Consider the following 53,667-nt stretch of genomic DNA (forward strand, 5'->3'; position numbering starts at 1 on the left):
GGCTTACTGCCCCAGCCGTTCGAGCAGCACCGGCACGTGCACCTGATCGGATTTGTAATTGCCGGTCAGCATGTACATCATGATGTTGACGCCGGCGCGCAGCGCATAAATGCGCTGCATCGGGTCCGACGGCACGGTCGGCAAAAGCGGGTCGCCATTCTCGTCGACCGCCCAGGCGCCGGCGAAATCATTGGCGGTGATCATGATCGGCGAGACGCCGTCGCCGGTGCGCACCGGGCGGTTCTCGACGTTGCTGGCTTCGAGCGAAGCCGCGACCCAGAGCGGGCCGCCGGCGAAGCGTCCGGGAAACTCAGGCAGGATGTAGAAGGACTTGGTCAGCACGTGGTCCGATGGCACCGGTTCCAGCGGCGGCACGTTGAGATTGCCGAGGATGTCGCGCAGCCGCTCCGTCGCCGGGCTGGCCGAATCCGCGCCGATGCCGGTGGCGAACTGGTCGCGCGTGTCGAACAGCACCGTGCCGCCCTGCTGCATATAGGCATCGACGCGGGCGATCGCAGCCTGGCTCGGCATCGGCGCGGCAGGGTCGATCGGCCAGTAGATCAGGGGATAGAAGGACAGTTGGTCCTTCGAGATATCGACGCTGGCGGGCGCTCCCGGCTCGAGCGCGGTCTTCTCGATCAGGAAGCGGGTCAGGCCCTCCAGCCCGGCCTGGCTGATCGAATCGACGCTCCGTTCGCCGGTCTGCACATAGGCGATCCGGGTCTTCGAAATGTCCTCGATCGCCCGCTCGTCGCCCGGTTTGGCATCGTCGGCGCGGGCGATGTCGGTTTGGCCGACCGGGGCGCCGAGCGCAATCAGCAGGGCGGCGGTGGTTGCGGCAGCGCGGGCGCGGCGGGGCCGGCGCGAGAACAGTCCGCCCATCCAGAACACGGCCAGCGTATCGAGCACCATCAGCACAAGGGCTGCCGCCACCAGCGGACCCTTCAAATTGTGCGATTCATCGAAAGCGTACTGGACGGTGGTGACCGGCACGGTGATATGAGGACGGACCAGCGGTGCGAAGCTGCTTTCGGCATCAAGCAGATTGTGGGCAAAGACGCCGGTCTCGGATCCGTACAGGCCGGGCGGGTTCTCGAACGTCACCGGCAGCGGGCCGGCACCCGGCACCAGCGGCCGCGCATCCGGCGTCGGCGGCACCAGCGTGCCGTCGGCTGATATCATGCGGTAGGGCGCCAGCGAAGTGGCGGCGGCTTCGGCGTTGGCGACCGCGGCACCCTGATTGCGCGACAGTTGCACGATGCGCCGCAGCATCTCGACGAAGCTGCCGGAGATCGGCAGGTTCGACCATGTCGCCTCCGGCGTGACATGGAACAGGACGAGCGTGCCCTTGCCCTTCTTCATCCCGGTCACCAGCGGCGTGCCGTCGGCAAGCGTGGCCCAGGTGCGTTCGACGATGTCAGGCGTCGGCTCGGCCAGCACCTGCCTGGTGACGGTGACCTCGGCGGGCGGAGCGAGGTCGGCGAAGGGGCCGGTCTTCGGAAAGTCGGTGACTGGCTGCGGCGTCGTCCACGACAGCGCGCCGCCGAGCGAGCGCTCGCCGGTGCGCAGCCTGACCGGCAGCAGGTCGTCGTCATTGCCGGCGGCGACCAGCCGCGAGCCGGCGAACCGCACCAGCGTGCCACCATTGTCGACCCAGTCGACTAGCCTTTGCCGCACCTGCTCCGGAATGGTGCCAATATCGGCCATCACGATCATCGCCGGATTCTGGTCGAGGAGCTGCGGGATGGCGTCGGCAAGGTCGGCGCTAGACGGTTCGGCCAGATCGGCAAAGGGCTGCAGCGCCCGGCGGATATAGTACAGCGGCGACAGAAGCGGCTGCGCCTGGTCGGCCTCGGCCTGCGACAGCAGCCCGACGCGGCGGCGCTTGGAACTCTCGTCAAGCACGCGGACCGCGCCGGCCTGCCGCTCGTGGTCGAGCGCGATCGAGGCGAAGTCGTTGCGCAATTCGAACGGCACCGCCATCGTGCCGGTGGCGGTGGATTCGCCGGGTGAGAAGGTCAGCGTGGCGTCGGCGATGCGGCGGCCCTTGTCGTCGAAGGCGCCGGCGGTCACCTGAGCCGGCGCCGGATCGCCCGGCGCGCGGATGGCGGTCAGCTCGAAACCGTCCACCTGATTGTCGGCGCCGGTCAGGCCGATCAGGGCAGGCCGGTCGGAAACGGCCCAGACGACGCGCGCGGCGTTCTTCGACAAAAGCGTGTTGAAGGCGGCCTCGTCGCCTTCCGCCGCCAGACCGTCGGCGAGCACAGCGACGCTGGCGCCCGGCAAGGTCTCCAGGGTTGCCGCGACGCGGGCGTAGACGGCAGGTCGGTCGGTCGGGATCGGCCGCGGCTTTGCCGCGCGCAGCCGGTCGAGCGCGGCGGCGGCGTCGAAGGGGCCGATCTCGGCGTTCGGCTTTTCGGCGGTGAAGGCGATGATTACGGGCACGTCGTTGGAGCTGGCGTCGGCGATCAGCCGTTCGGCGGTGGCGACGCGCTGGCCCCAGTCGGCGGCACTTGCCCAGTCATTGTCGATGACCAGCGCAAGGGCGGCGCCTTCGGCCGGCAGTTTTTCACGCGGGTTGAAGACAGGTTCGGCCAGCGCCGCAACGATAAGGGCCGCCATCACCAGCCTGAGCAGCGTCAGCCACCACGGGCTCTGCTGCGGCGTCTCCTCGCGCTTCAGCACGCGGGCCAGGATCTTCAGCGGCGGGAAGATCTCGGTCTGCGGCTTAGGCGGGGTGAACCGCAAAAGCCACCAGATCACCGGCAGGGCCAGAAGGCCCCACAGCACCATCGGCGCCCCGAAGGAGAGCGGCAGCCAGCTCATGCGCGGATCCTCCCGGCTGAGCTGCCATCGACGGTCATCGCCATGTGGACACGCACCAGCGCTTCGGAGGCGAGGCGGTCGGTGTGGTTGACGGTGAAGCTCCAGCCGAGCCGCTTGCACCAGGCGGCCAGTTCCTGGCGGCGGGCGGTGTAAAGCAGGCGGTATTCATCGCCCAGCGTTTCGGCGCGGCCGGCGGTCAGCTTGTCGCCGGTCTCGGGATCGGTGAATTCGGTGCGGCCGGCATAGGGAAATCTCTCCTCGGCCGGGTCGGCGACCTCGATCAGATGGGCATGCACGCCGTGGCGGGCGAGCACGTCGAGCCAGGCGATGGTGTCCTCGACGGGATCGAGGAAATCGCTGACGATGACGATGTCGCAGAAGCGGCGGATGCCGGACAGATCGGGCTTTGCCGGCAGCTCGCCGGCATGGGCGAGCTGCGCCGCGATGCGCTCGGCGCCGTTTCGGGCGGTGAACGGATCGGTCAGGCCGGGCCAGGCGATACGCTCGCCGCTGCGCGACAGAAGCTCGGCCATGGCCAGCGTCAGCACCAGCGCGCGGGATTCCTTCGAGACGGTGGCCCCGGTCGATTTGTAGAGCATGGAAGGCGAGGGGTCGGCCCACAGCCACACCGTATGGGCGGCCTCCCATTCGCGGTCGCGCACATAGGTGTGGTCGTCACGGGCCGAGCGGCGCCAGTCGATGCGCGAGGAATCGCCTTCGACATAGGGCCGGAACTGCCAGAAATTCTCGCCGATGCCGCGCTTGCGGCGGCCGTGCCAGCCGGCGATCACCGTGTTGACTATGCGGCGCGCCTCGACCAGCAGGTCCGGAACCAGCGAAGCGCGCAACCGGCCGCGGGCGAGCGCGTCACGCGTCGCTGCCGGTGCCTGTGCCTCGCCTATGCGCGCCATCAGATCCCTTTTGCCAGTTTCGCCACCACGTCGCGCACGGTCGTGCCCTCGGCGCGGGCGGCGAAGGTCAGCGCCATGCGGTGCTGCAGCACCGGCTCGGCCAGCGCTCTGATGTCGTCGACCGACGGCGCCAGCCGTCCATCATAGAGCGCGCGGGCGCGTGCGCATAGCGTCAGCGCCTGGCTGGCGCGCGGGCCCGGGCCCCAGGCGACGTGCTTGTCGGTCTCGGCATTGCCCTGGCCGGGGCGCGCCGAGCGCACCAGATGGAGGATCGCGTCGACGACGCTTTCCGGCACCGGCATGCGGCGGATGAGGGTCTGGATCTCCTTCAGCCGCGCCGGCTGCAGCACGTTCTGCGCCTTGGCGTCCTCGATGCCGGTGGTTTCCAGAAGGATGCGGCGCTCCGCCTCGATTTCCGGATAGAGGATGTCGACCTGCATCAGGAAGCGGTCGAGCTGCGCTTCAGGCAGCGGATAGGTGCCTTCCTGCTCCAGCGGGTTCTGCGTCGCCAGCACGTGGAAGGGCGCCGGCAGGTCGTGACGGACGCCGGCAATGGTGACGTGGTATTCCTGCATCGACTGCAGCAGCGCCGACTGGGTGCGCGGCGAGGCGCGGTTGATCTCGTCGGCCATCAGCAGCTGCGCGAAGATCGGCCCGGAGATGAAGCGGAACGAACGCTTGCCGAACTCGTCCTGCTCCATCACCTCGGAGCCGAGAATGTCGGACGGCATCAGGTCGGGCGTGAACTGGATGCGGCGGGAATCGAGGCCGAGCACGATGCCCAGCGTCTCGACCAGCTTGGTCTTGGCGAGGCCGGGCACGCCGACCAGCAGCGCATGGCCGCCGGCCAGCAGCGCCACCAGCGTGCGTTCGACGACGCTTTCCTGGCCAAAGATGACGCGGCCGACACCATCGCGAACCCTGGAAATGTCGGCCAGCGCCGTCTCGGCCTGGCCGATCATGTCCTTTTCGCTGATCGGGCTTTCCTTGATCATCACGCTCATGCAGCATCGATCCTTCTCGTTGGAAATACCAGCTTGCACCTTCGACGCCGCAGGATGCCGCGATTCGGTCTGGCATGGCGCCTGTCTTTGAACTTAAATCACAGACTTAGGCTGACAAGCGGAACAACAGTGACTATTTCGTGACCATGACAGAACGCGCCGACGATCCTGAAGCGAGTCTGACGGCCGCCACCGAGGCGTACGGGCTCGAAGCGCTGATCTCGCGTGCCGCCCGCGCGGGCAAGGGGCCGGCGCCGGTGGAGCGCTGGAATCCGGCCTTTTGCGGCGATCTCGACATGGAGATCAGACAGGATGGCAGCTGGTTCTACCAGGGCACGCCGATCGGCCGCATGCCGCTGGTGCAGCTTTTTTCCTCCGTGCTGCGCAAGGACGAAGACGGCAGGACCTATCTGGTGACGCCGGTGGAAAGGGTCGGCATCCGCGTCGTCGACGCGCCCTTCATCGCCGTCGAGATGGACGTTTCCGGCACCGGCGATGGCCAGGCCATCACCTTCCGCACCAATGTCGGCGACGTGGTTGAGGCCGGGCCGGAGCATCCGCTGCGCTTCGTCGACGAGGATGCGACCGGTGGCCTGAAACCCTATGTGCTGGTGCGCGGGCGGCTGGAAGCGCTGGTGGCGCGGCCGGTCATGTACGAACTGGTCGAGTATGGCGAGGAGATCGAGGTCGGCGGCAGAAGGATGTTCGCCGTCCGCTCGAATGGCGCGGTCTATCCGATCATGCCGGCGGAAAAACTGCAGCGGCTGAGCGCGTGATGGATCAGATGTCGCCGACACCGTTTTCCGCCGAGGATTTTCGCGCACGTGTCGCGGCACAGCCGCTGGCGCATGCCGCCGATGATTATGGCGACCATCGCTTCAATCCTGGCCATCCGCGTTTGAAGCTCGCGAAGGCATTGCGCGATGCCGCCGTGCTGATCCCGGTGGTCGATCACGGACGCGACGCCACGGTTCTGCTGACCAAGCGGGCGGAAAAGCTGCGCAACCATTCGGGGCAGGTGGCCTTTCCCGGCGGCACGATCGATCCAACCGACCCGACACCGGAGGCGGCGGCATTGCGCGAGACATTCGAGGAGATTGGGCTCGGCCAGGACCGGATCGAGATCATCGGCCGTATGCCCGACTATGTCGCCGGCAGCGGCTATCGCATTGCCCCGGTGCTGGCAATGGTGCGGCCGGGTTTTTCACTGGCGCTGAATTCCGATGAGGTCGACGACGCCTTCGAAGTGCCGCTGCGCTTCCTGATGGACCCGGCTAACCACGGCCGCGAGAGCCGCATGTGGGACGACCTGGAATGGTTCTTCTACGAGATGCCCTATGGCGGCCAGCGCATCTGGGGCGTCACCGCCGGCATCATCCGCACGCTCTATGAAAGGCTCTATACGTGAGCGGCCGGGTGTCGCTCGCTGGCAGGGCCGAGTGGCTCGGCGACAAGCACCTGCAGCGCCTGCTGGCGGCGCTGGCGGACGGCGGCGAGGAGGCGCGCGTCGCCGGCGGCGCGGTGCGCAACGCGCTCATCGGCCAGCAGGTCGCCGACGTCGACATCGCCACCACTTGCCTGCCCGATGAAACCATCCGCCGCGCCGAGGCGGCGGGCTTCAAGGCCGTGCCGACCGGCATCGAGCACGGCACCATCACGATTGTCGCCGGCGGGAGGCCGTTCGAGGTGACCACGTTGCGCGCCGACGTCGAGACCGACGGGCGGCGGGCCAAGGTCTCGTTCGGGCGCGACTGGAAGGCCGACGCGGAACGGCGCGATTTCACCATCAACGCACTCTATGCCGAGGCCGACGGCACGATCGTCGACCTGGTTGGCGGCATCGCCGACATAGAGGCGCGCCGGCTGCGCTTTATCGGCGATCCGAAAGCGCGCATCCGCGAGGATTATCTGCGCATCCTGCGCTTTTTTCGTTTCTTCGCTTGGTATGGCGACGGCCGGCCGGATGCCGAAGGGCTGAAGGCTTGCGCCCGGCTCAAGGGTGGGCTCAGCCAACTCTCGGCCGAACGCGTCTGGTCCGAACTGAAGAAGCTGCTGTCGGCCCCCGACCCGTCGCGCGCCTTGCTGTGGATGCGCCAGGCCGGCGTGCTCACCAGCGTTCTGCCGGAGAGCGAGAAATGGGGCATCGATTCGATCCATGCGCTGACCAGGGCCGAGAAGGATCTGGGCTGGACGCCGGAGCCGCTGCTCAGGCTGGAAGCAATCGTGCCGCCGGACGCCCCGCGGATGAAGACGCTCACTGAGCGGCTGAAATTTTCCGTCAGCGAAGCCGGCCGTCTCAGGCAGTGGGCGCTGACAGCGCCCGTCGAGCCGAAGACGACCGAAGCGGAATTCGCAAAACGGCTCTATCGTGGCGATTACCAGGGCCTTGTCGATCGCTTGCGGCTGTCGCTCGCTTCCGCCCGAGCCCGCGCGGTCCAAGACAATGACGCGCTGCTCGAAGCCGGCGGCCTCTCGCGCCTGCTGGCCTTCGCCGGAAGATGGAAAAAGCCTGGCTTTCCGCTCAAGGGTGCGGATCTGACGACGCTTGGCGCGTCGCCCGGGCCGAAACTCGGCGCAATCCTAAAAAACCTTGAAAACGAGTGGGTCGAATCCGGCTTTGCGCTCGCTCGCGGCGCGCTCCTCAAGCGCGCCGCGGAGGCACTCGAAAGCTAGGCAAAGTCAGGCGGCGTCGCGAGCCTTTTCGATGCGCGAACGGATGGCTTCGATCATCGTCTCGCGGATGATCGTCTCGCCATGCGTCTCGCGCATATGTTCGACCGCACGACGCATGACTTCGGCTTCCTCATCGGCGCGCGTATGCCAGTCGCAACCCGGAACGAGCGAGCCGCAGTGGAATTCCTTCATCGGATTTCTCCCTTTTTCCTCCTTGGAGCGCCGCGCGCTTGCTTGAACGCGGAGCTTCAGCACCTCTGATCGACGCATGATCCTGTCGGAAACCGGTTCGGTTTTCGGGTCACGCACGAGGGGAGCAAGCATAACACGATTGAATGGGCTTTGGTTGCGGCAAAGACCGAAAAAGGCGGAGCATCGCTGCTCCGCCTTTTTTACGCTACCCCTGAGCAAGACCAGACATAGCCTCGTCTTGCTCCTGCGGGCAGGCCGTCACTTCACGATTCTGACTGCCTCGGCAATTTTGTGCTTGCCGCTCATGTCCCACGAAACGCGGACCTTTTCGCCGGCCTTCAGGCCAGGATTCTTGAAGGCCTTGGGCAGCGTAAAGGTCGATCCGTCGTCCAGAACAAGGCTCATGGCCGTTCCATCATAGGTCTTGACCGTGCCCGTGGTGTGCTTGACCGCTGCGAAGGCAGCGCCACCAGAGGCAAGAACGGCAGCAGCCGCAACCGACATAACAAGCTTGCGCATGGCATGCTCTCCTGGAAAATGAGGGCACCTGATTGGAAAGGGTGCCCCACTCAATCTTGGGCCGTCCGGTCGCGTCGGGTCACGGTTCCAGAGGAGGCGAGAACCGCCGGCGTTTCCCGGCCCGGAACGGAGAATTAGTCCTGTTTTTTCAAATGGATATTAGACGAAAAAGAAATTCCGTGCGCCCATTCACCGCCAAGATCCAGCGATTTGGACCTGATTGCGGCTCACGCCCGGCTCACCGAGATTTTACGGCCATTTCACCTCTGGCGGCAGGCTGGACAGGATCGAGGCGACGTTGCCGCCGGTCTTCAGTCCGAAGATGGTGCCGCGATCGTGAAGCAAGTTGAATTCGACGTAGCGGCCACGGCGAATGAGCTGCTCCTCGCGATCGCCATCGGTCCAGTTATCGTTGAAATTGGCCCGCACGAGATGCCCATAGACGACGAGAAAAGCGCGCCCGACATCCTGGACGAAGTTGAAATCGGCGTTCCAGCCGCCTCTGTCCTCGTCCGAATGCAGCCAGTCGAAGAAGATGCCGCCGGTGCCGCGCGGCTCGTTGCGGTGCGGCAGGTAGAAATACTCGTCGCACCAGGCCTTGAATTTCACGTGGTCGGCGACGCCAGCGTGCTTCTCACAGGCGAATTGCATGGCCCGGTGGAAGGCAACCGTGTCCGGGTCGTCCTGGGTGCGGCGACGGTCGAGCACCGGCGTCAGGTCGGCGCCGCCGCCGAACCACTGGCGCGAGGTGACGACCATGCGCGTGTTCATGTGCACGGCCGGCACGTTGGGGTTCCACGGATGGGCGATCAGCGAAATGCCGCTCGCCCAGAAGCGCGGGTCTTCCTCGGCGCCGGGCATCTGGTTCCTGAACTCCGGCGAGAACTCGCCATAGACAGTGGAGGTGTGGACGCCGACTTTCTCGAAGACGCGGCCACGCATCATCGACATGGTGCCGCCGCCGCCGCGGCCTTCGTCGCGCTCCCACGGCGTCTTTTCGAAGCGGCCCGGCGACCATGACGCCTGCGGCCCCTGCAGCTCCTGCTCGATCTGCTCGAAGGCGGCGCAGATGCGCTCGCGCAACGTCTCGAACCACAGCCGCGCCTTCATCTTCTTCTGTTCGATGTCGGCCGGCAGCCCCGCCGCTATTTCGGGTCGTTGCAAATGCTGCCTCCGGTTGTGGGGCGCGCACCCCGACAAATGACTCGTCTTTTCCGGCCGCGATCCCTAATCTCTTGGGTGTAAGGGTCAAGTGTGAATGGAGTTCTTTCGTGCGCACTCCGGCAAGACCGCCGCTGGATGGCCTGAAGAAGAGGCTCGACCGTTCGCGCGCCGAGCGCGAGCGCATGCCGCGCGACGGGTTCCTGCGTGAGACCTTCGTCCTGCCGCGTTCCGATGCGCGGCTCAAGGCGCAGGAATGGTTCGAGCGTTTCCCCAAGCAGGCCTACTGGACTGAGATCGAAAGCTGGTTCGAGCGACCGGGCGACGTTATCGAATTCACCATCAGGCGGCTGCCGGCTGCGGATTAACGAGCTACCAACAACCGCCTTGCTCCCGGGCCTTGGGCGCCCAATCGGTCTTCCTTGTTCCGCAGCGGGCACTTGTCGATCGACATGCAGCCGCAGCCGATGCAGTCGGTCAGCCCGTCGCGCAGCTTCTTCAGCTGGGCAATCTTCTGATCGAGCTGGTCGCGCCAGGCCGTTGAAAGCAGATTCCAATCCTCGCGCGTCGGCGTGCGGCCTTCAGGCAGCGATTCAAGCGCGGCACCGATCTCGGCCAGCGAGATGCCGACCTCCTGCGCGATCCTGATGATCGCCACACGCCTCAGCACGTCGCGGCCGTAGCGCCGCTGGTTGCCCGATGTGCGGTGGCTGCGGATCAGTCCGCGCGCCTCGTAGAAATGCAGCGCCGATACCGCCACCCCGCTGCGCATGGCGACCTGGCCGACCGTCAATTCCGTCACCCCAGCCATTCGAATTTTCCGCTTGACCTCAAGTTAAGTTGAGCTTGTAACGAAGAAACCCAGGACATGCAAACCGCAGGAGAAGGCAATGTGCGCCTGGGTGAGAATGACAAGAGAGGGCGCGGTCGTCAGCCGGGAAGCGGCCGTGATGGCTGCGCCCGCCGACGGTCTGCAAATCCTATCCGAGCTGCCGGATGGCCTCGCCGGCCACCATGGCGACGGAAAGCGCGACGTTGATGCTGCGCGCGCCGGGCTGCATCGGAATGATCAATCGCGCATCCGCCGCCTCGTGGACAGGATCCGGCACGCCTGCGGATTCGCGGCCGAACAGAAGAACGTCGTCGGTGGCGAAGGCGAAATCCGTGTAGGCGGTGGCGGCTCTGGTCGACAGCAGCACCAGCCGCCGCGTTTCGCTTCTGCGCCAGTTCTCGAAGGCATGCCAGTCGACATGCCGGGAAAGCCGCGCCATTTCGAGATAATCCATGCCGGCCCGTTTCAGCGCCCGGTCGGCAAGCGGGAAGCCGGCCGGTTCGATGATGTCGACCCCCAGGCCGAGGCAAGCGGCGAAGCGCAGGATTGTCCCGGTGTTGCCGGCAATATCCGGCTGGTAGAGCGCGATGCGGAGACGGTCGTTCATTTCCGCGCGTTTTTGATCCGTGGCAGATCGGCCACAGGGGTCTCGCGGTTTTGGAAATTGCTGGACTGGCGGGTGGTCATTTTCTGCGAAGTCGGTTATATGGCGGGCATTGTCAACCCGAACCGATGGAGGGGTAATTCATGATGATCATGTACATCCAGCGCCCCTCTTGTGGGCTTACCAGCCTGCCGGCGGTTTCGGTACGACGATTCTCCTGACCTTTTAGACTTCGATCGCACCGATTCTTAGCCGAAACCTTTTTCGGCCTTCGAAGGAATCCTGCGATGTTTTTCAAGTTGTCGAAGGGGCTGAACGCCCCACCTGAACACGCCTCTGTTCAATCCTTGCCGTTCGCTGGCCATTCGCCCGCGACCAGGCCGGACTCACACTTTTATCTGTATTTTCACATGGAGGACGGACCGATGTTCGATCCCTGCAAAATTCCCGGCTCAAGAAACCTGCACGAGCGCAGGATGGCGACATGGGCGCTTTTGATCGGCGAAACCTATTCGTCGGCGGTTCACGCCGAGACCCGCCGGCGCCCGCATCGCGGCATGCTGCCGGACGTCGATTTCTCGCGCGCGGTTCCCGACCGTAGCCGGCCGTCGCTGGTGCGCCGGCTCATCAGGCTGATCCGCCCTGGCGCAAAAGCCGGCGCGAAACTCCGGGTTGTCGACACAGCGCCGTCAGGATCGTTCAACGAGCCTGTCGGCGAAAATCCCGCGACGTCCTATATGGCGCGAAGCAGGATCGGCGGCCCGGATGATTCCGGGACGCCGATCCAGGACGCTACCCGCTCCCAAGACGCTGTGCGCCCCCGCGCCGCGTGAGCGAAAACAAGCATGTGAGTGCCAAGACAATGTTCCGCTGGTTTGAAAAAAAGCTCGATCCGTTCCCCGCCGAGGAGCCGGTCGAGCCGCCGAGGACGCTGATCGCCTTCTGCGTGCACTATACGCGCGGCGCCTGGCCCTACATCATTTTCGATGCGGTGCTGGTCTCGGCTATCGCTCTTGCCGAAGTGTGGATGTTCGGCTTCCTTGGCCGGATCGTCGACTGGCTGTCGGCGCAGAATCGCGAGACATTCCTTGAGACCGAGGGCTGGAAGCTCGCCGGCATGGCCTTCGTCGTGGTGTTCGCGCTGCCGGCGACGGTCTGGTTCCATTCGCTCATCAGCCAGCAGACGCTGATGGGCAATTATCCGATGCGTATCCGCTGGCAGGTGCATCGCTACCTGCTCAAGCAGTCGATGACCTTCTATCAGGACGAGTTCGCCGGGCGCATCGCGACCAAGCTGATGCAGACCGCGCTCGCCGTGCGCGAATGCGTCATCAAGCTCATCGACGTGCTCAACTATGTCGTCGTCTATTTCCTCGGCATGCTGGTCATCGTCGGCTCGGCCGACTGGCGGCTGGCGGCACCGCTTGCCGGCTGGCTCGCCGGCTATATCTTGTTGTTGCGCTACTTCATCCCGCGGCTGGGCAAGGTCGGCGAGGAGCAGGCCAACGCGCGCTCGACCATGACCGGCCGCGTCGTCGACAGCTACTCCAACATCCAGACGGTCAAGCTGTTCTCGCATGCGCGCCGCGAGGCGTCCTTCGCCAGGGAAGGCATGGCCGGCTTTCTCGAGACGGTCTACCGGTCGATGCGGCTGGTGACGCAGCTCTACGGCCTGCTCTACATCCTGAACTCGCTGCTGTTGTTTTCGGTGACCGCGATCTCGCTGTGGCTGTGGCTCGGGCAGGCGGTGACGATCGGCGCCGTCGCCGTGGTCATCGGCCTCGTGCTGCGGCTGTGGGGCATGTCGCAATGGATCATGTGGGAAATGTCGGGCCTGTTCGAGAACATCGGCACGGTGCAGGACGGCATCGGCTCGATCTCGCTGCCGCGCCTGGTCGAAGACAGGCCCGGGGCCAAGGACATTGCCGTGACCAAGGGCGAAATCCGCTTCGAGGATATCCGCTTCCACTACGGCAAAAAGAAGGGCGTGATCGAGAGCCTGTCGCTGACGGTGAAGCCGGGCGAGAAGGTCGGCATCGTTGGCCGGTCTGGCGCCGGCAAGTCGACGCTGGTCAACCTTCTGTTGCGCTTCTACGACCTTGAAGCTGGCCGGATCCTGATCGACGGCCAGGAAATCGCCTCGGTGACGCAGGATTCGCTGCGTGCCCAGATCGCCATGGTCACTCAGGACACCTCGCTGCTGCACCGTTCGGTGCGCGAGAACATCCTCTATGGCCGGCCGGACGCCAGCAACGAGATGCTGGTCGAGGCAGCACGCCGTGCCGAGGCGCTCGATTTCATATCAGGGCTTTCGGACGCCAGTGGCCGTAAGGGTTTCGATGCGCATGTCGGCGATCGCGGCATCAAATTGTCCGGCGGCCAGCGGCAACGCATCGCCATTGCCCGCGTTATGCTGAAGGACGCGCCGATCCTCATTCTCGACGAGGCGACGTCCGCGCTCGATTCCGAGGCCGAGGCGGCCATCCAGGAGAACCTCTACAAGCTCATGCAAGGCAAGACCGTCATCGCCATCGCGCACCGGCTCTCGACCATCGCGGCGATGGACAGGCTCGTCGTCATGGACAAGGGCCGCGTCATCGAGGAAGGTTCACATGAGGAACTCGTCGCCAGCGGCGGGCTCTATGCGCAGCTTTGGCAGCGCCAGTCGGGCGGCTTCCTGCTCGACGGAGGTGCGACCGCCGACGATGCCATCGTCAAGGGTCAAGCAGCGGAATGATGGCAGCAGAGTGATGGCTACCAAATGATGATTGCCGTCTATCGCTGGTTCGAGAACTGGGTCTATCCGTTCAGGGAGCCCGTGAGCCTTCGGCCACCGATCAGCGTCAGGGGGTTCCTCTGGCACTATGTCGGCCAGGCGAAGGTCGCCTTCTTTGCCATGCTGGTAATCGGCGGCATCGCGCCGCTGGTCGAGGCCGGACTCTTCTACTTCGTCGGCAGGCTGGTCGATATTCTCGACCAGCTCCCCGGCGAGCGCAACTGGGACGCGCTGTGGACTGCCGCCGGCCCCGAACTTGTCTTCATGGCCGCCGTGGTGCTGGTCATCCGCACCATCGTCGTCGGCCTGGCGGCGCTGGTCGACGAGCAGACGATCACGCCCGGCTTCTACAATCTGGTGCGCTGGCAGGCGCACCGCCATGTCTCGCGCCAGTCCTACGCCTTTTTCCAGAACGATTTCGCCGGCCGCATCGCGACCAAGGTCTGGCAGGCGGGGCAGGCGACTGGCGATTTGATGGAGAGCTTCATCGAGGTCGTCTGGTTCATGGTCGTCTATACGGTGACGACTCTGGTGCTGGTCGCCGGCCTCGACTTGCGGCTGGCGGTGCTGGTGGTGATCTGGCTCACCGCCTTCGGCTGGCTGGCAAAACGCTATCTGCCGGCCATCCGCGAGCATGCCGAGGAAACCGCTGAGGCCGGTTCGATGATCACCGGCCGCATCGTCGATTCCTATTCGAACGTGCAGACGCTGAAACTGTTCTCCGCCGACGGCGACGACCGCTATATCAGGAGTGGTTTCGATATCTATCTCGACGCGCTGCGCCCGTTCACCCGCAGGCTGACCGGCCTACGCATGGCGCTGACGATGCTGTCGGGGATCATGATCACGGCGATCGCCGGTTTTGCCGTCTATCTCTGGGTCGAAGGCTCGATCACCGTCGGCGCGGTCGCCTTCACGCTGTCCCTGGTGCTGCGGCTCAATATGCTGCTCGGCCGGCTGATGATGCAGCTCAACGGCATCCTGCGCAATCTCGGCGTGCTGGAAAACTCCAAGGCGCTGATCTCGCAACCGCTCGGCCTGACCGATGCGCCTGACGCCAGGGAGCTTGTCGTGACCGGCGGCCGGATCGACGTGAAGAAGGTCGAGTTCCACTACGGCAAGGGGTTCGGCGTGCTCAACGGCATCGATCTCGTCGTGCGGCCGGGCGAGAAGGTCGGGCTGGTCGGGCCGTCCGGCGCCGGCAAGACGACGCTGGCCAATCTGATCCTGCGCCTCTACGACCTCGAGGCCGGCAAGATCACCATCGACGGTCAGGATGTCTCCGAGGTGACGCAGAATTCGCTGCGCGCCAATATCGGCGTCGTCAGCCAGGATACCGCACTTTTCCACCGTTCCCTGCGCGACAACATCAAGCTCGGCATGCCCGACGCAACCGACGCCGAGGTGATCGCGGCGGCGAAAAAGGCCGAGGCGCATGACTTCATCCTCGGCCTGCGCGACAATCGTGGTCGCCAGGGCTACGAGGCCTTTGTCGGCGAGCGCGGCGTGAAATTGTCGGGCGGCCAGCGCCAGCGCGTGGCGATCGCCCGCGTCTTCCTCAAGGACGCGCCGATCCTGATACTCGACGAGGCGACGTCGGCGCTCGATTCCGACATCGAGGCGGCCATCCAGGAGAATCTGACGAGGCTGATGGAGAACAAGACGGTCATCGCCATCGCGCACCGACTGTCGACCATCGCGGCACTCGATCGCCTGGTGGTGCTCGACGGCGGCCGCATCGTCGAACAAGGCACGCATGACGAACTGGTCGCGCTCGACGGGCTCTACGCGCGGCTGTGGAAACGGCAGTCCGGCGGGTTTCTGTTCCACGAGGAAAGCGTGCTGGAAGAGACGCGGCCGGCGGAGTAGGGCCGGTATTTTCCGCGAAAAAACCGGAGTGGATCATGTCGGTGCGAATGCCATCGAATTTCGGACGGTCCGGCGCGCAGGAGTCGGCGCTCGACCTGCTCGGCCATGAAATCCTCGGCGAAAAGGCGGCGGCGCTCGGCCGCGCCGGCCGGCGCGTGGAAGAGACGTTGACGAGGTTGCGTGAACAAGGCGACGATGGCGAACAACGTGCCCGGCTGCTCAAGGACGCGGCGGAGGCGGTCCACGGCTATTTCATCCAGCGCGAATTGTGCGGCTTGCGCAAGCACGAGGCGGTGATCCGAGAATACAAGATCCCCAGGGTCGTGCTGGCCAGGCTCGGCGCGAAATAGATACCAGTTTGACCATGATCTCCAGCGAAAACCGGTTTCCACTTTTCGGGATCATGGTCTATTCCAGCCATTCGGTGATGAAGCTGCCGTTTTCGTGGATGTCTGTGGTCTCCAGCGGGCCTGGGCCGAGATTGGTGAATTTGTGCGGCGTGTTCGGCGGCACGATCAGGATCTGGCCGGCCGACGCCTCGATTTGCCGGTCACCGACGGTGAACAGCCCGTTGCCGGCGCGAATGATGAATATCTCGCTATAGGGATGCATGTGCAGGCGTGGGCCGCCGCCGATCTCCGGCAGATAGTTGAAGATCAGGCAGCTTTTGGAGCCGTAGGCGCCGCATTGCAGTTCGCCCTGCCAGGGCTGGGGCCAGCGGTCGGGCGCCCGGGCCCATTTGTCTCTGTCGATGACATGCGCCATGAGCCGAGGATAGACCGAGGCCGGGTCTCCTGTCGAGGCAAACGCGGGCGCCGCTTTGCGGTTGATTTCCGGTCGTTTTCGCCACGCGGCCGGGCGCTGGATTGTGTCCCCGCGACAATCTGCCCTTGTGCCTTCACCCGTCTGGACAAAAACAGGCTTCACGCATAAACCGAAGTCCAAATGCCGGAGGAATTCGCTAGCCTGTTCGCCATGCGCTGTCGGGTTGGCGTGAATGAGCGGGGAACAAGGCTCGGCCACCGGCACGGAAGAGGCGAAAGGATCAGGCACCCGTGAGCGCAACCGACATCCAGGATCCCAACCGTCGTGATTTTCTCTACGTCGCCACCGGCATGGCCGCGGTGGTCGGCGCGGGTGCCGTCGCCTGGCCCTTCATCGACCAGATGCGCCCGGACGCCTCGACGCTGGCCCTGGCCTCGATCGAGGTCGACGTCTCCTCGTTGGAGCCGGGAATGTCGCTCGTCGTGAAATGGCGCGGCAAGCCGGTCGTCGTGCGCAACCGCACCGAAAAAGAGATGAAGGACGGTGAGGCGGTCAATCTGGCCCAGCTCAAGGATCCGCTCGCCCGCAACGCCAATCTGCCGGCCGACGCGCCGGCGACGGATGCCAACCGCACCATGCCGGGCAAGGAGGCCTGGATGGTGATGGTTCAGGTCTGCACCCATCTCGGCTGCATTCCGCTCGGCCAGGAAGGCGAGTTCGGTGGCTGGTTCTGCCCGTGCCACGGTTCGGTTTATGACACCGCCGGCCGCGTCCGCGGGGGCCCGGCGCCGGAGAACATGTCGGTGCCGGTGTTCCAGTTCATTTCCGACACCAAGATCCGTATCGGCTGAGGCTAGGGGACATTTCGATGAGCGAGGGACACTCGACCTATACGCCCAAGACCGGTCTCGGACGCTGGTTCGACGCCCGCATGCCGCTGCCGCGGCTGGTCTATGACAGCTTCGTCGCCTATCCGGTGCCGCGCAACCTCAACTATGCGTGGACTTTCGGCGGCATCCTGTCGATCATGCTGGCGGCGCAGATCCTGACCGGCATCGTGCTGGCCATGCACTACGCGGCGGACAGCACTCTCGCCTTCGATTCGGTCGAGAAGATCATGCGCGACGTCAATTCGGGCTGGCTGCTGCGCTACCTCCATTCGAACGGCGCATCGTTCTTCTTCGTCGCCGTCTACATCCACATCTTCCGCGGCCTCTACTACGGCTCCTACAAGGCGCCGCGCGAGCTTCTGTGGATACTCGGCTGCATCATCTACCTCTTGATGATGGCGACAGGCTTCATGGGCTATGTGCTGCCCTGGGGGCAGATGAGCTTCTGGGGCGCGACCGTCATCACCGGCTTCTTCAGCGCCATCCCGCTGGTCGGCGACTGGATCCAGCAGCTTTTGCTCGGCGGTTTCGCTGTCGACAACCCAACGCTTAACCGCTTCTTTTCACTGCACTATCTTCTGCCGTTCATGATCGCCGGCGTCGTCGTGCTGCACGTCTGGGCGCTGCATGTGGTCGGGCAGTCGAACCCGACCGGCATCGAAGTCAAGTCGAAGACCGACACCGTCGCCTTCACCCCTTACGCGACCATCAAGGACGCGTTCGGCATGATCGTGTTCCTGTTCGTCTTCGCCTATTTCGTCTTCTACCTGCCGAACTTCCTCGGCCACCCGGACAACTACATAGTCGCCGACCCGCTGAAGACCCCTGCCCATATCGTGCCGGAATGGTACTTCCTGCCGTTCTATGCGATCCTGCGCGCCATCACCTTCAATATCGGACCGATCAACTCCAAGCTCGGTGGCGTGCTCGCCATGTTCGGCTCCATCGCCATGCTGTTCCTGGTGCCGTGGCTCGACACCTCGAAGGTGCGCTCGGCGGTCTACCGGCCTTGGTACAAGCTGGTCTTCTGGCTGTTCGTGGCCGATGCCGTCCTGCTTGGCTGGCTGGGTTCGCAGCCGGCCGAAGGCAGCTATGTCTTCATGGCGCAGATGGCGACATTGGTCTACTTCGCCTTCTTCCTGGTCGCGCTTCCTGTTCTCGGCCTGATAGAGACCCCGCGGCGGTTGCCGAATTCGATCACCGAGGCGGTACTCGAGAAGAACAAAGGTGGCGGTGGCGGACATCCGGCCGGCGCGACAGCCGCACCGGAAACCAAGGGCTGAGCATGACCCCGAAAAGTGGAGACCGGTTTTCGGACGAGATCATGCTCGAGACGACGACAGCGCGGCAGAGAATCTCAAGGGGATTTGGCATGAAGAAGATTCTCACCTCACTGGCGCTGCTCGGCCTTGTGTTGACAGGCACTGGGGCCGCGACCACCGGGGCCATCGCCCAGGAGGAGGCGCACAACGAAGCCGCGCCGACGCACTTCCCGATACACGAGCCGAAGGAGATGGACTGGAGCTTCGCCGGGCCGTTCGGGACCTACGACAAGGCGCAGTTGCAGCGCGGGCTGAAGGTCTACAAGGAAGTCTGCGCGGCCTGCCATTCGATGAAATTGGTGGCGTTCCGCACATTGGAAGATCTTGGCTATTCGGAAGCGCAGGTCAAGGCGCTGGCGGCCGAGTACACGATCAATGACGGCCCCAACGATGCCGGCGACATGTTCGATCGTCCCGGCATACCGTCCGACCATTTCCCGGCGCCGTTCCCCAACGAGCAGGCGGCAGCGGCCGCCAATGGCGGGGCTGCCCCGCCCGACATGTCGCTGCTGGCCAAGGCGCGCGGCGTCGAGCGCGGTTTTCCGCGTTTCGTCTTCGACATCTTCACGCAATACGCCCAGGGCGGTCCCGATTATATCCACTCGCTGCTGACCGGCTATGACGAGGAGCCGCCGGCGGGCATGGAGATACCGGAAGGCACATCCTACAATCCGTATTTCATAGCCGGCGTGTCGCTGAAGATGCCGAACCCGCTTTCCGACGATCAGGTGACCTATGACGACGGCTCGCCGCAGACGGTTGACCAATATTCCCGCGACGTGTCGGCCTTCCTGATGTGGGCAGCCGAGCCGCATCTGGAAGACCGCAAGAAGACCGGCTTTCGCGTGCTGGTCTTCCTGTCGCTGTTCGGCGCGCTGGTCTATCTGACCAAGCGCAAGGTGTGGGCCGGCGTGGCGCACTGAGCTCCGCAAAGCCATAAGATCAAAAGGGCGTCGAAAGGCGCCCTTTTGCATTTTCCGAAGGCGCCCTTTTCGTTTCCGAAGGCTGGCGGCTCCAGTCCTTTGCCGGACAATTTTCTTCCAGGCGCCATATCACGGTAGCTGTCGCCGGCCGCGCCGGGTTACGATCGGCCGGAGTTCCTTTCACGTCCTCAAGTCGAATCGGACGAATGCCCCGGAGAGCCCGCCCATGAAACCTTCGCTCGAAGACACGCTGCTTGCCTCAATCCGCACCATTCCGGACTATCCCAAGCCGGGCATCCTGTTTCGCGACATCACCACGCTGCTGAGCAATGCGCGCGCCTTTCGCCGTGCCATTGACGAGCTGGTGCATCCCTATGCCGGCCAGAAGGTCGACAAGATCGCCGGCATCGAGGCGCGCGGCTTCATCCTTGGTGGCGCAGTCGCCCACCAGCTCTCGGCCGGCTTCGTGCCGATCCGCAAGAAGGGCAAGCTGCCTTACGAGACGGTGCGCGTCGCCTACAGCCTCGAATACGGACTGGACGAGATGGAGATGCATAAGGACGGCGTGTCTCCGGGTGAAAAGGTGATCCTGGTCGACGACCTGATCGCCACCGGCGGCACCGCGGAGGCGGCGGTCAAGCTGTTGCGGCAGATCGGCGCCGACATCATCGCCGCCTGCTTCGTCATCGACCTGCCGGACCTTGGCGGCCGCGAAAAACTCGAAGCGATCGGCGTGCCGGTCAGGACGCTGATCGGGTTCGAAGGGCATTGATGCGCTTTTCCTTCTTCCCCAGGGGGAGAAGGAAAAAAGCGCCTTACCCCACTTTCACCAGCACGGCGCTTTCGAACTCGATGACCTTGTCGCTGGTCGAATCGAAGGCCTCCGAGCGAAGCGTGAGCAGCCGCCAGCTCGGGCGCGAGCTTATGGGGCGGTGGGCAAGCGCGGTGCGGGTGAAGGTAACCGTCTCTCCGGCATAGACGGGCTTCGGCCATTTGAGGTTCCTGAAGCCGGGCGAGGGGCCGAATTCGGGCAAGGGACCAGGGCCGGTCCACCGGGCGCCCTCGGTCTCCATGCGGGTCTCGAGGTTCAATTTCATCCAGGTGGCGGCGGTGTGCCAGCCCGAGGCGCACAGACCGCCGAACACGCTCTTCTTCGCCGCCTCTTCGTCGAGATGGAAAATCTGCGGATCGTATTTCCTGGCGAAGGCCTTGATCGCCTCGGATTCGAATGTGTGCGAACCGAGCGTGACGGTGACACCGATGCAGAAGAACTCGTCCAATGTCATGAGAGGCCCTGTGCGGCATCACGCGCGAGGAACATGACGGTGTTCTCGAGATCGAAGACGCTCTCGCCGCGCTGGTTGAAAAGCTCGCTGCGCATGGTGACAAGGCCAAGCTGGGGCTTGGATCTGGACAGGCGCTTGGCAAGGACGGTGGTGTTGCCGCTCAGGATGTCGCCGGCCAGCACCGGCTTCTTCCATCGGACCTGATCGACGCCAGGGGCGCCCTGGCAGGTCGAATCGAGCAAGAAGGCGTCGCATAGCATACGCATGAATATCGCGCAGGTGTGCCAGCCCGAGGCCGCCAGCCCGCCAAGGATGCTGGCCTTGCCCGCAGCCTCGTCGAGATGCATCGGCTGCGCATCGAATTCCCCGGCGAATTCGATGATCTCGGCCGCACTCACCAGCTTCGTGCCGAGGTCGAGCGAGACGCCCTCGACGAAGTCCTCATAGGCCCAAGTCTTTCCGGTCATGGTCTGGAATCCGGTTCAAGGTTGTACGATCGCGACGGATCGGGGTTCCCGGATGCAGGCGGGGCGGGATTTGGTCAAGTAATTTCTAGTGCGCCAGGCCATCGCGCCGAACGGACAACAGAAGGTTCGACGGTTCTATAACCAGCCGCGGCGGCGGAAATACCAGAAGGGCAGGATCGCCGACAGGATCATCAAGCCGATGGCGAAGGGGTAGCCGAACTGCCATTTGAGCTCGGGCATGATGTCGAAATTCATGCCGTAGATCGAAGCGACCAGCGTCGGCGGCAGGAAGATGACGGCGGCGACGGAAAAGATCTTGATGATGGCGTTCTGCTCGATCGAGATCATGCCGAGCGTCGCGTCGAGCAGGAAGTTGATCTTCTGCGACAGGAAGGTGGCGTGGTCGGCGAGCGACAGCACATCGCGCGACAAGGTCTTGATGCGGGCGCGGATGTCCTTGCTCATCTTGGTCTGGGTCGAGGCGTGGGTGAGGAAGCCGGCGAGCCGCTGCAGCGAGATCAGGCTGTCGCGGATCGAGGAGGCGATGTCCTCCTTGCGGCCGATGGCCTTCAGCAATTCCTGGAAGTCGCGGTTGCGCTTGGAAGCCTTGGTCGAGCTTGCCTCGAAGATGTCGCGCGAGATCGTCTCGATGTCGCGGCCGGCGCGCTCCAGAATGTCGGCGAGGCGGTCGACGATCGCCTCCAGCAGGCCGATCAGGATGGTGTCGCCGCTGGTACAGCCGGTCGCCACCTTCTCGGCGCGCAGCGGAAAGGTCTTGAAGGCCTTCGGTTCGTGGTAACGCACGGTGATCAGCCTGTTGCCGGCCAGCACGAAGGTGACCGGTGACATCAGGGGATCGTCGGCCTCGGTCTGGGCCGGCAGCGTGGCGGTCATGAAATAGGCGCCGTCCTCGATATAGAGGCGGCTCGAAATCTCGATCTCCTCCATTTCCTCGCGCGTCGGAATGGCGACACCGAGCCAGGTCTCGATGGCCGTTTCCTCTTCCTTGGTCGGGCTTAGAAGGTCGGCCCAGACGACCTTGTCGCTGTTTGCCAAGAGATCGTCGGCGACGCGCAGGCGATCATTGTCCACGACGAATGCCTTGATCATCGCCGGTTCTCCCTTGCTGTGGCCAAAGAGCGGTGCGTTCGGTAGCGATGCGTCGTTTCGGATTGCGCGGGGCGGGCGCTTCGACGAAAGCCCGAGCCCGGTGCAGACGCCCCTTAGACCGGGCATTGCGGGCAGTCAAGCCGCGTGGGAGGGCCTGTGCGGCCGTGCACGAGGCTGTGATCGCGCCGGCGGCCATGATGGCTGCCGGCACGCCGTCGGTCGGGTCAGGTGTTGAACTTGAACAGCATGATGTCGCCGTCCTGGACGACATACTCCTTGCCTTCGTCGCGCGCCTTGCCGGCTTCCTTGGCCGCCACTTCGCCGCCCAGCGTGATGAAGTCGTTGTAGGCGATGGTCTGGGCGCGGATGAAGCCGCGCTCGAAATCGGTGTGGATGACGCCCGCCGCCTGCGGCGCCTTGGCGCCCTTGTGCACGGTCCAGGCGCGTGTCTCCTTCGGCCCGACGGTGAAATAGGTGATGAGCTGCAGCAGCTCGTAGCCGGCGCGGATCACCTTGTTCAGGCCGGGTTCCTCGAGGCCCAGCGTTGCGAGGAATTCCATTTCCTCGTCGTCGCTCAGCTGCGCGACCTCGGCTTCGATCGCCGCGGAAATTACCACGGTGCGGGCGCCTTGCGCGGCGGCCATCTGTTCGACCGCCTTGGTGTGTGCGTTGCCGGTGGCGGCGTCGGCCTCGGCGACATTGCAGACATAGAGCACCGGGTGCGACGTCAGCAGGTTCAGCCCCTGCAGGATGCGCAGATCCTCAGGCGCGATGCCGTTGAGCAGGATGCGGGCGGGCTTGCCGGCCTGCAGGAGTTCGAGAGCGGCTTCCATCATGGGAAGCACGGTCATCGCCTCCTTGTCCTTGCCGGAAGCGCGCTTGCGGAACTGCACGATGCGGCGCTCGAGGCTGTCGAGGTCGGCGAGCATCAGCTCGGTCTCGACGGTCTCGGCGTCGGCGACGGGATCGATGCGGCCCTCGACATGGGTGATGTCGTCATCCTCGAAGCAGCGCAGCACATGGACGATGGCGTCGACCTCGCGGATGTTGGCCAGGAACTGGTTGCCCAGCCCTTCGCCCTTCGAGGCGCCGCGCACGAGGCCGGCGATGTCGACGAAGGAGATGCGGGTCGGGATGATCTCTTTCGATTTGCCGATCGCCGCGATCTTCTGCAGGCGCGGGTCGGGCACCGCCACCTCGCCGGTGTTCGGTTCGATGGTGCAGAACGGATAGTTGGCGGCCTGCGCCGCCGCCGTCCTGGTCAGCGCGTTGAAAAGCGTCGACTTGCCGACGTTGGGCAAGCCGACGATGCCGCATTTGAAACCCATTTTTGTCCGGTCCTATCGGGAAATCGAAATTTGATGAGGGCTATGGGCGAAAGCGCCGACGATCGTCAAGCCCTCCAGCCCCGATCGGTGGCGAGGCTCAATCCTTGCCGCCGAACAGCTTCTTCAGCATGGCGGCCATCGGGCCGGTTTCAGGCGGCTTGATTGCCGGCTGCTGCGGCCGCGCCTGACGGATATGGCTCTGCTGTTTTGGGCTTTGCTGTTTCGGGGCGGACTTTTCCGGCTCGGGCGCGGCACCGGTCTTGCCCTGAACAGCGAGGCTGAGCTTGTTCATGAAGCCGGATTCGTCGCCCTTGACGATCATTTCCGCATGAGCACCGATGGCGTCGAGCAGCGGCTCCAGCCACTCGCGGTCGGCCTTGGCGAAATCGCCAATCACATGATGGTGGACGAATTCCTTGACGCCGGGGTGGCCGACGCCGATGCGCACGCGGCGGTAAGCGTTGCCGACATGGCCGTCGATCGAGCGGATGCCGTTGTGGCCGCCTGCGCCGCCGCCGGTCTTCACGCGGACCTTGCCGTCGGCGAGGTCGATCTCGTCATAGAAAACGGTGAGCGCCGAGGGATCGAGCTTGTAGAAGCGCAGCGCTTCGCCGACCGACTGGCCGGAATTGTTCATGAAGGTCTGCGGCTTGATCAGGACGATCTTTTCGCCGCCAAGCGTACCTTCGGCGATCAGGCCCTGGAACTTCTTCGACCAGGGCGAAAAGGAATGGCGGCGGGCGATCGCGTCCGCCGCCATGAAGCCGACATTGTGCCGGTTGTTGGCGTATTTCGCGCCCGGATTGCCGAGGCCTGCAAACAGCAGCATCGTCACCTCCGGGCGGAAAGGGATTACTTCTCTTCTTCGTCGGCAGGAGCCGCTTCGGGTTCGGCCGCTTCGACCGCCTCTTCCGTTTCCGGCTTCATCGCCGAGGAGCCGGCAATGGTCGCGATGGTGAAGTCGCGGTCGGAGATCACCGGCTTGACGCCGGCCGGCAGCTTGATCGCCGAGATGTGGATCGAATCGCCGATATCGGTGCCTGTGAGATCGACGGTGATGAATTCTGGGATCGCATTGGCCGGGCAGTGGAACTCGACCTCGTGACGCACGATGTTGAGCACGCCGCCGCGCTTGATGCCGGGCGACTTGTCCTCGTTGACAAAGTGGACCGGCACGTCGACATTGACTTCGGTGTCCTTGCCGATGCGCAGGAAATCGACATGGACCGGGAAATCCTTGACCGGGTCGAGCTGGAAGTCCTTGGGCAGGACCTGGATCTTCTTGCCGTCGACATCGATCGTGGCAATCGTGGTCAGGAACCCGCCGCCATGGATCTTGTAGTAGATGTCCTTGTAGGTGAGGGCAATCGCCAGGGGAGGCTGCTTGTCACCGTAGATTACTGCAGGCACTTTACCGTTACGGCGAACTGCACGGGCGGACCCCTTACCGACCTGTTCGCGCGCCTCGGCCTTGAGCTCGTAAGAAGCTTGGCTCATGGCATTTCCTTTCGCGTTGTTCTGGAGCGTTCGCGGCCGGCAGGTGCCTGGGCCGTAAACGTCGAAAGCCGTCATGGCTATGCATGATCTGGTCCAAAATCTTTTTTGGGATCACGCAGGCCGGACAGCCTTCCGCCGCGTTGCCTCCAAGGGTGTCTACGCGGGTGGCGGCTCTATAGCGGAAGGCGGGGCGGGGTGCAAGCCGTGCCGGTAGTGGTTGCGCCTTATCTGAATCTCGGCTTTGCGCCAGCGGCGCACCTTCTGGTGATGAAAGTCAGCTCCCGACGCAATCGGACTTAGTCTTATCGGGAAAACGCATGTCTGGCGCTGCCCTCGAACATGCTGGCGGCCCGAACGGCCGGCTCACCAGTGACGCCTGGGTTCATCCTGGCCAGAAATTGATCCAACTAAATTCATCTTGGGCTAACGGGCCGTTCTCTCCGGGCGCGGCCTCACGCGCGCGGGGCCGACGGGACGGCCTTTTAGGGCCGGCAGTGGGCCCTTCGTCACGGCGCCGTCGGCGATGGCAAGCATGCTATCGAAGAATTCGCCGCCGGTCGCGGATTTCGGCGGCATGGCGTCGTGCATGATGCTGATCACGGTCGCGTCTGGGCAAACGTCCTTGATGGCCTGATGAAACGCAACCGTCGCCTCGCCGTCCAGTGCGCTGGTCGGTTCGTCGAGGAACAGCAGCCTCGGCCGCAGCAGGAGGATCCGCGCCAGGACGACCCTTTGCTTCTGACCGCCGGAAAGGAGTTGGTCCCAGCTATGTCCGTCGCGGCCCTCCTCGGCAAGGTCACCGACGAAATCGGCAAGGCCGGCCTTGCTCATCGCTGTTGCGGCCTCGCCGTCCGGGTGAGCTTCGACGGAGTCGGGCAAGCATATCAACTCCTTCAATGTTACCGGCGGCAGCTTGACGTCCTGCGCGGCATACAAGGTCCGCACGTTCCTAGGCAGGACGATGGTCCCGCGGCCGTGGGGCCACAAACCGTTGATCGCCTTGAACAGCGAAGACTTGCCGCTGCCCGATTCTCCGACCAGCAGGGTCCATTCGCCGCGCTTGAAGTGCAGGTTGCCTGTCGTGACGAAGGGCTCGTCGTCACCCGCATGCATCAGCTCCAGATTCTGGATCGTCACGCCGAACTGCGGATCCTGCCTGGCGTAGCGGAACTCCGCGTGGCCAGTGCGGGCATAGAATTCGCGCGGGTGCCGCACGTCCTCGATCGCCTGTGCAAGGTCGGTTACGCGACGGGCGTTCGCCTTCAGCGTCGCAATCTCGGGCATGACGTGGATGAACCACGAACAATCACCGATGAGCGCATTGGTCAGTTCGGCGCCGGTGACATAGGCTTGCAGGCTGATCTTGTTCTCGACGTAGGGAAGCAGGCCGGGCGCGTAGGCGACGATGCGCGAGCCGAAGAAATTGTAGACGAGCTCGAAGCCCATGTAGCTCGCGGTCAGCCTGTTCAGGCTCGCCCAGGTGCGGTCGATATTGAAGTAGCGCCGCCTGTGGATGCCCCCCTGCGCTTTCTCCCCGCTCGCGGCGGCGATGTGGAAACTGCGGTGAAGAAGCGTGTTCAGTTCGCTGCGGTAACTGCCTTCGGCCCATTGCATCCTGTTCGACAGCCTCTGGAGCGTCGCTCCCAGCTTCACCGCGACGAAGGTGTTGATGGGGACATAGGCAGCGATTGCCACGACCGTCAGGCAGGCGCTGCCATAGCTGCCGAGGAACTCCAACCCGCTGACCTCGGTTGAGGTCGCGATGACCTTCTGGCCGACGAAGACAAACGACAGGACTACGCCTGCGATGCCCATCGCGAGGCCGATGGCGCCGCCGGTCATGCCCTTGATGGATTCCTGGACGCGCTGGTCGATATTGTCCAGCACCGAGGCTTCGTAAGGGTCGGCCTTCGCCGCGCCGTGCTGCAGATGATAGTGCGTATGGTTGTCGTCGAGCAGCGCTTCGTTGAAGCGCCGGTCGAGCCAGGCGCGCCATTTGCGGTGCAGGGTGGTTGAGAAGTAGTGGCGGACCGAGGTGAAACCGACGTCCTTGAGGACCACGATAGCGACCAGGGTCGCCGCGCTTGCCAGAAGGGACGCCGGCGTCGTCGGGTTTTGCGGATGGTGGAGAAAGGCTATCGCATTGACCAGTTCGCCCGATGCTTCGGCGAACCAGACGCTGGCCATTGCCGATAAAGCGGTGAGCACGACGATGATCGCCGTCAGCCCCCAGGCCACCTGCCATCTGTCGGAGAGCCAATAGGCGCGCATCAGGCCCCAGAAGCTGCACATCGAGGAAACGGGCCTCGACCGCGGCTGTTTTTCCCGGCTACGACTCCGCCAGCGCAAGGCACCCTCCCGACGTCGCTGCCTGTGATCAGGACATTCCTATCCGCACCGCTTTTGCCCAGACATGGTCGCGCGCTGCGAACTTGTCAAATGCCACGAGGCGAAGGGTCCGCAACACGTGGTCACCGCCGCGAGGGTTATCCGACACTGGGCAAAGCTACTCGTGGCGCAGCGCCTCGATCGGATTCAGGCGGGCAGCCTGACGCGCCGGAAAGTAGCCGAAGCCGGTGCCGATCAAGGCCGAAAACGCGAAAGCGACGAGGATGATCGCGGGACTTGTGACGAAAGGCACGTCCAAATAGACGCCCACCGCATAGGCGAGCCCCAGGCCGAGCAAGATGCCGACGATGCCTCCGAACAATGCGAGGACCGTAGCCTCGACGAGAAACTGCGTCAGAACCTGGCGTTCCAGGGCGCCGATGGCGAGGCGGATGCCAATCTCCCGTGTTCGCTCGGTCACCGAAACCAGCATGATGTTCATGATGCCGATACCGCCGACCAGCAGGCTGACTGCCGCCACGGCACCGAGAAGACCTGTCAGAATCGTGGTGGTTCCCGACATCGTTTCGGCGATCTGGGTCATGTCGTTGACCGAAAAATCGTCGTCTTCTCCCGCGGTTATTCGGCGGCGTTCCCGCATCAGGCGTTCGAGGTCGCCTTGAACCTTGGTGGTCGAGACGCCATCTCTCGCAGCCACCATGATGGTGCCGATGTCACTGTTGCCGGCAATGCGTCGTTGGAAGGCGCGCAACGGCACGATCACGGTGTCGTCCTGGTCGGTGCCCATGCCAGATTGTCCTTTCTTGCTGAGGACACCAATCACCTCGCAAGAAATCTTGCCGACCCGAATTCTCTGTCCCAGCGCATCCGTGCTGCCGAACAACTCCGTCTTGATCGTATCTCCGATCATGCAGACCGCGCTGCCTCGCTCTTCCGCCTCAAGGAAGCCACGGCCCGCGACCACCTGCCAACTGCGGACGATCAAATAGTCGGCCGTCGTGCCGACGACTGAACTCGACCGGCTTTCGCCGCCGAAGATGATGGTGGCAGAGGACTGCGCAACGGGCGCTACGGCGCGGATTCCCGCGATCTGGTTCCGAACGACGCTGACGTCCCTCGATGTGAAGGATTTGGCCTGGGTACTGGCTCGCCCCGGCCCGAACTGTCCCGGCATGACGAAGAGCATGTTGCTCCCCAGCTTGCCCAGCTCCGCCGTCACCTTTGCCGTCGTTCCGTTGCCGATGGTCACCATCGCAATGACCGCCGCAACGCCGATCACAATGCCGAGCACCGTCAGCGATGACCGCATCGGATTGCGCAGGATCGCCTGTGCTGCAAGTTTCAGCGTTTCAGAGAACACCGGCCGGCTCCTGCTGGCGGTCAGATTCGATTTTGCCATCGACGAAGCGAATGACCCGCCGGGCATAAGCAGCAATATCTTCCTCGTGCGTGACCATGATCACGGTGAGGCCCTCGTCGCGATTCAGGCGCGTGATGATGTTCATGATCTCCCGGCTGATGCTGGTATCGAGGTTCCCTGTCGGCTCGTCGGCGAGCAGCACGATGGGGCTGGTCACAATGGCGCGGGCGATCGCGACGCGTTGCTGCTGCCCTCCCGACAGTTTCGCCGGCGTATGCTGGGCGCGATCCGCCAATCCCACCTGCTCCAGCGCATGCAGAGAGCGGCGCCGCCGCTCGTCCTCGGGCATGCCGCGATAAATCAGCGGCAGCGCAACATTCTCGATCGCTGTCGTACGCGCCAGCAGATTGAAGCCCTGGAAGACGAACCCAAGCATGTGACGACGCAGCAGAGCCCGCTCGTCCTGGTCGAGCTCTCTGGTTGGAACGCCCTGGAAGAGGTATTCGCCCGAGCTTGGAACGTCGAGGCAGCCCATGATGTTCATGGCCGTCGACTTGCCGGAGCCCGACGGCCCCATGATTGCAACGAAAGCGCCGCGCTCGACCAGAAGGTCCACCCCCGCCAATGCGCGGACTTCGGCTTCTCCGCTGCCATAGACCTTAGTCACGGTGCGGAATTCGATTAGCGGATGGGAAGAGATGTCCACCGCCATCGTCTCACTCTGCGGCGACAGCGTCGACCACGAGGTCGTCACTCTCGGCGATGTCGCCGGACATCAGCTCGGTATTCTGCCCGTCGGTAGCGCCAACTTGGACCGTCACCTCGGTCGGAACCTTGTCGCGCATCACCCAAAGGGCTCGCGCTCCACCGGGGAGTTCCGCGGTGGTCACGGCTTTCATGCGGGGAGGCCTGAACAAGCCGAGGATGCCGCTGCTGATGCTTTCCTCCGGCGGTGAATAGCGCAGCGCCGTATTCGGTACGAGCAAAGCCGACTTGATGGTTTTGACCACGATGTCTGCCGTTGCCGTCATCCCCGGACGAAGAAGGAGTTCGGCATTGTCCACCTTCAGGAGCGCTTTGTAGGTGACCACGTCGTTGACCGTCTCGGAGACGACGCGGATGTCGGTGATTTCGGCAGGAAACGAGCGGTTGGGATAAGCGTCTACCGTAAAGCTCGCGCTCTGGCCCACCGCAACGCTGCCGATGTCGGCCTCGTCGACATCGACTTGAACCTCCATCTGCTTGAGGTCGCCGGCGATCGAAAACAACACCGGCGCCTGAAGCGACGCAGCCACGGTGGAGCCTTCGTCGATACTGCGTGTCAGCACGATGCCGTCAATCGGTGAAGCGATCGTCGCCCGGGCCAGATTGGTTTCCGCCATCTGCAAATCCGCCTCCGCCACCAGCACCTCCGCTTCGGCGGCTTGGAGAGCAGCCGCATTGGCATCCATGGTCAGGCGCGTGTCCTCGAGAGCCTGTGTGGACATGATGCCCCGGTTGAAGAGCGCCGACTGGCGCTCGTAGGTGGTCACGGCCGCATTGGCCGCCACCTTGGCCTTCGCGGCGTTGGCCTTGGCGACGGCCAGTTTTGCCCGGGCGCTGGCGACGCTTGCCTTGAGCGTGTCCGTGTCGAGTTCGGCGAGCACCTCGCCGCGATGGACGATGCTGTTATAGTCCACATTGACCCTGCGGATGATCCCGGAGATCTCGCTCGAAACGTCGACCTCCGTGATCGGCTGCATCGAGCCGGTCGCCGTCACGATGACGGTGAGGTCGCCCGTGGTGGCCTTCTGCGTCGTGTAGGTATAGGCATTGCCTTGCCCGAGATACAGCCAGCCCAACAGCCCGACGGCCAAGACCGCAGTTGCGGTGATCAGCCAACGCCGAATGCGGCTGGACATGCCCTTTTTCCGAGGCGCGGCATCGCCCAGGATTTGCTGTAGCGAAGGCGCTGGCACCGCCTCTGGAACGACCCGAAGCGTTGGTGGCTGGGACCGACTGGGTTCCTGGGTTGGCATGCTTGCCTCACAAGCGTTGGTGCGGAGGTGAGCAATGCCTGTTCACTCGTGGCCAGGCCTTGACGTGAATCAATTGGGAATCGACTTGGGCAGGGGCACGCGTCTGGGATGCTTTGTTTCGCGAAGTGTGAGGTGTGGAGGGAACTCAATTGGAGGCTGGTCAGGCAGGCGAGCGGGCGGCGATGGTGACGTCGTTCGCAAAGCCCCATGAATTTCAGAACCTTCGACGGTGTCGCCACGAAGGTCAAAAGCCGAAGTCCAACTGGGACTTCAGCCGATCGTGGTCCCGGCCTCGAGCTTCCTCGCTTCCCGCATGTTCGGCAGGAACACCGTCAGCAGGCCGAGCAGCGGCAAATACGAGCAGACCTGAAAGACGAAGTCGATGCCTTTCATGTCGGCGATGACGCCGAGCACGGCGGCGGCGATGCCGCCCATGCCGAAGGCGAAGCCGAAGAAGATGCCGGCGATCATGCCGACGCGGCCGGGCACCAGTTCCTGCGCGAAGACGACGATGTTGGAGAAGGCCGAGGACAGGATCAGGCCGATCAGCACCGTCAGGATCATCGTCCATTCGAGATTGGCGTAGGGCAGGACCAGCGTAAAGGGCAGCACGCCGACGATCGAGAGCCAGATCATCGCCTTCTGTCCGTAGCGGTCGCCGAACGGGCCGCCGAGCAGGATGCCCAGCGCCGAGGCGCCAAGGAACAGGAACAACATGACCTGCGACATCTGCACCGACACGCCGAATTTATCGATGGCGTAGAAGGTGTAGTAGCTGGCGAGGCTGGCTATGTAGGCGTTCTTGCTCAGCACCAGCAAGGTCAGCACCGCCAGCGCGCCGATCACCCTGCGGCGCGGGAAGGGCGAGATGAAGCCCGCCGCCTTGCGGTTAGCGAGCGAGGCGCGCAGGCGGCTGTACCAGCCGCCGACCCGCCACAGCACGATAATGCCGATCAGCGAGCCGACGGCGAACCACGCAATGCTGGCCTGGCCGAACGGCACGACGATGAAGGCAGCCAGCAGCGGCCCGATGGCCTGGCCGAGATTGCCGCCGACCTGGAACAGCGATTGCGCCAGGCCGAATCTGCCGCCCGAGGCGAAGCGGGCGATGCGCGAGGATTCCGGATGGAAGATCGCCGAGCCGATGCCGATCAGCGAGGCGCCGATCAGCAGCAGCCAATAGTGTCCCGCATAGGCCAGCACGATCAGGCCGATCAACGAGGAGGCCATGCCGTAGGGCAGCGAATAGGGCATCGGGCGCTTGTCGGTGACCATGCCGATCAGCGGCTGCAGCAATGACGCCGTGACCTGGAAGGTGAAGGTCAAAAGGCCGATCTGCCAGAAATCGAGACCGTAATTGTCCTTCAGCAGCGGATAGATGGCCGACAGCAGCGACTGCATGATGTCGTTGACACAATGGCAGAAGCTCACCGCCAGAATGACGGTGAAGGCCGTCGCCTGCGCCGAGGCGTGGCTGGCCGGCGCGGCGGGCGTTGTCGCTGTGGTATCGGTCAAGGCAGGCTCCGTGGTCTTTTTGGCAGGCGATGCCGCGGGAGCGCTTATAATCCCGTTGCGAAGCGACTTCTTTCGTGGTTTGGTCCAATAGTTTCGCAAGTGGGCCACGACCATGGCAGAATTGATATCATTTCTGGAGGCGCCGCCCGGCGATCTCGGCCGATTGCACCGCGAGCGGCTGGCCTGGCTGGAGGGGACCAGCGGCCCGATCGTGGCGCTGCCGTCGGAATATCCGGACGGCTACAACGTGCCCAACCATCATCACAGCCGCAGCCAACTGCTGCACGCGCTGCGCGGCGTCGTGCTGGTGACGACGCAGCAAGGCCGCTGGATGGTGCCGCCCGACCATGCCATGTGGATACCGGCGGGCATCGAACATTCGGTCGAAATGCTGGGCAATGTCAGCATGCGCTCGGTCTATGTCACGCCCGATGCGATAGAGGGCCTGCCCACAAGGCTGCGCGTGGTCGGCATGACGGACCTGATGCGCAGCCTGATCATCGAGGCGGTGACGCTGCCGGCCGAACCGCGGCCGACCGGGCGGACGGGGCTGGTGCTCGGCCTTTTGCTGCACGAGATACCTAGCCTGCCCGAGCAGCCGCTCGGGTTGCCTTTCCCATCCGACCCCAGGCTGGCAGCACTTTGCCGGCGCTTCGTCGCGGCACCCTCGCCGCATGCGACGATCGACGAGTGGGCCGATATCGTCGGCATGAGCCGCCGCTCCTTCACCCGCGCCTTTCATCGCCAGACCGGATTGTCGCTGTCGACATGGCGTCAGCAGGCCTGCCTGTTCGCGGCGTTGCCGAGGCTGGCGGATGGCGAGCCCATCACAAGGGTGGCGCTCGACCTCGGCTATGACAGCGTGCCGGCCTTCACCACCATGTTCAGGCGCATGTTGGGAACCTCGCCGCGCGGCTATATGCGCGGGTCAAGGGACAACTTCAGGGTGTCGAACGGGTAGCGCGGCAGATTTCAGTCGAACAGGCTCGACACCGATTCCTCGGTCGCGGTGCGCGAGATCGCCTCGCCCATCAGGTCGGCGATGGAGATGACGCGAATGTTGGGGGCGTCGAGCACGCCTTGCGTCGGCTGGATGGAATCGGTGATGACCAGTTCCTGCAGCTTCGAGCCGCTGATGCGGGCAACTGCGCCGCCCGACAACACACCATGGGTGATATAGGCGGTGACGCTGGTGGCACCGTTGGCAAGCAGGGCATCGGCGGCGTTGCACAGCGTGCCGCCCGAATCGACGATGTCGTCGATCAACAGGCAGTCCTTGCCGGCGACCGCGCCGATGATGTTCATGACTTCCGATTCGCCGGGGCGCTCGCGGCGCTTGTCGACGATGGCGAGTTGCGCATCGAAGCGCTTGGCGAGCGCGCGGGCCCGCACCACGCCGCCGATGTCGGGCGATACGACGACGACATTGGCAAGCTGCTTGTATTTTGCCTTCACGTCGCGGGCCATGACCGGCACGGAAAACAGATTGTCGGTCGGGATGTCGAAAAAACCCTGGATCTGGCCGGCGTGGAGATCCAGCGTCAATACGCGGTCGACACCCGCCCGCGTGATCATGTTGGCGACCAGCTTGGCCGAGATCGGCGTGCGGCCTGAGGCGCGGCGGTCTTGCCTGGCATAGCCGAAATAGGGAATGACCGCCGTGATGCGCTTGGCCGACGAGCGCATGAAGGCATCGATCATGATGAGCAGTTCCATCAGGTGATCGTTGGTCGGGAACGATGTGGACTGCAGGATGAAGACATCCTCGCCACGCACATTCTCCTGGATCTCGACGAAGATTTCCTGATCGGCGAAGCGCCTGACGCTGGCTTTGCCCAGCGGGATGTTGAGATAGCGGGCGACCGCTTCGGCCAGCACCCTGTTGGAATTGCCCGCGAAGAGCTTCATGCACCGTTCCTGGTGAAGTATGGAGACTCTGACAGACTCTCTTGAGCCTCTCAGTCGGGCTTTTAGCGGCCCGTGCCGGTATTGCAAGCGTCGTGATCGGGAATCCGCCGGCTAATCTCAATAAACGTTTTCGGCGAGGGAAGCCGGCAACATGTCAGCTCGCCAGTCAGCCCGCTTGACCGCCTAGCCATGTGGCGAACTGGTCGATCGTCTGGTCGGCGATCGTCTGCATGGTCTCCGGCGCGACCGCCGCCCAGCCTTCGCCACCATTGGCCGAGGGCGCCTTCTGCTGACCGTTGATGCGATGCAGCCGGTTGCCTGCCGGGTCATAGACGTCCCAGACATAGATGACGGTGGTGTCCTTGCCTTCCGACATCGTCGAGAAATAGCCTTTCAGCACGTGCGTGGGGGTCTGGCCGGCGCTGCCGGCCAAGGTGATGCCGCGCTGCTTGGCCCGCGTCTGAAGTTCCGCGGTCAGCGGTGTCGCGGCTTCCACCGAGGCGCCGACGATCGGCGCCACCATCAGGCGGGTCCGTGCGATGACGGCGGCGCTCTTTGCGGGCTGCGCTGGGGCGGAAGGTTGTGCCGTCGCGGAAGGCTGTGCCGTTGCGGAAGGCTGGGCGGTCGTTGCAGGTGGAGTGGTCGTTGCCGTCGTACCGGTCCCGGCCGCGGGCACGGCCTGTGTCGACTGCGGGGCGATGGCCGAGGGTTCGAGAACGTCCTTCGCACTGGTGCAGGCGGCCAGCGTCAGCGCCGCGAGCAGTGACACGGTCGTCACATGCGATCGCCTCATTGCCTCAAAACTCCCTGGCGATGAACGCCCCTTGCATTCTTGCCATTATGGATTCATCGCACGATCAAGTCGAGATCATGGCGGGACAGCGGCTTCGGCTGCGACTCGGTCGTCAGATAGGTGCGGCCAAGCGTCATCGCGGTCTCGGTTTCGGAGTCCATGATGATCATATGGGCGAACAGCGTCATGTTTGGCGCAATGGGTTCGGGATTGCCCTGATAGAACATCGGCATGTCCATCCATGACGGGGTGAAGCGGGCGCCAAGCGAATAGCCGCAGGCATTGAGCCTGTGCTTGGTCAGGTTGTGCGCCTCGAGCGTGCGGGCATGCGCGTCGAACACGTCGCCGAAGGTATTTCCGGGCGTCATCGCCTTTTCGACGGCCAGAAGTGCGGCGCGCGCGGCATCGAACAGTTCCTGGTGACGTTTCGACACCTTGCCGGTCAGCACGGTACGCATCATCGCCGCATGGTAGTGATGGAAGACGCCGGCCCATTCGAGCGTCAACTGGTCGTTCTTGGTCAGCTTGCGGCGCCCGGCCTTGTAACGGCAAAGCAGTGCGTCCGCTCCCGAGCCGATGATGAACTCGTTGGCCGGATAGTCGCCGCCGCCGGCAAAGATCGCGCCCTGCATGGCGGCAAGGATCAAGGCTTCGTCGCCACCCTGCTTGATCAGCGGCAGGGCCGCGTCCAGCGCGTCGTCGGCGAGGTTCGCGGCCTTTTCCGCCTTGGCGATCTCGGCCGGGCTCTTGAACAGGCGCAGCCGGTTGATGATGCCGGAAGCGTCGGCGATCTGGCCAAAGGTCTGCAATTGCTCGTCCAGGCGCCGGCCATTGTAGGCGGTCAGGCCGTGGGTGTCGTATTCGACGCCGATGCGGGCGCCGAGCAGGTCGAGGTCGTTGAGCAAATTGCGCAGGTCGATCGCCGGATTGGCGCCGTCGCGATCGGTCCACAGCAGGATGTTGTCGATGATCGAGGTGTGGCGCGCCTGGCGCAGATCGGCCGAGCGCGTGAGCAGGATCATCGAACCGTCTGCCTTCACCACCAGGCACTGGAAGAAGCAGAAGCCGAACGTATCGTAGCCGGTCAGCCAGTACATGCTCTCCTGCGCAAACAGCAGGACGGCATCGAGCTTCTTCTCGGCGATCTCGATCATCAGCCGATCGCGCCGCGCGTCAAATTCCGACCGTTCGAAATGCAGCGCCATTATTCCGTCTCCAAAACGATTGCCGAAATCTGCCGTCCGTAATCCGGCTCCTTGCGATGCACGGTGCGCCGGTAGGAATAGAACAGATCCTCCTCGGCGTAGGTGCAGCGGCCGAGCCCGCCGGCGGTCACGCCCGCCCGGGTCAGCCGATCGACCGTATAGAGGTTGAGGTCGAACATTGCATGTCCCCACTTCGCGGCAGGCGCGAAATAGCGGATGTTGTCGGCACCGGCCTCGACGAAGCGGGCGACGAATTCCGGCCCGACTTCGTAGTTTTCGGGGCCGATGGAAGGACCGAGAACAGCAACGATGCGCTCGCGCCGGGCACCGAGGCCTTCCATCGCCGCAATGGTGTTTTCCAGCACGCCCGACAAGGCGCCCTTCCAGCCGGCATGGGCAGCGCCGATGACGCGCGCCTCGGCATCGGCGAACAGGACCGGTCCGCAATCGGCGGTCGAGGCGCCGACGGCGATGCCCGGCCGGTCGGTGACGATGGCGTCGGCCTTCGGCCGCTCGCCGAAAAAAGGCTCCCTGGCGATGACGACGTCGGGCGAATGGATCTGATGGGCGGTCAAGAGATGGCTTGAAGGTACGCCCATCCAGTCGGCGACGCGGCGGCGGTTCTCGGCTACCTGCGTCTGGTCGTCGCTCGAGCCGGTGCCGATGTTGAGTCCCTGGTAGATGCCGCTGGAGACGCCGCCGATGCGGGTGAAATAGCCGTGGCGAATGCCTCTCGCCCGCGCCTTTTCCAGCAAGGGCGACCGAACGGGATCCGGTTTGGTCTGATTCAGCATGGCGGCGTTGTTGTCCGTGTGGGCGATTTCGTCAAGCTACAGTCCAAAGATCGGCTACAGTCGAAAGCCGGGAGAGTGGGAGAGGCGGCAGCGAAAAGTCAATCCGCCGTTGCAAAGGGCTGAACGGCGATGCCGGCAGGCAGGACGGCGAGCACCTTGAAGAGGTCGCCCATGGCCTGCGGGCCGGCGAGGCGTTCGACCTCGCCCGCAATCTTTTCGCGGGTCGCCTCATTGGCATTGGCGCCGAGCTGGCCGGCGCGTTCGAGAAGCCCCATTCCCACAAGGAATTCACCTTGCGTGGAGAGATGGGCATCGAGGCCATGCGCCCGCACAATCGTGGCAAGGGCGGCGAAATCGACATGGGCGGTGAGATCGGCTTCGCCCGGATTGGCCAGCACGTCTTCGTGATCGTGCTTGCGCAGGGCCTGCAACGTGTCGCCGACCCCTAGCTGGAGATGGCCATAGTCGAGGAATAGCCCGGTGCCGCCACGACTGGATATGCGCTCAGTGATGGTCGCCATCAGCGCGGCTCGGGCCGGTGCGACCTCGACGATCGCGCCCTGTGGCGCGTTTTCGGCATCGTCTGGCAGCAGCGTCGGATCGACCGAGCCGGCACCGGCGAAGAAGCGCAATTCGTCCGTGCCGTCGAGGCCGATCATCCGTTCGCGCCAGCCTGTTCCGGCGCGGACGAACTGGCGGATGGGCACCGCGTCGAACAATTCGTTGCCGACGATGAAAAGCGGGGTCTGCGGCAGCGTGTCGATGCTTTCGTGCCAGCCGATCGTTGCCTGCGTGGCGGCAAGCGTTTGCTTCTGGACATCTGCCAGCCGCGGGCTGGTCTCGATCATGGCGAAGGATGCGCCGGCGGTGAGCGCCGGATCGAGCCGCGAAAGCGTGCGCAGCATGTCCTTCATCAGCGTGCCGCGGCCGGGGCCGATCTCGGCGACGGTGACCGGCATCGGCCGGCCGGTCGCCAGCCAGGCTTCGTAAAGCCAGACGGCGACCAGTTCGCCGAACATCTGGCTGATCTCCGGCGCGGTGACGAAGTCGCCGGCAGCCCCGAACGGCTCGCGCGTCGTATAGTAGCCGTCCTGCGGATCGAACAGGCAAAGCGCCATGTATTGGTTGACGGGGATCGGCCCCGCCGCACCGATCAGCTCGACGATGCGGGTTTTCAGCCGCGTCATACCGGCTGCGATTGCGTCACCGGGCCAGGGCGACGCGCGTCCATTTGCAAAATACGCCCTTGCCCTTTGATTTTACACATCGTGCTTTCCCAAAATCGATTCCGATTTTTGGGCCGATGCGGTAGCCGTCGCCATCGCCCAGATGCCGGCCAGCAGCATCGGCAGCGACAGCACCATGCCCATCGTCAGCCAGCCGGTGCCGAGGAGGTAGCCGAGTTGCTGATCGGGTTCGCGGAAGAATTCGACGAAGATGCGCGAGAGGCCGTAACCGGCGATGAAGGCGCCGCCGACAAAGCGCGGCGTCTTCAGCTTGAGCCTGGAATGGGTGAGGAAGCGCAGCACCAGGAACAGCACCAGGCCTTCGAGCAGCGCCTCGTAGACCTGGCTCGGATGGCGCGCAAATGGGCCGCCATTGGGGAACTCGACTGCCCATGGCACGTCCGTCGGCCTGCCCCAGAGTTCGGAGTTGATGAAATTCGCCATGCGGACGAGGCCGAGCCCCACCGGCACGCCGGCCGCCACCACGTCGAACAGCGACCATGTGCGGATGCCGCGGGACCAGGAAAACAACGTCATGGCGAGAATGACGCCGAGCAGCCCGCCATGGAACGACATGCCGCCCTGCCAGACGGCAAGAATGTCGAGCGGGTGGGCGATGTAGCGCTGCAGGTCGTAAAACAGCACGTAGCCGGTGCGCCCGCCAAGCACCACGCCGATGGCGGCCCAGACGATGAAGTCGTCGAGATCCTCGGGCTTCATCGGCAAGGTGCCGTCGGGCCAGAGTTTTGTGTTGGTGACGAGCCGCTTGGCATACCACCAGGCGAAGAGAATGCCGACGATGTAGCCGACGCCATACCAATGCACCGCCAGCGGCCCGATCTGGACGATGACCGGGTCGATGTTGGGGAAGGGCAGGGCGGCCAGCGGCAGCATAAGGTATTCGCTCAACAGGATCTCCCGGTTGCGATCGCGTTCGGGCGCGGACCATGCGGCAGGGTTTTGGCGGGGTCAAGGCGACGTGGATGCTTGCATTCCGCGTCGCGCGCCACTACGTCAAATCGACCAAGCGAGGATTTGCCATGTCGACCGGACCGAACCGCATTCTCGATGAATTCGCCAAGCTGATGACCGACGCCGCGGGTGCCGCGCAAGGGGTGCGGCGCGAAGTGGAAACCGCCTTCAAGGGGCAGGCCGAGCGCGTTCTCAACTCGATGGACCTGGTGCAGCGCGAAGAATTTGAGGCCGCCCGCGACATGGCTGTGAAGGCCAGGGAAGAAAATGCCCGTCTCGCTGCGCGCATCGAGGCACTCGAGGCGAAGCTCGCCGAATTGGCCGGGCAGGTCGCACCCGCGGCCGCGGCAAAGCCCAGATCAAAAAAATAATCGTTAAACTTTTCCACAAAGCACAATCGCAAAAAGCGCTTTGTCGTGAATCGCTTACCGGCATTGCATGAATCATTGTGGTCGCGGCTTTCCACATGCGAATGACGCAGCGCGAAAAATTTGGCTGGTCACGCGACTCCCGATCAATAGACTGAATTTGTTGCATGATTCGGAGCAGGGGTCATGCGCCGGGCGGTGGGGTCCGGTCTGGGGTCTTTGCGTTGACGAAGTCCCGGCCGTCCGAGTTCTAGACAAGATTGTTCGTCGTGTGTGCCCCACGGAGCGTGTGGCGCTCACTAGAGCGACGTGCGTCCACTTGGACGCACAAAGTACGCTCTAGAACTTTGAACGTTCGCATCGGGCCGATGCGAAGGAACGACAGGAAGCATTCCATGGAACTTCTCGAACTCGAATTCTCGCGCGAAATCCATCCGGTGGATGTTATCGAGCAAGTAGCCCACAACAACGACTGGTCCTTCGAACGGGCCGGCGACGATGAGATTTCGATTTCGGTTGCCGGAAGCTGGACCGACTACCATGTCTCATTTTCCTGGATGGAGGATTTCGAGGCGCTGCATCTGGCCTGCGCTTTCGACATCAAGGTGCCGGAGGGGCGCGCTCTCGAAGTGATGCGGCTGCTTTCCCTGATCAACGAACAGATGCTGTTCGGCCATTTCGACCTCTGGGAGCAGGAAGGTGCGATCATGTTCCGCCAGTCGCTGCTGCTCGCCGGTGGGGTCGAGCCGTCGAGCCAGCAGGTCGAGGTGCTGCTGTCGTCGGCGCTGGAGGCCTGCGAATGCTATTTCCAAGCGTTCCAGTTCGTCGTCTGGTCGGGAACCTCGGCCAAGGACGCGCTGGCCGGCGTCCTGTTCGAGACTTACGGAAACGCCTGAGCCAGGTCCTGACCCTCAATGAGTTCGAGCAGCCAGCGCAAGCCCGAGATCAGTTTCGCCGATTTCGACCGTGTCGATATCCGCGCCGGCACGATCGTCGAGGCCGAGCCCTTTCCCGAGGCGCGGAAGCCGGCATTCAAGCTGAAGATCGATTTCGGCGCTGACATCGGGGTGAAGAAATCGTCGGCGCAGATCACCAAATACTATGCGCCCGAGACGCTGATCGGCCGGCAGGTATTCGCGGTGGTCAATTTCCCCCCGCGGCAGATCGGACCGTTCATGTCGGAAGTGCTGACACTTGGCTTTCCCGACGAGGAGGGCGCCGTCGTCCTCGGCGCAATCGAACGCAGGGTCCCCGACGGCGGCCGCCTGTTTTAACAGGACTCCTCAGGCCGCCAGCTTTCGTGTGGTGCCCAGCGCCTCTTCAACCGTCTCCAGGAACATTTCCGCGCAGGCTTTCCAACTGTAACGCATCGCCCGTTCGCGCGCCTCGGCCCGGTCGACATGGAGCGCGGCAAGCGCGGCCTCACGCAAATCGTTGGACACCGCCCCGCCAACGCCGTCGCCGACAATGTCGATCGGTCCGGTCACCGGATAGGCCGCGACCGGCGTACCGCTGGCCAGCGCCTCGATGATGACATTGCCGAACGTGTCGGTGCGGCTGGGGAAGACGAAGGCATCGGCCGAGGCGTAGATTTCGGCCAGTTCGTTATTCGGGCGGTGGCCAAGGAAATGGGCATCGGGGTATCTGGCCTTGAGCTTGGCCAACTCCGGCCCCTCGCCGACGATCACCTTGCTGCCAGGCAAATCGAGGTCGAGGAAGGCGATCAGGTTCTTTTCGATCGCGACGCGGCCGACGCAGAGGAAGATCGGTCCCTTGAGCCCCAGATCCTTCCGCTTGTCAGGCCGGAAATGGTCGGTGTCGACGCCGCGCGTCCATGGCCTGAGCTTGGTGAAGCCGCGCGCCGACAGATCGTCCGCCAGCGACTGGGTGGCGACCAGCGTGCCTTGTCCGGAATTGTGGAAATCGCGAAGCCAGCGATAGGTCCAGGCTTCCGGTATAGGCAGCCGCGCGCTCAGATATTCCGGAAAACGCGTGTGATAGCTTGTCGTGAACGGCCGGCCCGCCTTGCGGCAGTAGCGCCGCGCCATGATGCCGAGCGGGCCTTCGGTGACGATATGGATATGATCGGCGTTGCGCGCCGCGACAAGGCGCGCGACATGGCCTGGCGTCGTCAGCGCCAGCCGGATGTCCGGGTAGGTCGGCAGGGGCAAGGTGCGAAAGATGCTCGGCGTCAGGAAATCCGTCTCGACGTCGAAGGATTTCAGGGTTTCCGAAAGCCGTTCCAGCGTATGGACGACGCCATTGACTTGCGGGCGCCAGGCGTCGGTGACCATCAGGATGCGCATAGCAGCTCTTTGCTTGAAAGGTCGTCGGTTTCCTTGATGCGAGGCCGCAAGGCCGAATCAATCAGGATCGCGCGCTTCATGCGCGCTCTTCAGCATGGTTTCATGACGGGCCGATGAAGGCGCAGGCCGATGCGTAGGTTCAAAGTGTTAGAGCGCACTTTGTGCGTCCAATTGGACGCACGTCGCTCTAATCAGGCCGGAACCTTGATGACGGCGCGCAAGCCGCCGAGCGGGCTCTTGTCCAGCATGATGTCGCCGCCATGGCTGCGGGCGATGTCGCGTGCGATGGAAAGGCCAAGGCCGGTGCCGCTGGCGTCGAGGTTGCGGGCCTCGTCAAGCCGCACGAAAGGCTTGAACACGCCCTCGCGCTTTTCGGGCGGAATGCCCGGACCGTCGTCGTCGATGGTGACGAGCAGCGTGCCGCGGCCATGGTTGGCGTTGATCTCAACCGCCTTGGCGTAACGGAAGGAATTGCCGACGATATTGGACAGCAGCCGGGCGAAGGCGTGGGGCCGCACATGCACATGTGGATCGCCGGTGAGCGCAGTCGACAGCTTGCGCTTGCGCAGCGTGGCCTCCTCGCCGAGCTTTTCGAAATAGGCTTCAAGATTGAAACGGCCGGCGTCTTCCGCCGCTTCGCCGCGGGCAAAGGCGAGATAACCTTCCAGCATAGACTGCATGTCGTCGATGTCCTGGCCGAGCGCCTCGGTGTCGGCCTTGGTCCCGGTCAGCGCAAGCTGCAGCTTGAAGCGGGTGAGGATGGTTCCCAAATCGTGACTGACGCCCGTCAGCATGGCGGTGCGCTGCTCGAGCTGGCGTTCGATGCGTTCGCGCATCTGGATGAAGGCAAAGCCGGCGCGGCGAACCTCGTCGGCGCCGCGCGGACGGAAATCGCGCGGCATCGGCCGGCCCTTGCCGAAACTTTCGGCGGCCTCGGCCAGCGTCAGGATCGGCCGGATCTGGTTGCGCAGGAATGGGATGGCGATCATCAGCAGCACCAGCGAGGTGCCGACCATCCAGATCAGGAAAATATGCGTGTTCGAGGCATAGGCCTGGCTGCGGCGCACGAAGGCGCGCAGCACCTTGCCCTCGAGCTGGATGCGAACCTCGATGATATTGGAATTGCCGACCGTATCGATCCAGAACGGACGGTTGATCTGATGGGTGATCTCGGACGAGAGGATCTCGTCGAGGATCGAGAAGAACGGCTTTGGTCCGGGCGGCGGCAGCGGCTCGGGCGGCAGCAGGTCGATCTTCAGCTGCATGCGATCCTGCGCGATGCGGATGACGTTGGCGTAGTCGGCGTCGTTCGGATAGGTTTCCACCAGGTCGACGATCGCGGCGATGTCGCGGACCGTGGCCTGCGACAGGCGCTGCGTCACGGTCTGCCAGTGGCGTTCCATGAAGACAAAGGCGAGGACCGATTGCAGCAGGATCATCGGTGCGATGACGATGATCAGCGAGCGGGCATAGAGCCGCTTCGGCATGTACAGCGAAACGAGGCGCCAGAACCGTTTCCAGGCACGCGGCACGGCCTTCAGCGTCCGCGTGGCGCGAGCGCTGAAGCCGCGATCTCCCGGCCGTTCCAGTTGCGTGGTCGCCATTCGCCCTTCTTGCTCATCTGCAGCCACTCAACAAGGGGCCGCGGGCGGCAGTCTATTCCACGCTGAGCCGATACCCAATACCGCGCACGGTCTGCAGCCAGACCGGATTGGACGGATCGCGTTCGATCTTGCGGCGCAGCCTGTTGATCTGGACGTCGATGGTGCGCTCGCCGACGTCGGACTCGTCGCCGACAAGTTCATGGCGCGGTATCGTCTCGCCGGCCCGCGCCGCGAAGATTGCCAGGATCTCCTGCTCGCGGTCGGTCAGCTTCAGAGCCTCGCCGCCGCGCTTGAGCTCCCGCCTGGCAATCTGGAACGTGTAAGGGCCGAAGACCAGCTGCTCGACCTTGGGCGTCGTTGCCGGACCGCCGCGGCGCAGGATGTTGTTGATGCGCAGGATCAATTCGCGGGGATCGAAAGGCTTCGGCAGATAGTCGTCGGCGCCGGCCTCGAGCCCGGTGATCCGGCTGTCGGTTTCGGAAAGCGCGGTGAGCATCAGGATTGGCACGTTCTTGCTTACCCGCAGCGCCTTGGCTAGGTCTACGCCAGTTTCGCCCGGCATCATGATATCGAGCACGAGCAGATCGAAATCGAGGCCAGCGAGCTTGCGCCGCGCTTCGCCGGAATTTCCGGCAACGGTGACGCGAAAGCCGTTTTCGGTCAGATATTGTTTGAGAAGATTGCGGATACGGGTATCGTCATCGATCACCAGCAGATGCGGCGCATCGTCGTCCGGTGCTGCCGGTCGATCAACCCTTTCAATGGTCTCCATGGCTTTTCCCTGACATTTTTGTGGGCACTGTGTCGATCTGCGCCCTTAGTTCCGGATTGACCATCGCTTCCAGGAAACGTTCGATCAAGGCGCGTTCGGTTGCTCCGGAATCTTCCAATGCAGCATGGATGCGGCGCGACTGTGGCCGTGCCAGCGCCAAGGCCAGGGCGCGGCCCTTGGCCGTCGGATAGAGTTCGCGCTGGCGGCGGTCGCGCGGACCCTGCAACTGGACGACATGGTCGGTGTCGATCAGTTGCTTGAGCACGCGCGCCAGGCTCTGCTTGGTGATCTTCAGCACGTCGAGGAGTTCGGCTACCGTCAGGCCCGGCCTGCGATTGACGAAATGCAGAACCCGGTGATGGGCGCGGCCGAAGCCATAATCGGACAGGATCTGGTCCGGATCTGAGGTGAAATCGCGATAGGCGAAGAAGAACAACTCGATGATGGCAAAGTCGATGCCATCCTCGTCGGAGATCGCCGTCCTGATCGGTTTTCCGGCTGGGTGGCTGCGATCCGTCATCTTTTCTCCGTGCGAAAGCGAAATTATGTCAGCACTATTGACGTAATTTTCCGCCGATGGTAATTTTTGGCAAGCTTTTCGACGGATTGCGAACGAAAAGGCAAGGGAAGGCCGTTTTTCCGGAACTTCCTGTGTTTGCCAGACCTTTAATATCCGCCTACGCTTCGAGATACGCTACGCTTTGAGAAACGGGCCGCCCGGTGCGGCTGACACGAAACACGCAACGACACAATTATATGCGGGCGGTCGCCCGCGGGAGGTTACCATGGCATCCGTTCCCTTTGACCAAATGGATGGCTTTATCTGGATGAACGGCGAGTTCGTCGAATGGGCCAACGCCAAGATCCACGTGCTGACCCATGGTCTGCACTACGCCAGCTCGGTGTTCGAGGGCGAGCGCGCCTATGGCGGCGAAATTTTCAAACTGACCGACCACAGCGAGCGCCTGCATGAATCGGCTCGCCTGCTCGGCTTCAAGATTCCCTATTCGGTCGCCGAGATCGACGACGCCTGCCGCGCGCTGCTGAAAAAGCAGGGGTTCCAGGATGCCTATGTCCGGCCGATCGCCTGGCGCGGCAGTGAACAGATGGGCGTTTCGGCGCAAAACAGCCGGATCAACTGCGCCATCGCCATCTGGCAGTGGCCGAGCTATTTCGATCCGGCACAGAAGCTGAAGGGCATCCGTCTCGACCTGGCCGAATGGCGCCGCCCCGATCCGCGCACCGCGCCGTCGAAATCGAAGGCTGCCGGCCTCTACATGATCTGCACCATGTCCAAGCATGCCGCCGAGGCCAAGGGCTATGCCGATGCCATGATGCTCGACTGGCGCGGCCAGGTTGCGGAAGCGACGGGCGCCAACATCTTCTTCGTCAAGGACGGCAAGATCCACACACCCACGCCCGATTGCTTCCTCGACGGCATCACCCGCCGTACGGTCATCGGTCTTGCCAAGGATCGCGGCTTCGAGGTGATCGAGCGCGCCATCATGCCGGAAGAGCTCGAAGGCTTCCAGCAGTGCTTCCTCACCGGGACGGCGGCCGAGGTGACGCCGGTTTCCGAGATCGGCCCATACCGATTCGAGGTGGGTGAAATCGCCAAGACACTGATGAACGACTATTCTGTGGCCGTTCAACCCAACCACGCGATCGCCGCAGAATAACGAAAGTCACAGCTTTTTTAACAAGTAGGGGCGGTTTTCGGGCCGCCCCTTTTATTTAAGCACTTCTGCATTTGACTTTCGCCCAATTCCGCGTCTCATCTTGATGTCGGCCCGGGAGGCTGGCAGCTAAGGAGGGACTGGTACTATGGACATGAACACGCTTCTTCCGATCATTATTCAGGTGATAACGGGTGTCATCGGTGGTCAGGCAGTGGGCGCGGCGCTCAAGACAGCGGCAATGGGGCAGCTCACCAAAATCCTGGGCGGCGCTGTTGGCGGTGTTGGTGGCGCGGCCATCCTCGGCAGCCTGCTCGGCGGTGGCGCGGTCGATCCGGGTGCGGCCGCAGCGGCAACGAGCGGGTTGGGCAGCGCGCTGAATCTGCAAAACATCATCGGCGGTGCCGGTGGTGGCGCCATTCTGACGGCCATCATCGGCGCGGTCATGAATGCGATGAAGAAGTAAGCTTGGCGGTTTTGGGTTTTTCGCATGGGCGGCTTCGGCCGCCCATTTCGTTTTGCCGTTGCCGCGACCGGTTTTGTCTGAGGTCCCTCGCTCCGATTGGCGACGGTGGACGCTGTTGGCATGAGCCTCTACATCAGGGGCATATCAGGGGCGGCACAGCGAAAGGACGATCATGGGTCAGCTCAATGCCGGTATCGTGCCGGTCACGGCCTTCCAGCAAAACTGCACCATCCTCTTCGACATGGACGACAGACAAGGCGTCGTCGTCGATCCGGGCGGCGACGTCGACAAGGTGCTGGCAGCGCTGAAGGACAATGCGATCGACGCCGGTGCGATCTGGATCACGCATGGTCATATCGACCATGCCGGCGGCGCGATGGAGCTGAAGGAGGCGCTCGGTATCGAAATCATCGGCCCGCATGAGGCCGACCGCCCGTTGCTGGCTAATCTCGAGAACCAGGCGAAACTCTACGGCGTCACCGATCCCGTGCGCAATTGCGTGCCCGACCGCTTTCTCAGCGAAGGCGAGACCGTCTCGTTCGGCCAGCACACGTTCGAGGTCTTTCATTGCCCCGGCCACGCGCCCGGCCATGTCGTCTACTATAATCGTGCCGCGAAGTTCGCCCATGTCGGCGACGTGTTGTTCCGCGGCTCGGTCGGGCGCACCGACCTGCCAGGCGGCGACCATGCCGCGCTGATCGCCTCGATCAAGGACAAGCTTCTGCCGCTCGGCGACGATGTCGGCTTCATCTGCGGCCATGGTCCCGGCGGTCGCTTCGGCGAGGAGCGCCGGACCAATCCATTTCTCATCTGAAGCCGGCCCGGCTGCAGCGCAGAATTGATCGCGAAGCAAAAAATGCTGGCCTTTCGGACAGCGCTTTTGGTTGGGGGCAGGGGAGCCTTAAAATTAGTTGGCGGTGCAGAAATGCTGTTCGCCGTCATAGCCGGTGAACGTGCCGGTGCGGGCATTGAACGTGCGATAGCGGTCCGAACAGTATTCATACCAGCCACGGGTCCAAGGCTCGGCGTAGCCGTCATTGTAGACGACCCGCGGTTCCGCGTAGTAGCGGCGCACCGGGGCCGGCCGCGGGTAGCGATTGTAATCGTCATAGCCCGGATCGTAGTAGCTGGGCTGCGGATTGTTGAGCGCACCAACGATCAAGGCGCCGGCCGCTAGGCCAAGGACGCCTGCCGCAATCGCGTCGCCATTGCCACGATGGTGGTGCCGGTGGTGGCGCCACTCACCAGCGCTGGCCGCCGGCAAGGTCGCAAGCGTGGTTGCGACAATCGCGGCTGACAGGATAGCGGTCTTGAAAATTCGATTCATGTCGGTCTCCTTCGTTCCGGCCCGCGCAATTTGGGGATACGGTCCGGCTTTACCGAAGACTAATAGACGACCGTGGCTGAACGGGGGCTGAACGAAATTGGTGGGTTGAGACCAGTCGACATTCATCGATCAGGCATGGCGCGACCAACAAATACCGCACGCTCACCAAGGAGCGGACCTGCCCCGCGGGGCCAGTCCGACGCTGTCTCGAGTTCGGCTCAGCCGATCGACAGGTTGACGGCTTTCGGACCCTTGCCGCGCTTGTCCGGCTCGGTGTCGAATGTTACCTTCTGCCCATCCTCAAGACCGGGAAGACCCGACGCCTGCACGGCCGAAATATGAACGAAGACATCCTTCGCGCCATCATCCGGCGTGATGAAGCCGAAGCCTTTGGCATGATTGAAGAATTTGACGGTGCCGGTCTGCGGCATGGGAAGCTCCTTTGATCCCATCAAGTCCAGTCTCGGGCCGGCAAATGCCCGAGTGGAAATTTGTCCTTTATTTTAGCGTCATCGGCAAGAGAAAGTTTTGCGAGCATTGGCTTGCCCTTCCAGGCGCGAAAAAGGCGCGACGAAAACCGCCGCGCCTTCGAAAACTCGGATCCGGCGCTGAACGCCGGTTCAAGGCGTTTGGAGCGCCCTCGGGTGCGTTCTTGAGCACGTCCGAAGTGGACGTGCGCGAGCCGACGGCTCAGTCCGCGCGGAGATTGACCGCCTTCGGTCCCTTGCCCATGCGGTCGGGCTCGACGTCGAAGGTGACCTTCTGGCCATCTACGAGCGTGCGTAGGCCCGAAGCCTCGATCGCGGAGATGTGGACGAACACGTCCTTGGCGCCGTCATCTGGCGTGATGAAGCCGAAGCCTTTGGTAGCGTTGAAGAATTTAACGGTGCCGGTCTGGGCCATTGGGGAAACTCCTTCACCCGTGTCAGTCTTGTGGTTTGCCCGCCGCCTGACGCCGTGGGCAAGTCCCGGTGGTTGCTTCGGCAGTCATGCATTGGCGCATGATCAAAACCCCTCGCCGAAAAACGGGGCCGTCAGAGATTCACAATGTATCGGGGAAAGGTCGTCCAAAACGTTCCGCTCTCCGGGTCGCAAATGCCCGAACGCAAAATTTATCGCACGGAAACGTGGTGGTTGCAAGGTAGCGCCAGCGGGTCGCCCAGTAGGTGCACTCCGACGCACTGTATCGATAGACCCGGGTCCTTGCCCGGTCATCGGCCAGAGCCCGGCCACGCATGGTCCAACGGGGCTGGGGTGGCTTGCAAACAGGGGTTGCATTTGACGGTGGAATGGCGAGGATCGGCTTGGAGGGGAGCGCGGTTCTGTCCCGAAACCGCTGCGCACCCTTGGGCCAGGCCTTTTGGGCGACATGCATTGGGGCGGGGGCTCGAGGAGGTATAGTCATGAAATTTCTTGCGGCAATCTTCTCGCGGCAGGGTTTTGCCATCCTGTTGCTGTCGGTAATTCTTGCAGCCTGTACTGCGGTGGTGGTGGAGGAAGGACCGGGGTACCGCCCGCCAAGGCCCGGGCCGCAATTCTGCACCAGGCAGTATGATCCGGTCTGCGCCCGGCGTGGGGGCGACCGCCAGACCTTCGCCAATGCCTGCCTTGCCGAGCGGGCCGGGTACCGCATCATCCGCGGCGGCCAGTGCCGCGACGACGGCGGTTATGGCGAGGAGCAGACGTTCTGCACGCGCGAGTATGCCCCGGTCTGTGCAAGCCGCCGGGGCCGGCTGCGCACCTTCCCCAACGCATGCGAGGCCCGCGCCGCCGACTATCGCATCGTCGACAACGGTCCTTGCTGAGGGGTTGGTTTCCTCCCCGTTTCCGGACGGGGTCTCCGGACGGGGAGGGGCCGCGTGCAGGCCGATGATGGTAAGCAGGCAAGCCTTAAGGATGTTGCAGATAGCTAGGCGATTCTAGCTTTGTAAGGGTTAGACAACGCATGCACAGAACACGGCTTGGGGCGTGCTAGGCGTCCGCCGGATACGCCCCATCGGCCGGCCCGGCATAAAGCTCGCTGCCGTCTTCGTCGGAAATGCGCAGGCGGTCCGGGACCTGCGGCATCGCCAGCGAGCGGAACAGCTCGGTGGCGCCATGCAGGGCGGCGCGCAGGTTCGGTGCCTCGAGCGACACCCTGTCGAGCATCGCTTCGTCGGCGTCGCGCGAACGATAGAACTCGACGACGAAGTTCAAGCACGCCTCCATGTTGCGGCGCCGCAGTTCTGCGGGCGCACCAAGGCCGCTCCGGTGCACGCGCGTGGTGAGACTCGAGCGGCGTCTCGGAACGCTAGCCCTTGGATTTCGGCTTCAAACCGGCTTCCGCCTGCTTGACGGCCGAGCCGAAGGGCGAGGCCGGCTTTGCCACCGCCTTGTCCTTCTTGGGCTTGCGTGTCTCGCGGTTGCTGCGCTGTTGACCCTTGGCCATTTTCTTGGTCCTCGTGACTGGTGAACGTGATGGTAGCGGTCGATGTGGACCTAGGCGCTCGGACTGTCGGCCACTTCGAGATTGTCTTCCGTGGTGACCCGTTCATGGGTCTCCTCGTCGCTGCGGATGCGGTATTGCGGCGAGCCGTCCTTGACCGGCAGCTTGCTCTTGATCTGGAACAGCTCCGCGGTCTTCTGAACAAGGCCGGTGCGGCTCTTCATGCGAACCGTCTGGCCGACCGCGAAAAGATGCGCGGGCGTGTCGGTGCGCGGGCGCGCGCTCTGCTGGAAGCGGATCATGCGGCATTCTCCTGGTCGCGCCTCAGCGCGGTTTCGAGTTCGGCGAGGTCGATGGCGACCAATTGGCTGGTCTGGCTTTTCACCGTCCTTGCCGGCAGATGGATGAAAGTGGCGACACGGCGCCAGGCAAGCCATGACATGCCATCGATAAGCTCCTCATCGTGGTCGATGTCGTAGTCGCCGGCCGGCAACTTTCCCTCCAGCCCGCCGAGCATGAAGGGTGCCTCGAAATGCGCGATCGAATGGGTAGTTCGGCCAGACATTCTCGTGCCTCGAAGTCTCGTTCCCGGCATGAATCCGATAAGGTGGCGCCTGCTTTGCTGCACCGGGACTTAAGTCTCGCGCGTCCCTGTATCGGCAATTTGGGTATCGGCGATCTGGAATGAGTTTGGCGGGTCGAGAACCTCTGACGCCGCGAGATGCCAAGCTTGGCCCAAAAAACGATCTCAAATCACTAATCCGAAATTGTGGTTTATTCAAGAAGATTCCTGCCTGATGCCGATCTTGTCGTGAAATTACTTCTCTAGGAATATTTGTAGAATTATGATACGATCCGACCACTCACAAGAATTGTTTGAGATTCTGCCGGAAAATTCCACCCGGCCTCGATTTTTATTTGTATCTGAAAGGAGAATCATGGTTTTCGTGAAAACATCGGGCGGTTCGACCGTAACAATCAAGCCGATCATCAAGCACGCCGTCGCGCCTGCGAAAGTCATGTCGGCGCGGCTGACGATACGAAGTGACGAGGCGGCAAGGCGAAGGATCGCCGACACCGACGGCACGGTGCGGCGGGCCAGACAGGTTGCGGAGGCCAACCGCCTGATCTGACATGGCCGGCTTGCAGTGACCTACAGCGCCGCGTCCTTTTGGACGCGCAGAGCACGCTGTAGCACTTTGATTTTTGCGTATGGTCCTTTCCGAACCTCCGGTTCGGGTCACGCGCTGAGGAGTTCGATCATGACGCTCAACTTTCCCAACCGCAGCCGCTCCTATGACGCCGCGGCTAGGCGCATTCGTTTCGTCGGTCATGACGGCATGTTCGAAGTGCCTTTCTTCGTGGCGATCGCAGCGCTTTCATCGGCAAGTCCGACCACCAGCGAAGCCGAAGCCGTGTATCTCAGCGCGTTCGACGCGGAGCGTTCGTCGATCCAGGATGTTGCGCGGGAAGCCTATTCGCACGGTCGCAAGAACATGTATGTGCTGACCCATGCCGATTTCCGGTAAGCTGGCCTGCGAACCCTTGAACCTGACGCGCCAATGGCCTAGATCGCGGCAGGCGGACAAAACACGGCAGGTTTCCCATCAATAGAGATCCGAGAAGAGCAGCAGGCGCAGGCGCCAGATCGGGTTCCGGAGGGCAGCCGCCCACGGCCCTCGACCGATATGTGCAGCAGGCGCTGCAACTGCATCAGGCCGGGCGCCGGCAAGAGGCCGAGATGCTCTACCGGCAGGTGCTGGCGCAAAAGGCCAATCACGCGGCGGCGGCGCATTTCCTCGGGCTTCTGCTGCACCAGACCGGGCGCAGCGCCGAAGGGCTCGATCTCCTCGAACAGTCGGTGCGCCTGCAACCCAAAAATCCGGATTTCCTCAACAATTTCGGAACGGTGATGCGCGATCTCGGTCGCGTCGCGGCGGCAATCGATTTCTTCCGCGGCGCGGTAGATATCCGGCCGGACCAGCTCGCGGCCCGCGACAATCTCGGCTCCTCGCTGAAGCAACTGGGACAGTTCGAGGGCGCGGAGGAGATCTATCGCGGCACCATAGGTCGCAATCCGTTCCATGTCCGCGCCCGCATCGGGCTTGCCGAAACGCTGCAGGAGGCGGGGCGGCTGGACGAGGCGCTCGCCGTCTTCCGCGAAGCATTGGCGATCCGGCCGAAGGACGCCGATTTGCTGCACGGGCTCGGCGTCGGGCTGATGGAAAAGGGCAAGCTCGATGAAGCTGTGGAGCATTTCCGGCAGGCGCTGGCGATCAACCCCGGCATGGCGCGAGCCTGGCTGATGCTGACGCAGGTCAAGCGCCAGAAGGAGCGCGACGCCGAGCTTGCCGGAATGGAGACGCAGCATGCCAAGGCGCCGCAGGACAGCCTGGCGCGGATGCAGCTTGCCTTCGGCCTTGGCAAGGCCAATGACGATTTGAAGGATTATGGCCGTGCCTTCGACTATTTCGCCGAAGGCAATGCCATTCGCCGCACGGGCATCGACTATGATGCGGGCAGGACGCGGGCCGAATTCGATGCGATGAAGTCGGTGTTCGATGCCAGCTTCTTCGAAAAACACAAGCCGAGCTCAATCGCCGACGACACGCCGATCTTCGTCGTCGGCATGCCGCGTTCGGGCACGACGCTGGTCGAACAGATCATCGCCAGCCATCCCCAGGTCTATGGCGCGGGCGAGCTCAGTATTTTGAAGACTGTGGTCGGCAAGCAGTTCCCGTCGACCATGCCAGGCGGCTTCCCGTGGGGAGTATCTGATGTATCCGATGCGGATTTTGCCGAGGCCGGGCAGGCCTATCTCGACATGCTGCATGCCCGCTATCCGCATGTCCGCCATGTCACCGACAAAATGCCAGGCAACTTTTTGCTTATCGGTTTCATCCACCTGATGCTGCCCAAGGCCAAGATCATCCATTGCGCGCGCGATGCGGCGGCGACGTGCCTGTCGATCTACAAGGTGCATTTTCGCGGCGACAGCCACCGTTATGGCTACGATCTCGGCGAGCTCGCCGATTTCCATAATCTCTACACGGACATCATGGCGCATTGGCATACCGTTTTGCCCGGCGTCGTGCACGATGTGCGCTACGAGGATTTCGTCGCCAACCAGGAAGGGCAGACGCGGGCATTGATCGCCCATCTCGGCCTGCCCTGGGACGATAGGGCGCTGTCGTTCCACGAGACTGACCGTCCCGTGCGCACGGCCTCGGCCGCGCAGGTGCGCCAGCCGATGTACCAGGGCTCGGTCGATCTGTGGAAGCGCTATGGCGATCGGTTGAAGCCGCTGCTCGACCGGCTCGGGTAGGCCGATATTGAGGTGAGGCCGGCCTGACCTCAATCTCGACCTACCCTAAGTGGTGCTACAGCTCCATGAAGGGCTGGAAGCCGCCGAAGATCATGCGCTTGCCGTCGAACGGCATCGTCGACCAGTCGCTCTTCAGGCGCGGGTCGGCCATCACCTTGGCCATCACCGCGTCGCGGCTCTGCCGTGATTCGTAGACGACCCAGGAGAAGATGACGACCTCGTCGTCCTTGGCCTGCACGGCGCGCGGGAACGAGGTGACCTCGCCATAGGGCACGTCGTCGCCGATGCATTCGACATAGGCGA

General features: G+C 63.4%; 61 protein-coding genes (1 of these 61 running past the window's edge). 23 read left to right on the forward strand and 38 right to left on the reverse strand.

Features of this window, described 5'->3' with window-relative positions:
- Positions 1–3: 3 nt before the first annotated feature.
- From IQ26_RS05520 to IQ26_RS05530, 3 genes are read right to left on the reverse strand one after another with little or no spacing between them, the layout of a single operon-like run.
- Entirely contained in the window at positions 4–2,826 is a 2,823-nt protein-coding gene (locus tag IQ26_RS05520) for a DUF4159 domain-containing protein (protein ID WP_145714684.1), read from the reverse strand.
- Positions 2,823–3,737 (reverse strand): DUF58 domain-containing protein, encoded by a 915-nt coding sequence (locus tag IQ26_RS05525; protein WP_145714686.1) that lies wholly within the window; start codon positions 3,735–3,737, stop codon positions 2,823–2,825. Before IQ26_RS05525 ends, IQ26_RS05520 begins: the two co-directional genes overlap by 4 nt.
- On the reverse strand, positions 3,737–4,741 hold the full coding sequence (locus tag IQ26_RS05530) for an AAA family ATPase (protein WP_145714688.1): 1,005 nt from the start codon (positions 4,739–4,741) through the stop codon (positions 3,737–3,739). Before IQ26_RS05530 ends, IQ26_RS05525 begins: the two co-directional genes overlap by 1 nt.
- 146 nt (positions 4,742–4,887) lie before the next feature.
- On the opposite strand from IQ26_RS05530, the gene IQ26_RS05535 reads away from it, so the two are divergent.
- The 3 genes from IQ26_RS05535 to IQ26_RS05545 are packed head-to-tail and all read left to right on the forward strand — an operon-like array spanning position 4,888 to position 7,414.
- Entirely contained in the window at positions 4,888–5,517 is a 630-nt protein-coding gene (locus IQ26_RS05535; protein ID WP_145714829.1) for a DUF1285 domain-containing protein, read from the forward strand.
- Positions 5,517–6,149 (forward strand): CoA pyrophosphatase, encoded by a 633-nt coding sequence (locus IQ26_RS05540; RefSeq protein ID WP_145714690.1) that lies wholly within the window; start codon positions 5,517–5,519, stop codon positions 6,147–6,149. Before IQ26_RS05535 ends, IQ26_RS05540 begins: the two co-directional genes overlap by 1 nt.
- A complete protein-coding gene (locus IQ26_RS05545) occupies positions 6,146–7,414 on the forward strand; it encodes a CCA tRNA nucleotidyltransferase (RefSeq protein ID WP_145714692.1) in 1,269 nt (422 codons plus the stop codon). The genes IQ26_RS05540 and IQ26_RS05545 overlap by 4 nt, the downstream gene beginning before the upstream one ends.
- Before the next feature lie 6 nt (positions 7,415–7,420).
- Here IQ26_RS05545 and IQ26_RS05550 read toward each other — a convergent pair whose 3' ends face one another.
- The 3 genes from IQ26_RS05550 to hemF form a co-directional block, all read right to left on the reverse strand.
- Positions 7,421–7,606 carry a DUF1059 domain-containing protein gene (locus IQ26_RS05550; protein ID WP_126034401.1) on the reverse strand — a complete coding sequence of 62 codons (186 nt, stop codon included), beginning with the start codon at positions 7,604–7,606 and terminating at the stop codon, positions 7,421–7,423.
- A 258-nt stretch (positions 7,607–7,864) separates the two neighbouring features.
- A complete protein-coding gene (locus tag IQ26_RS05555) occupies positions 7,865–8,125 on the reverse strand; it encodes a DUF1344 domain-containing protein (protein WP_145714694.1) in 261 nt (86 codons plus the stop codon).
- 249 nt (positions 8,126–8,374) lie between these two features.
- Positions 8,375–9,289, reverse strand: a complete 915-nt coding sequence (gene hemF, locus IQ26_RS05560) for an oxygen-dependent coproporphyrinogen oxidase (protein WP_145714696.1) — start codon at positions 9,287–9,289, stop codon at positions 8,375–8,377.
- 107 nt (positions 9,290–9,396) lie between these two features.
- Between hemF and IQ26_RS05565 the strand changes: the two genes are divergently transcribed.
- Positions 9,397–9,654 (forward strand): hypothetical protein, encoded by a 258-nt coding sequence (locus IQ26_RS05565; protein ID WP_126034398.1) that lies wholly within the window; start codon positions 9,397–9,399, stop codon positions 9,652–9,654.
- Here the strand turns inward: IQ26_RS05565 and soxR are convergent.
- Together soxR and IQ26_RS05575 are read right to left on the reverse strand one after the other, a co-directional pair.
- Positions 9,651–10,097 (reverse strand): redox-sensitive transcriptional activator SoxR, encoded by a 447-nt coding sequence (gene soxR / locus IQ26_RS05570; RefSeq protein WP_145714698.1) that lies wholly within the window; start codon positions 10,095–10,097, stop codon positions 9,651–9,653. The two genes, IQ26_RS05565 and soxR, sit on opposite strands and share 4 nt — an antisense overlap.
- Before the next feature lie 169 nt (positions 10,098–10,266).
- A complete protein-coding gene (locus IQ26_RS05575; RefSeq protein WP_145714700.1) occupies positions 10,267–10,725 on the reverse strand; it encodes a tRNA (cytidine(34)-2'-O)-methyltransferase in 459 nt (152 codons plus the stop codon).
- 422 nt (positions 10,726–11,147) lie between these two features.
- Between IQ26_RS05575 and IQ26_RS05580 the strand changes: the two genes are divergently transcribed.
- From IQ26_RS05580 to IQ26_RS05595, 4 genes are read left to right on the forward strand one after another with little or no spacing between them, the layout of a single operon-like run.
- Positions 11,148–11,555 (forward strand): hypothetical protein, encoded by a 408-nt coding sequence (locus IQ26_RS05580; RefSeq protein ID WP_145714702.1) that lies wholly within the window; start codon positions 11,148–11,150, stop codon positions 11,553–11,555.
- Positions 11,556–11,584: 29 nt separating this feature from the next.
- Positions 11,585–13,459, forward strand: a complete 1,875-nt coding sequence (locus IQ26_RS05585; RefSeq protein ID WP_145714831.1) for an ABC transporter ATP-binding protein — start codon at positions 11,585–11,587, stop codon at positions 13,457–13,459.
- Positions 13,460–13,483: 24 nt separating this feature from the next.
- Positions 13,484–15,367: an ABC transporter ATP-binding protein gene (locus tag IQ26_RS05590; protein ID WP_145714704.1), complete on the forward strand. Its 1,884-nt coding sequence runs from the start codon at positions 13,484–13,486 to the stop codon at positions 15,365–15,367.
- Between the two features lie 35 nt (positions 15,368–15,402).
- Positions 15,403–15,717 (forward strand): DUF6665 family protein, encoded by a 315-nt coding sequence (locus IQ26_RS05595; RefSeq protein ID WP_145714705.1) that lies wholly within the window; start codon positions 15,403–15,405, stop codon positions 15,715–15,717.
- 58 nt (positions 15,718–15,775) lie between these two features.
- On the opposite strand, the gene IQ26_RS05600 is transcribed toward IQ26_RS05595, so the two are convergent.
- On the reverse strand, positions 15,776–16,132 hold the full coding sequence (locus IQ26_RS05600; protein WP_145714707.1) for a cupin domain-containing protein: 357 nt from the start codon (positions 16,130–16,132) through the stop codon (positions 15,776–15,778).
- Positions 16,133–16,422: 290 nt separating this feature from the next.
- On the opposite strand from IQ26_RS05600, the gene petA reads away from it, so the two are divergent.
- The 4 genes from petA to IQ26_RS05620 all read left to right on the forward strand — a co-directional run bounded on the left by petA (position 16,423) and on the right by IQ26_RS05620 (position 20,039).
- Complete coding sequence (gene petA, locus IQ26_RS05605; protein WP_145714708.1) at positions 16,423–16,983, forward strand: ubiquinol-cytochrome c reductase iron-sulfur subunit; 561 nt, start codon at positions 16,423–16,425, stop codon at positions 16,981–16,983.
- Positions 16,984–17,000: 17 nt separating this feature from the next.
- Positions 17,001–18,305 carry a cytochrome b gene (locus tag IQ26_RS05610; RefSeq protein WP_145714711.1) on the forward strand — a complete coding sequence of 435 codons (1,305 nt, stop codon included), beginning with the start codon at positions 17,001–17,003 and terminating at the stop codon, positions 18,303–18,305.
- An 89-nt stretch (positions 18,306–18,394) separates the two neighbouring features.
- Positions 18,395–19,267 carry a cytochrome c1 gene (locus tag IQ26_RS05615; RefSeq protein WP_145714713.1) on the forward strand — a complete coding sequence of 291 codons (873 nt, stop codon included), beginning with the start codon at positions 18,395–18,397 and terminating at the stop codon, positions 19,265–19,267.
- Between the two features lie 226 nt (positions 19,268–19,493).
- Positions 19,494–20,039 (forward strand): adenine phosphoribosyltransferase, encoded by a 546-nt coding sequence (locus IQ26_RS05620; protein ID WP_145714714.1) that lies wholly within the window; start codon positions 19,494–19,496, stop codon positions 20,037–20,039.
- Between the two features lie 43 nt (positions 20,040–20,082).
- Here the strand turns inward: IQ26_RS05620 and IQ26_RS05625 are convergent, their stop codons facing one another.
- The 11 genes from IQ26_RS05625 to IQ26_RS05675 form a co-directional block, all read right to left on the reverse strand.
- Positions 20,083–20,553, reverse strand: a complete 471-nt coding sequence (locus IQ26_RS05625) for a MaoC family dehydratase (RefSeq protein WP_145714716.1) — start codon at positions 20,551–20,553, stop codon at positions 20,083–20,085.
- Positions 20,550–21,020, reverse strand: a complete 471-nt coding sequence (locus IQ26_RS05630; protein WP_145714718.1) for a MaoC family dehydratase — start codon at positions 21,018–21,020, stop codon at positions 20,550–20,552. The genes IQ26_RS05625 and IQ26_RS05630 overlap by 4 nt, the downstream gene beginning before the upstream one ends.
- Before the next feature lie 135 nt (positions 21,021–21,155).
- Positions 21,156–22,130 carry a magnesium/cobalt transporter CorA gene (gene corA, locus IQ26_RS05635; protein WP_145714720.1) on the reverse strand — a complete coding sequence of 325 codons (975 nt, stop codon included), beginning with the start codon at positions 22,128–22,130 and terminating at the stop codon, positions 21,156–21,158.
- 224 nt (positions 22,131–22,354) lie between these two features.
- Positions 22,355–23,458: a redox-regulated ATPase YchF gene (gene ychF, locus IQ26_RS05640; RefSeq protein ID WP_145714722.1), complete on the reverse strand. Its 1,104-nt coding sequence runs from the start codon at positions 23,456–23,458 to the stop codon at positions 22,355–22,357.
- 97 nt (positions 23,459–23,555) lie between these two features.
- Entirely contained in the window at positions 23,556–24,287 is a 732-nt protein-coding gene (pth, locus tag IQ26_RS05645; RefSeq protein ID WP_145714724.1) for an aminoacyl-tRNA hydrolase, read from the reverse strand.
- Positions 24,288–24,310: 23 nt separating this feature from the next.
- Complete coding sequence (locus IQ26_RS05650; RefSeq protein WP_145714726.1) at positions 24,311–24,955, reverse strand: 50S ribosomal protein L25/general stress protein Ctc; 645 nt, start codon at positions 24,953–24,955, stop codon at positions 24,311–24,313.
- Positions 24,956–25,378: 423 nt separating this feature from the next.
- Positions 25,379–27,247, reverse strand: a complete 1,869-nt coding sequence (locus tag IQ26_RS05655) for an ABC transporter ATP-binding protein/permease (protein WP_145714728.1) — start codon at positions 27,245–27,247, stop codon at positions 25,379–25,381.
- A gap of 214 nt (positions 27,248–27,461) precedes the next feature.
- Positions 27,462–28,664 (reverse strand): ABC transporter permease, encoded by a 1,203-nt coding sequence (locus tag IQ26_RS05660; protein WP_145714730.1) that lies wholly within the window; start codon positions 28,662–28,664, stop codon positions 27,462–27,464.
- A complete protein-coding gene (locus tag IQ26_RS05665; RefSeq protein ID WP_145714833.1) occupies positions 28,654–29,364 on the reverse strand; it encodes an ABC transporter ATP-binding protein in 711 nt (236 codons plus the stop codon). The genes IQ26_RS05660 and IQ26_RS05665 overlap by 11 nt, the downstream gene beginning before the upstream one ends.
- Before the next feature lie 16 nt (positions 29,365–29,380).
- Positions 29,381–30,565 carry an efflux RND transporter periplasmic adaptor subunit gene (locus tag IQ26_RS05670; protein ID WP_240547016.1) on the reverse strand — a complete coding sequence of 395 codons (1,185 nt, stop codon included), beginning with the start codon at positions 30,563–30,565 and terminating at the stop codon, positions 29,381–29,383.
- A gap of 387 nt (positions 30,566–30,952) precedes the next feature.
- Complete coding sequence (locus tag IQ26_RS05675) at positions 30,953–32,197, reverse strand: MFS transporter (RefSeq protein ID WP_162457869.1); 1,245 nt, start codon at positions 32,195–32,197, stop codon at positions 30,953–30,955.
- 112 nt (positions 32,198–32,309) lie between these two features.
- Between IQ26_RS05675 and IQ26_RS05680 the strand changes: the two genes are divergently transcribed.
- Positions 32,310–33,158, forward strand: coding sequence for an AraC family transcriptional regulator (locus IQ26_RS05680; protein WP_145714734.1), 849 nt, complete (start codon positions 32,310–32,312; stop codon positions 33,156–33,158).
- 11 nt (positions 33,159–33,169) lie between these two features.
- On the opposite strand, the gene IQ26_RS05685 is transcribed toward IQ26_RS05680, so the two are convergent.
- The 6 genes from IQ26_RS05685 to lgt form a co-directional block, all read right to left on the reverse strand.
- Complete coding sequence (locus IQ26_RS05685) at positions 33,170–34,105, reverse strand: ribose-phosphate pyrophosphokinase (RefSeq protein WP_006202540.1); 936 nt, start codon at positions 34,103–34,105, stop codon at positions 33,170–33,172.
- A 166-nt stretch (positions 34,106–34,271) separates the two neighbouring features.
- Positions 34,272–34,898 carry a hypothetical protein gene (locus tag IQ26_RS05690; RefSeq protein WP_145714737.1) on the reverse strand — a complete coding sequence of 209 codons (627 nt, stop codon included), beginning with the start codon at positions 34,896–34,898 and terminating at the stop codon, positions 34,272–34,274.
- Positions 34,899–34,951: 53 nt separating this feature from the next.
- Positions 34,952–36,103 (reverse strand): M24 family metallopeptidase, encoded by a 1,152-nt coding sequence (locus IQ26_RS05695; RefSeq protein ID WP_145714738.1) that lies wholly within the window; start codon positions 36,101–36,103, stop codon positions 34,952–34,954.
- Positions 36,103–36,897, reverse strand: a complete 795-nt coding sequence (pgeF, locus tag IQ26_RS05700) for a peptidoglycan editing factor PgeF (protein WP_145714740.1) — start codon at positions 36,895–36,897, stop codon at positions 36,103–36,105. The genes IQ26_RS05695 and pgeF overlap by 1 nt, the downstream gene beginning before the upstream one ends.
- 98 nt (positions 36,898–36,995) lie before the next feature.
- The gene (locus tag IQ26_RS05705) at positions 36,996–38,084 is read right to left on the reverse strand and encodes a class I SAM-dependent methyltransferase (protein ID WP_145714742.1); all 1,089 of its coding nucleotides are present in this window, start codon (positions 38,082–38,084) and stop codon (positions 36,996–36,998) included.
- Between the two features lie 72 nt (positions 38,085–38,156).
- Complete coding sequence (gene lgt, locus IQ26_RS05710) at positions 38,157–39,032, reverse strand: prolipoprotein diacylglyceryl transferase (RefSeq protein ID WP_145714744.1); 876 nt, start codon at positions 39,030–39,032, stop codon at positions 38,157–38,159.
- 131 nt (positions 39,033–39,163) lie between these two features.
- Between lgt and IQ26_RS05715 the strand changes: the two genes are divergently transcribed.
- The 3 genes from IQ26_RS05715 (at position 39,164) to IQ26_RS05725 (ending at position 40,737) form a co-directional block, all read left to right on the forward strand.
- Positions 39,164–39,466: an accessory factor UbiK family protein gene (locus IQ26_RS05715; protein ID WP_145714837.1), complete on the forward strand. Its 303-nt coding sequence runs from the start codon at positions 39,164–39,166 to the stop codon at positions 39,464–39,466.
- A gap of 392 nt (positions 39,467–39,858) precedes the next feature.
- Positions 39,859–40,359 (forward strand): type III secretion system chaperone family protein, encoded by a 501-nt coding sequence (locus tag IQ26_RS05720; RefSeq protein WP_126034371.1) that lies wholly within the window; start codon positions 39,859–39,861, stop codon positions 40,357–40,359.
- 18 nt (positions 40,360–40,377) lie between these two features.
- Positions 40,378–40,737: a tRNA-binding protein gene (locus tag IQ26_RS05725; protein WP_008877676.1), complete on the forward strand. Its 360-nt coding sequence runs from the start codon at positions 40,378–40,380 to the stop codon at positions 40,735–40,737.
- Positions 40,738–40,746: 9 nt separating this feature from the next.
- Here IQ26_RS05725 and IQ26_RS05730 read toward each other — a convergent pair whose 3' ends face one another.
- The 4 genes from IQ26_RS05730 to IQ26_RS05745 all read right to left on the reverse strand — a co-directional run bounded on the left by IQ26_RS05730 (position 40,747) and on the right by IQ26_RS05745 (position 44,665).
- The gene (locus IQ26_RS05730; protein WP_145714746.1) at positions 40,747–41,769 is read right to left on the reverse strand and encodes a glycosyltransferase family 4 protein; all 1,023 of its coding nucleotides are present in this window, start codon (positions 41,767–41,769) and stop codon (positions 40,747–40,749) included.
- Between the two features lie 191 nt (positions 41,770–41,960).
- Positions 41,961–43,373 carry an ATP-binding protein gene (locus IQ26_RS05735; RefSeq protein ID WP_145714748.1) on the reverse strand — a complete coding sequence of 471 codons (1,413 nt, stop codon included), beginning with the start codon at positions 43,371–43,373 and terminating at the stop codon, positions 41,961–41,963.
- A gap of 52 nt (positions 43,374–43,425) precedes the next feature.
- Entirely contained in the window at positions 43,426–44,145 is a 720-nt protein-coding gene (locus IQ26_RS05740) for a response regulator (protein WP_145714750.1), read from the reverse strand.
- Positions 44,132–44,665 carry a MarR family winged helix-turn-helix transcriptional regulator gene (locus IQ26_RS05745; RefSeq protein ID WP_145714754.1) on the reverse strand — a complete coding sequence of 178 codons (534 nt, stop codon included), beginning with the start codon at positions 44,663–44,665 and terminating at the stop codon, positions 44,132–44,134. The genes IQ26_RS05740 and IQ26_RS05745 overlap by 14 nt, the downstream gene beginning before the upstream one ends.
- A gap of 265 nt (positions 44,666–44,930) precedes the next feature.
- On the opposite strand from IQ26_RS05745, the gene IQ26_RS05750 reads away from it, so the two are divergent.
- The 3 genes from IQ26_RS05750 to IQ26_RS05760 all read left to right on the forward strand — a co-directional run bounded on the left by IQ26_RS05750 (position 44,931) and on the right by IQ26_RS05760 (position 47,101).
- Positions 44,931–45,824 (forward strand): branched-chain amino acid aminotransferase, encoded by an 894-nt coding sequence (locus IQ26_RS05750; RefSeq protein ID WP_145714758.1) that lies wholly within the window; start codon positions 44,931–44,933, stop codon positions 45,822–45,824.
- Positions 45,825–45,969: 145 nt separating this feature from the next.
- Entirely contained in the window at positions 45,970–46,287 is a 318-nt protein-coding gene (locus tag IQ26_RS05755) for a hypothetical protein (RefSeq protein WP_145714761.1), read from the forward strand.
- A gap of 172 nt (positions 46,288–46,459) precedes the next feature.
- Positions 46,460–47,101: an MBL fold metallo-hydrolase gene (locus IQ26_RS05760; RefSeq protein WP_145714764.1), complete on the forward strand. Its 642-nt coding sequence runs from the start codon at positions 46,460–46,462 to the stop codon at positions 47,099–47,101.
- 93 nt (positions 47,102–47,194) lie between these two features.
- Here the strand turns inward: IQ26_RS05760 and IQ26_RS05765 are convergent, their stop codons facing one another.
- The 3 genes from IQ26_RS05765 to IQ26_RS05775 all read right to left on the reverse strand — a co-directional run bounded on the left by IQ26_RS05765 (position 47,195) and on the right by IQ26_RS05775 (position 48,517).
- Positions 47,195–47,614 carry a BA14K family protein gene (locus IQ26_RS05765; protein WP_145714766.1) on the reverse strand — a complete coding sequence of 140 codons (420 nt, stop codon included), beginning with the start codon at positions 47,612–47,614 and terminating at the stop codon, positions 47,195–47,197.
- Between the two features lie 218 nt (positions 47,615–47,832).
- Positions 47,833–48,045 carry a cold-shock protein gene (locus IQ26_RS05770; RefSeq protein ID WP_006202521.1) on the reverse strand — a complete coding sequence of 71 codons (213 nt, stop codon included), beginning with the start codon at positions 48,043–48,045 and terminating at the stop codon, positions 47,833–47,835.
- Positions 48,046–48,304: 259 nt separating this feature from the next.
- Complete coding sequence (locus tag IQ26_RS05775) at positions 48,305–48,517, reverse strand: cold-shock protein (protein ID WP_023799871.1); 213 nt, start codon at positions 48,515–48,517, stop codon at positions 48,305–48,307.
- A 500-nt stretch (positions 48,518–49,017) separates the two neighbouring features.
- Between IQ26_RS05775 and IQ26_RS05780 the strand changes: the two genes are divergently transcribed.
- Positions 49,018–49,419 carry a Kazal-type serine protease inhibitor family protein gene (locus IQ26_RS05780; protein WP_145714769.1) on the forward strand — a complete coding sequence of 134 codons (402 nt, stop codon included), beginning with the start codon at positions 49,018–49,020 and terminating at the stop codon, positions 49,417–49,419.
- A gap of 166 nt (positions 49,420–49,585) precedes the next feature.
- Here the strand turns inward: IQ26_RS05780 and IQ26_RS05785 are convergent, their stop codons facing one another.
- The 4 genes from IQ26_RS05785 to IQ26_RS05795 all read right to left on the reverse strand — a co-directional run bounded on the left by IQ26_RS05785 (position 49,586) and on the right by IQ26_RS05795 (position 50,604).
- Positions 49,586–49,810, reverse strand: coding sequence for a hypothetical protein (locus IQ26_RS05785; protein ID WP_145714771.1), 225 nt, complete (start codon positions 49,808–49,810; stop codon positions 49,586–49,588).
- A gap of 94 nt (positions 49,811–49,904) precedes the next feature.
- Positions 49,905–50,042, reverse strand: a complete 138-nt coding sequence (locus IQ26_RS39645; RefSeq protein ID WP_167522664.1) for a hypothetical protein — start codon at positions 50,040–50,042, stop codon at positions 49,905–49,907.
- Between the two features lie 50 nt (positions 50,043–50,092).
- Entirely contained in the window at positions 50,093–50,341 is a 249-nt protein-coding gene (locus tag IQ26_RS05790) for a hypothetical protein (protein WP_145714773.1), read from the reverse strand.
- Entirely contained in the window at positions 50,338–50,604 is a 267-nt protein-coding gene (locus IQ26_RS05795) for a hypothetical protein (RefSeq protein ID WP_095488859.1), read from the reverse strand. The genes IQ26_RS05790 and IQ26_RS05795 overlap by 4 nt, the downstream gene beginning before the upstream one ends.
- A gap of 373 nt (positions 50,605–50,977) precedes the next feature.
- On the opposite strand from IQ26_RS05795, the gene IQ26_RS05800 reads away from it, so the two are divergent.
- The 3 genes from IQ26_RS05800 (at position 50,978) to IQ26_RS05810 (ending at position 53,364) form a co-directional block, all read left to right on the forward strand.
- Complete coding sequence (locus IQ26_RS05800; protein ID WP_145714775.1) at positions 50,978–51,172, forward strand: hypothetical protein; 195 nt, start codon at positions 50,978–50,980, stop codon at positions 51,170–51,172.
- Positions 51,173–51,301: 129 nt separating this feature from the next.
- A complete protein-coding gene (locus IQ26_RS05805) occupies positions 51,302–51,568 on the forward strand; it encodes a DUF1488 family protein (protein WP_145714777.1) in 267 nt (88 codons plus the stop codon).
- A 161-nt stretch (positions 51,569–51,729) separates the two neighbouring features.
- Positions 51,730–53,364 (forward strand): tetratricopeptide repeat-containing sulfotransferase family protein, encoded by a 1,635-nt coding sequence (locus IQ26_RS05810; protein ID WP_145714779.1) that lies wholly within the window; start codon positions 51,730–51,732, stop codon positions 53,362–53,364.
- A gap of 55 nt (positions 53,365–53,419) precedes the next feature.
- Here the strand turns inward: IQ26_RS05810 and IQ26_RS05815 are convergent, their stop codons facing one another.
- Positions 53,420–53,667 carry the 3' portion of a DUF1428 domain-containing protein gene (locus IQ26_RS05815; RefSeq protein WP_145714781.1) on the reverse strand. 106 nt of this gene lie beyond the right edge of the window, so 248 of the gene's 354 nt are visible here — the last part of the coding sequence; its start codon lies off the right edge, out of view; it ends in the stop codon at positions 53,420–53,422.

This window comes from Mesorhizobium tianshanense, from assembly GCF_007830515.1.
GTDB lineage: Bacteria > Pseudomonadota > Alphaproteobacteria > Rhizobiales > Rhizobiaceae > Mesorhizobium > Mesorhizobium tianshanense.

What these genes read in the sequence shown, in the direction of transcription:
- IQ26_RS05520 (WP_145714684.1), bottom strand. Translation starts at nt 2,826, where the DNA reads ATGAGCTGGCTGCCGCTCTCCTTCGGGGCGCCGATGGTGCTGTGGGGC.
- IQ26_RS05525 (WP_145714686.1), bottom strand. Translation starts at nt 3,737, where the DNA reads ATGGCGCGCATAGGCGAGGCACAGGCACCGGCAGCGACGCGTGACGCG.
- IQ26_RS05530 (WP_145714688.1), bottom strand. Translation starts at nt 4,741, where the DNA reads ATGAGCGTGATGATCAAGGAAAGCCCGATCAGCGAAAAGGACATGATC.
- IQ26_RS05535 (WP_145714829.1), top strand. Translation starts at nt 4,888, where the DNA reads ATGACAGAACGCGCCGACGATCCTGAAGCGAGTCTGACGGCCGCCACC.
- IQ26_RS05540 (WP_145714690.1), top strand. Translation starts at nt 5,517, where the DNA reads ATGGATCAGATGTCGCCGACACCGTTTTCCGCCGAGGATTTTCGCGCA.
- IQ26_RS05550 (WP_126034401.1), bottom strand. Translation starts at nt 7,606, where the DNA reads ATGAAGGAATTCCACTGCGGCTCGCTCGTTCCGGGTTGCGACTGGCAT.
- IQ26_RS05555 (WP_145714694.1), bottom strand. Translation starts at nt 8,125, where the DNA reads ATGCGCAAGCTTGTTATGTCGGTTGCGGCTGCTGCCGTTCTTGCCTCT.
- soxR (WP_145714698.1), bottom strand. Translation starts at nt 10,097, where the DNA reads ATGGCTGGGGTGACGGAATTGACGGTCGGCCAGGTCGCCATGCGCAGC.
- IQ26_RS05575 (WP_145714700.1), bottom strand. Translation starts at nt 10,725, where the DNA reads ATGAACGACCGTCTCCGCATCGCGCTCTACCAGCCGGATATTGCCGGC.
- IQ26_RS05580 (WP_145714702.1), top strand. Translation starts at nt 11,148, where the DNA reads ATGTTCGATCCCTGCAAAATTCCCGGCTCAAGAAACCTGCACGAGCGC.
- IQ26_RS05585 (WP_145714831.1), top strand. Translation starts at nt 11,585, where the DNA reads ATGTTCCGCTGGTTTGAAAAAAAGCTCGATCCGTTCCCCGCCGAGGAG.
- IQ26_RS05590 (WP_145714704.1), top strand. Translation starts at nt 13,484, where the DNA reads ATGATGATTGCCGTCTATCGCTGGTTCGAGAACTGGGTCTATCCGTTC.
- IQ26_RS05595 (WP_145714705.1), top strand. Translation starts at nt 15,403, where the DNA reads ATGTCGGTGCGAATGCCATCGAATTTCGGACGGTCCGGCGCGCAGGAG.
- IQ26_RS05600 (WP_145714707.1), bottom strand. Translation starts at nt 16,132, where the DNA reads ATGGCGCATGTCATCGACAGAGACAAATGGGCCCGGGCGCCCGACCGC.
- IQ26_RS05610 (WP_145714711.1), top strand. Translation starts at nt 17,001, where the DNA reads ATGAGCGAGGGACACTCGACCTATACGCCCAAGACCGGTCTCGGACGC.
- IQ26_RS05615 (WP_145714713.1), top strand. Translation starts at nt 18,395, where the DNA reads ATGAAGAAGATTCTCACCTCACTGGCGCTGCTCGGCCTTGTGTTGACA.
- IQ26_RS05620 (WP_145714714.1), top strand. Translation starts at nt 19,494, where the DNA reads ATGAAACCTTCGCTCGAAGACACGCTGCTTGCCTCAATCCGCACCATT.
- IQ26_RS05625 (WP_145714716.1), bottom strand. Translation starts at nt 20,553, where the DNA reads ATGACATTGGACGAGTTCTTCTGCATCGGTGTCACCGTCACGCTCGGT.
- IQ26_RS05630 (WP_145714718.1), bottom strand. Translation starts at nt 21,020, where the DNA reads ATGACCGGAAAGACTTGGGCCTATGAGGACTTCGTCGAGGGCGTCTCG.
- corA (WP_145714720.1), bottom strand. Translation starts at nt 22,130, where the DNA reads ATGATCAAGGCATTCGTCGTGGACAATGATCGCCTGCGCGTCGCCGAC.
- ychF (WP_145714722.1), bottom strand. Translation starts at nt 23,458, where the DNA reads ATGGGTTTCAAATGCGGCATCGTCGGCTTGCCCAACGTCGGCAAGTCG.
- pth (WP_145714724.1), bottom strand. Translation starts at nt 24,287, where the DNA reads ATGCTGCTGTTTGCAGGCCTCGGCAATCCGGGCGCGAAATACGCCAAC.
- IQ26_RS05650 (WP_145714726.1), bottom strand. Translation starts at nt 24,955, where the DNA reads ATGAGCCAAGCTTCTTACGAGCTCAAGGCCGAGGCGCGCGAACAGGTC.
- IQ26_RS05655 (WP_145714728.1), bottom strand. Translation starts at nt 27,247, where the DNA reads ATGTGCAGCTTCTGGGGCCTGATGCGCGCCTATTGGCTCTCCGACAGA.
- IQ26_RS05670 (WP_240547016.1), bottom strand. Translation starts at nt 30,565, where the DNA reads ATGTCCAGCCGCATTCGGCGTTGGCTGATCACCGCAACTGCGGTCTTG.
- IQ26_RS05680 (WP_145714734.1), top strand. Translation starts at nt 32,310, where the DNA reads ATGGCAGAATTGATATCATTTCTGGAGGCGCCGCCCGGCGATCTCGGC.
- IQ26_RS05685 (WP_006202540.1), bottom strand. Translation starts at nt 34,105, where the DNA reads ATGAAGCTCTTCGCGGGCAATTCCAACAGGGTGCTGGCCGAAGCGGTC.
- IQ26_RS05690 (WP_145714737.1), bottom strand. Translation starts at nt 34,898, where the DNA reads ATGAGGCGATCGCATGTGACGACCGTGTCACTGCTCGCGGCGCTGACG.
- IQ26_RS05695 (WP_145714738.1), bottom strand. Translation starts at nt 36,103, where the DNA reads ATGGCGCTGCATTTCGAACGGTCGGAATTTGACGCGCGGCGCGATCGG.
- pgeF (WP_145714740.1), bottom strand. Translation starts at nt 36,897, where the DNA reads ATGCTGAATCAGACCAAACCGGATCCCGTTCGGTCGCCCTTGCTGGAA.
- IQ26_RS05705 (WP_145714742.1), bottom strand. Translation starts at nt 38,084, where the DNA reads ATGACGCGGCTGAAAACCCGCATCGTCGAGCTGATCGGTGCGGCGGGG.
- IQ26_RS05715 (WP_145714837.1), top strand. Translation starts at nt 39,164, where the DNA reads ATGTCGACCGGACCGAACCGCATTCTCGATGAATTCGCCAAGCTGATG.
- IQ26_RS05720 (WP_126034371.1), top strand. Translation starts at nt 39,859, where the DNA reads ATGGAACTTCTCGAACTCGAATTCTCGCGCGAAATCCATCCGGTGGAT.
- IQ26_RS05725 (WP_008877676.1), top strand. Translation starts at nt 40,378, where the DNA reads ATGAGTTCGAGCAGCCAGCGCAAGCCCGAGATCAGTTTCGCCGATTTC.
- IQ26_RS05730 (WP_145714746.1), bottom strand. Translation starts at nt 41,769, where the DNA reads ATGCGCATCCTGATGGTCACCGACGCCTGGCGCCCGCAAGTCAATGGC.
- IQ26_RS05735 (WP_145714748.1), bottom strand. Translation starts at nt 43,373, where the DNA reads ATGGCGACCACGCAACTGGAACGGCCGGGAGATCGCGGCTTCAGCGCT.
- IQ26_RS05740 (WP_145714750.1), bottom strand. Translation starts at nt 44,145, where the DNA reads ATGGAGACCATTGAAAGGGTTGATCGACCGGCAGCACCGGACGACGAT.
- IQ26_RS05745 (WP_145714754.1), bottom strand. Translation starts at nt 44,665, where the DNA reads ATGACGGATCGCAGCCACCCAGCCGGAAAACCGATCAGGACGGCGATC.
- IQ26_RS05750 (WP_145714758.1), top strand. Translation starts at nt 44,931, where the DNA reads ATGGCATCCGTTCCCTTTGACCAAATGGATGGCTTTATCTGGATGAAC.
- IQ26_RS05755 (WP_145714761.1), top strand. Translation starts at nt 45,970, where the DNA reads ATGGACATGAACACGCTTCTTCCGATCATTATTCAGGTGATAACGGGT.
- IQ26_RS05760 (WP_145714764.1), top strand. Translation starts at nt 46,460, where the DNA reads ATGGGTCAGCTCAATGCCGGTATCGTGCCGGTCACGGCCTTCCAGCAA.
- IQ26_RS05765 (WP_145714766.1), bottom strand. Translation starts at nt 47,614, where the DNA reads ATGAATCGAATTTTCAAGACCGCTATCCTGTCAGCCGCGATTGTCGCA.
- IQ26_RS05770 (WP_006202521.1), bottom strand. Translation starts at nt 48,045, where the DNA reads ATGCCGCAGACCGGCACCGTCAAATTCTTCAATCATGCCAAAGGCTTC.
- IQ26_RS05775 (WP_023799871.1), bottom strand. Translation starts at nt 48,517, where the DNA reads ATGGCCCAGACCGGCACCGTTAAATTCTTCAACGCTACCAAAGGCTTC.
- IQ26_RS05780 (WP_145714769.1), top strand. Translation starts at nt 49,018, where the DNA reads ATGAAATTTCTTGCGGCAATCTTCTCGCGGCAGGGTTTTGCCATCCTG.
- IQ26_RS39645 (WP_167522664.1), bottom strand. Translation starts at nt 50,042, where the DNA reads ATGGCCAAGGGTCAACAGCGCAGCAACCGCGAGACACGCAAGCCCAAG.
- IQ26_RS05790 (WP_145714773.1), bottom strand. Translation starts at nt 50,341, where the DNA reads ATGATCCGCTTCCAGCAGAGCGCGCGCCCGCGCACCGACACGCCCGCG.
- IQ26_RS05795 (WP_095488859.1), bottom strand. Translation starts at nt 50,604, where the DNA reads ATGTCTGGCCGAACTACCCATTCGATCGCGCATTTCGAGGCACCCTTC.
- IQ26_RS05800 (WP_145714775.1), top strand. Translation starts at nt 50,978, where the DNA reads ATGGTTTTCGTGAAAACATCGGGCGGTTCGACCGTAACAATCAAGCCG.
- IQ26_RS05805 (WP_145714777.1), top strand. Translation starts at nt 51,302, where the DNA reads ATGACGCTCAACTTTCCCAACCGCAGCCGCTCCTATGACGCCGCGGCT.